This window comes from Propionispira raffinosivorans DSM 20765 (genome assembly GCF_000381065.1).
In the GTDB taxonomy this organism is placed as follows: Bacteria; Bacillota; Negativicutes; order Selenomonadales; family Selenomonadaceae; genus Propionispira; species Propionispira raffinosivorans.
The window spans coordinates 1-57,671 of record NZ_KB905861.1 but is presented as its reverse complement, the minus strand read 5'-3'; the positions used below and the strand labels follow the sequence as shown (position 1 = coordinate 57,671).

The 57,671-nt window shown below is 37.7% G+C and carries 49 protein-coding genes and 1 pseudogene (1 of these 50 running past the window's edge); 37 read left to right on the top strand and 13 right to left on the bottom strand.

The window, feature by feature from the left end; all coding sequences use genetic code 11:
* The 3 genes in view from F606_RS0115840 to F606_RS0115830 are tightly spaced (at most 22 nt apart) and all read right to left on the bottom strand, a layout consistent with a single transcriptional unit that may run on beyond the window.
* On the bottom strand, window positions 1-677 hold the 5' portion of the coding sequence (locus F606_RS0115840; protein WP_019554871.1) for a glycine betaine ABC transporter substrate-binding protein. The gene continues 223 nt to the left of window position 1, outside the view; the window shows 677 of its 900 coding nt (coding positions 1-677); the start codon lies at window positions 675-677; the stop codon falls past the left edge of the window.
* A gap of 22 nt (window positions 678-699) precedes the next feature.
* A complete protein-coding gene (locus F606_RS0115835; protein WP_019554870.1) occupies window positions 700-1,335 on the bottom strand; it encodes an ABC transporter permease in 636 nt (211 codons plus the stop codon).
* 1 nt (window position 1,336) lies between these two features.
* On the bottom strand, window positions 1,337-2,485 hold the full coding sequence (locus F606_RS0115830) for an ABC transporter ATP-binding protein (RefSeq protein WP_019554869.1): 1,149 nt from the start codon (window positions 2,483-2,485) through the stop codon (window positions 1,337-1,339).
* 588 nt (window positions 2,486-3,073) lie between these two features.
* On the opposite strand from F606_RS0115830, the gene F606_RS0115825 reads away from it, so the two are divergent.
* From F606_RS0115825 to F606_RS0115815, 3 genes are all read left to right on the top strand, one after another.
* Window positions 3,074-5,116 (top strand): OPT family oligopeptide transporter, encoded by a 2,043-nt coding sequence (locus F606_RS0115825; protein ID WP_019554868.1) that lies wholly within the window; start codon window positions 3,074-3,076, stop codon window positions 5,114-5,116.
* A 195-nt stretch (window positions 5,117-5,311) separates the two neighbouring features.
* On the top strand, window positions 5,312-5,866 hold the full coding sequence (locus tag F606_RS0115820; protein WP_019554867.1) for a hypothetical protein: 555 nt from the start codon (window positions 5,312-5,314) through the stop codon (window positions 5,864-5,866).
* A gap of 186 nt (window positions 5,867-6,052) precedes the next feature.
* Window positions 6,053-6,769, top strand: a complete 717-nt coding sequence (locus F606_RS0115815; RefSeq protein ID WP_019554866.1) for a FadR/GntR family transcriptional regulator — start codon at window positions 6,053-6,055, stop codon at window positions 6,767-6,769.
* Between the two features lie 2 nt (window positions 6,770-6,771).
* Here the strand turns inward: F606_RS0115815 and corA are convergent, their stop codons facing one another.
* Window positions 6,772-7,830, bottom strand: coding sequence for a magnesium/cobalt transporter CorA (corA, locus tag F606_RS0115810; RefSeq protein WP_019554865.1), 1,059 nt, complete (start codon window positions 7,828-7,830; stop codon window positions 6,772-6,774).
* Window positions 7,831-8,649: 819 nt separating this feature from the next.
* Between corA and F606_RS0115800 the strand changes: the two genes are divergently transcribed.
* Genes F606_RS0115800 through araD form a run of 4 tightly spaced genes read left to right on the top strand, consistent with a single transcriptional unit; the run spans window position 8,650 to window position 14,013 of the window.
* Complete coding sequence (locus tag F606_RS0115800) at window positions 8,650-10,077, top strand: sugar porter family MFS transporter (protein WP_019554863.1); 1,428 nt, start codon at window positions 8,650-8,652, stop codon at window positions 10,075-10,077.
* A 38-nt stretch (window positions 10,078-10,115) separates the two neighbouring features.
* Entirely contained in the window at window positions 10,116-11,789 is a 1,674-nt protein-coding gene (araB, locus tag F606_RS0115795) for a ribulokinase (protein ID WP_019554862.1), read from the top strand.
* Between the two features lie 35 nt (window positions 11,790-11,824).
* A complete protein-coding gene (gene araA, locus F606_RS0115790) occupies window positions 11,825-13,306 on the top strand; it encodes an L-arabinose isomerase (protein WP_019554861.1) in 1,482 nt (493 codons plus the stop codon).
* A 14-nt stretch (window positions 13,307-13,320) separates the two neighbouring features.
* Window positions 13,321-14,013: an L-ribulose-5-phosphate 4-epimerase gene (gene araD / locus F606_RS0115785; protein ID WP_019554860.1), complete on the top strand. Its 693-nt coding sequence runs from the start codon at window positions 13,321-13,323 to the stop codon at window positions 14,011-14,013.
* 169 nt (window positions 14,014-14,182) lie between these two features.
* Here the strand turns inward: araD and F606_RS21360 are convergent, their stop codons facing one another.
* Together F606_RS21360 and F606_RS0115775 are read right to left on the bottom strand one after the other, a co-directional pair.
* Window positions 14,183-15,454: a sensor histidine kinase gene (locus tag F606_RS21360; protein ID WP_019554859.1), complete on the bottom strand. Its 1,272-nt coding sequence runs from the start codon at window positions 15,452-15,454 to the stop codon at window positions 14,183-14,185.
* A complete protein-coding gene (locus F606_RS0115775; RefSeq protein WP_019554858.1) occupies window positions 15,455-16,123 on the bottom strand; it encodes a response regulator transcription factor in 669 nt (222 codons plus the stop codon). It abuts the gene before it with no gap.
* 166 nt (window positions 16,124-16,289) lie between these two features.
* Between F606_RS0115775 and F606_RS0115770 the strand changes: the two genes are divergently transcribed.
* The 4 genes from F606_RS0115770 (at window position 16,290) to F606_RS0115755 (ending at window position 21,357) form a co-directional block, all read left to right on the top strand.
* Window positions 16,290-17,633 (top strand): DEAD/DEAH box helicase, encoded by a 1,344-nt coding sequence (locus F606_RS0115770; RefSeq protein WP_019554857.1) that lies wholly within the window; start codon window positions 16,290-16,292, stop codon window positions 17,631-17,633.
* 162 nt (window positions 17,634-17,795) lie between these two features.
* Entirely contained in the window at window positions 17,796-19,040 is a 1,245-nt protein-coding gene (fabF, locus tag F606_RS0115765; protein WP_019554856.1) for a beta-ketoacyl-ACP synthase II, read from the top strand.
* A 25-nt stretch (window positions 19,041-19,065) separates the two neighbouring features.
* Window positions 19,066-19,944, top strand: a complete 879-nt coding sequence (locus F606_RS0115760) for an AraC family transcriptional regulator (RefSeq protein ID WP_019554855.1) — start codon at window positions 19,066-19,068, stop codon at window positions 19,942-19,944.
* A gap of 243 nt (window positions 19,945-20,187) precedes the next feature.
* Entirely contained in the window at window positions 20,188-21,357 is a 1,170-nt protein-coding gene (locus tag F606_RS0115755) for an aminotransferase class I/II-fold pyridoxal phosphate-dependent enzyme (protein WP_019554854.1), read from the top strand.
* A gap of 213 nt (window positions 21,358-21,570) precedes the next feature.
* Here F606_RS0115755 and F606_RS0115750 read toward each other — a convergent pair whose 3' ends face one another.
* Window positions 21,571-22,326, bottom strand: a complete 756-nt coding sequence (locus tag F606_RS0115750; RefSeq protein WP_019554853.1) for a DeoR/GlpR family DNA-binding transcription regulator — start codon at window positions 22,324-22,326, stop codon at window positions 21,571-21,573.
* Window positions 22,327-22,643: 317 nt separating this feature from the next.
* Between F606_RS0115750 and rhaB the strand changes: the two genes are divergently transcribed.
* From rhaB to rarD, 12 genes are all read left to right on the top strand, one after another.
* On the top strand, window positions 22,644-24,047 hold the full coding sequence (gene rhaB, locus F606_RS0115745; protein WP_019554852.1) for a rhamnulokinase: 1,404 nt from the start codon (window positions 22,644-22,646) through the stop codon (window positions 24,045-24,047).
* A 6-nt stretch (window positions 24,048-24,053) separates the two neighbouring features.
* The gene (locus F606_RS0115740; RefSeq protein WP_019554851.1) at window positions 24,054-25,295 is read left to right on the top strand and encodes an L-rhamnose isomerase; all 1,242 of its coding nucleotides are present in this window, start codon (window positions 24,054-24,056) and stop codon (window positions 25,293-25,295) included.
* A 43-nt stretch (window positions 25,296-25,338) separates the two neighbouring features.
* Entirely contained in the window at window positions 25,339-26,157 is an 819-nt protein-coding gene (rhaD, locus tag F606_RS0115735; RefSeq protein ID WP_019554850.1) for a rhamnulose-1-phosphate aldolase, read from the top strand.
* A gap of 69 nt (window positions 26,158-26,226) precedes the next feature.
* A complete protein-coding gene (locus F606_RS0115730; RefSeq protein ID WP_019554849.1) occupies window positions 26,227-26,865 on the top strand; it encodes a lactate utilization protein in 639 nt (212 codons plus the stop codon).
* Between the two features lie 101 nt (window positions 26,866-26,966).
* Entirely contained in the window at window positions 26,967-28,079 is a 1,113-nt protein-coding gene (gene bglB, locus F606_RS0115725; RefSeq protein WP_019554848.1) for a beta-galactosidase BglB, read from the top strand.
* A gap of 158 nt (window positions 28,080-28,237) precedes the next feature.
* Window positions 28,238-29,809 carry an MFS transporter gene (locus tag F606_RS0115720; protein ID WP_019554847.1) on the top strand — a complete coding sequence of 524 codons (1,572 nt, stop codon included), beginning with the start codon at window positions 28,238-28,240 and terminating at the stop codon, window positions 29,807-29,809.
* A gap of 71 nt (window positions 29,810-29,880) precedes the next feature.
* Complete coding sequence (locus F606_RS0115715) at window positions 29,881-31,254, top strand: hypothetical protein (RefSeq protein WP_019554846.1); 1,374 nt, start codon at window positions 29,881-29,883, stop codon at window positions 31,252-31,254.
* Between the two features lie 12 nt (window positions 31,255-31,266).
* Window positions 31,267-32,580: a glycoside hydrolase family 28 protein gene (locus F606_RS0115710; protein WP_019554845.1), complete on the top strand. Its 1,314-nt coding sequence runs from the start codon at window positions 31,267-31,269 to the stop codon at window positions 32,578-32,580.
* Window positions 32,567-32,926, top strand: a complete 360-nt coding sequence (locus F606_RS0115705) for an L-rhamnose mutarotase (RefSeq protein WP_019554844.1) — start codon at window positions 32,567-32,569, stop codon at window positions 32,924-32,926. Before F606_RS0115710 ends, F606_RS0115705 begins: the two co-directional genes overlap by 14 nt.
* Before the next feature lie 105 nt (window positions 32,927-33,031).
* Entirely contained in the window at window positions 33,032-34,480 is a 1,449-nt protein-coding gene (gene aldA / locus F606_RS0115700) for an aldehyde dehydrogenase (RefSeq protein WP_019554843.1), read from the top strand.
* A 206-nt stretch (window positions 34,481-34,686) separates the two neighbouring features.
* Complete coding sequence (locus tag F606_RS0115695; RefSeq protein WP_019554842.1) at window positions 34,687-35,010, top strand: winged helix-turn-helix transcriptional regulator; 324 nt, start codon at window positions 34,687-34,689, stop codon at window positions 35,008-35,010.
* A gap of 38 nt (window positions 35,011-35,048) precedes the next feature.
* Complete coding sequence (gene rarD / locus F606_RS0115690) at window positions 35,049-35,966, top strand: EamA family transporter RarD (RefSeq protein ID WP_019554841.1); 918 nt, start codon at window positions 35,049-35,051, stop codon at window positions 35,964-35,966.
* A gap of 165 nt (window positions 35,967-36,131) precedes the next feature.
* Here the strand turns inward: rarD and F606_RS21355 are convergent, their stop codons facing one another.
* A complete protein-coding gene (locus F606_RS21355; protein WP_019554840.1) occupies window positions 36,132-36,848 on the bottom strand; it encodes a FadR/GntR family transcriptional regulator in 717 nt (238 codons plus the stop codon).
* Window positions 36,849-37,193: 345 nt separating this feature from the next.
* On the opposite strand from F606_RS21355, the gene F606_RS0115680 reads away from it, so the two are divergent.
* From F606_RS0115680 to ilvD, 5 genes are all read left to right on the top strand, one after another.
* Window positions 37,194-38,198, top strand: coding sequence for a zinc-dependent alcohol dehydrogenase (locus tag F606_RS0115680; RefSeq protein ID WP_019554839.1), 1,005 nt, complete (start codon window positions 37,194-37,196; stop codon window positions 38,196-38,198).
* Window positions 38,199-38,248: 50 nt separating this feature from the next.
* Window positions 38,249-39,016 carry an SDR family oxidoreductase gene (locus F606_RS0115675; protein WP_019554838.1) on the top strand — a complete coding sequence of 256 codons (768 nt, stop codon included), beginning with the start codon at window positions 38,249-38,251 and terminating at the stop codon, window positions 39,014-39,016.
* A gap of 140 nt (window positions 39,017-39,156) precedes the next feature.
* On the top strand, window positions 39,157-40,488 hold the full coding sequence (locus F606_RS0115670) for an MFS transporter (protein ID WP_019554837.1): 1,332 nt from the start codon (window positions 39,157-39,159) through the stop codon (window positions 40,486-40,488).
* Between the two features lie 69 nt (window positions 40,489-40,557).
* The gene (locus tag F606_RS0115665; RefSeq protein WP_019554836.1) at window positions 40,558-41,538 is read left to right on the top strand and encodes a C-terminal binding protein; all 981 of its coding nucleotides are present in this window, start codon (window positions 40,558-40,560) and stop codon (window positions 41,536-41,538) included.
* Window positions 41,539-41,605: 67 nt separating this feature from the next.
* Window positions 41,606-43,264, top strand: a complete 1,659-nt coding sequence (ilvD, locus tag F606_RS0115660) for a dihydroxy-acid dehydratase (protein WP_019554835.1) — start codon at window positions 41,606-41,608, stop codon at window positions 43,262-43,264.
* Between the two features lie 94 nt (window positions 43,265-43,358).
* Here ilvD and F606_RS0115655 read toward each other — a convergent pair whose 3' ends face one another.
* From F606_RS0115655 to F606_RS0115640, 4 genes are all read right to left on the bottom strand, one after another.
* Window positions 43,359-44,486, bottom strand: a complete 1,128-nt coding sequence (locus tag F606_RS0115655) for a 5-methyltetrahydropteroyltriglutamate--homocysteine S-methyltransferase (RefSeq protein WP_019554834.1) — start codon at window positions 44,484-44,486, stop codon at window positions 43,359-43,361.
* Between the two features lie 93 nt (window positions 44,487-44,579).
* Window positions 44,580-45,515 carry a LysR family transcriptional regulator gene (locus F606_RS0115650; RefSeq protein ID WP_019554833.1) on the bottom strand — a complete coding sequence of 312 codons (936 nt, stop codon included), beginning with the start codon at window positions 45,513-45,515 and terminating at the stop codon, window positions 44,580-44,582.
* Between the two features lie 144 nt (window positions 45,516-45,659).
* The gene (locus F606_RS0115645) at window positions 45,660-46,478 is read right to left on the bottom strand and encodes a DUF134 domain-containing protein (RefSeq protein WP_281166777.1); all 819 of its coding nucleotides are present in this window, start codon (window positions 46,476-46,478) and stop codon (window positions 45,660-45,662) included.
* 103 nt (window positions 46,479-46,581) lie between these two features.
* Window positions 46,582-47,925, bottom strand: a complete 1,344-nt coding sequence (locus F606_RS0115640) for an L-cystine transporter (protein ID WP_019554831.1) — start codon at window positions 47,923-47,925, stop codon at window positions 46,582-46,584.
* Between the two features lie 301 nt (window positions 47,926-48,226).
* Here F606_RS0115640 and F606_RS0115635 point away from each other — a divergent pair, with 301 nt between their 5' ends.
* A complete protein-coding gene (locus F606_RS0115635; protein WP_019554830.1) occupies window positions 48,227-48,886 on the top strand; it encodes an N-acetylmuramoyl-L-alanine amidase family protein in 660 nt (219 codons plus the stop codon).
* A gap of 21 nt (window positions 48,887-48,907) precedes the next feature.
* On the opposite strand, the gene F606_RS24010 is transcribed toward F606_RS0115635, so the two are convergent.
* Complete coding sequence (locus F606_RS24010) at window positions 48,908-49,306, bottom strand: GtrA family protein (RefSeq protein ID WP_019554829.1); 399 nt, start codon at window positions 49,304-49,306, stop codon at window positions 48,908-48,910.
* Between the two features lie 269 nt (window positions 49,307-49,575).
* Between F606_RS24010 and F606_RS0115625 the strand changes: the two genes are divergently transcribed.
* The 8 genes and pseudogenes from F606_RS0115625 to F606_RS23265 form a co-directional block, all read left to right on the top strand.
* Window positions 49,576-51,006 (top strand): ArnT family glycosyltransferase, encoded by a 1,431-nt coding sequence (locus tag F606_RS0115625; RefSeq protein ID WP_019554828.1) that lies wholly within the window; start codon window positions 49,576-49,578, stop codon window positions 51,004-51,006.
* Between the two features lie 112 nt (window positions 51,007-51,118).
* Window positions 51,119-52,057, top strand: a complete 939-nt coding sequence (locus F606_RS0115620) for a glycosyltransferase family 2 protein (RefSeq protein WP_019554827.1) — start codon at window positions 51,119-51,121, stop codon at window positions 52,055-52,057.
* An 82-nt stretch (window positions 52,058-52,139) separates the two neighbouring features.
* Window positions 52,140-52,811, top strand: coding sequence for a response regulator transcription factor (locus tag F606_RS0115615; protein WP_019554826.1), 672 nt, complete (start codon window positions 52,140-52,142; stop codon window positions 52,809-52,811).
* 4 nt (window positions 52,812-52,815) lie between these two features.
* Window positions 52,816-54,099, top strand: coding sequence for a sensor histidine kinase (locus F606_RS0115610; protein ID WP_019554825.1), 1,284 nt, complete (start codon window positions 52,816-52,818; stop codon window positions 54,097-54,099).
* Window positions 54,100-54,385: 286 nt separating this feature from the next.
* Window positions 54,386-56,014, top strand: a complete 1,629-nt coding sequence (locus F606_RS0115600) for an ABC1 kinase family protein (protein ID WP_211210086.1) — start codon at window positions 54,386-54,388, stop codon at window positions 56,012-56,014.
* Between the two features lie 271 nt (window positions 56,015-56,285).
* Window positions 56,286-56,657 carry a CidA/LrgA family protein gene (locus tag F606_RS0115595; protein WP_019554823.1) on the top strand — a complete coding sequence of 124 codons (372 nt, stop codon included), beginning with the start codon at window positions 56,286-56,288 and terminating at the stop codon, window positions 56,655-56,657.
* A complete protein-coding gene (locus F606_RS0115590; protein WP_019554822.1) occupies window positions 56,654-57,352 on the top strand; it encodes an LrgB family protein in 699 nt (232 codons plus the stop codon). The genes F606_RS0115595 and F606_RS0115590 overlap by 4 nt, the downstream gene beginning before the upstream one ends.
* Before the next feature lie 194 nt (window positions 57,353-57,546).
* A pseudogene (locus F606_RS23265) lies at window positions 57,547-57,671 on the top strand (IS200/IS605 family transposase); the annotation flags it as partial.

Sequence of the window (57,671 nt, the reverse complement as noted above, 5' to 3'; positions counted from 1 at the left end):
TTTAAATTAAAGGCAATGATTCGTCCATCGGTAGAGAACGCATCAATCACATCTACATTTCCGTCACGACAAGCGGCGTAGGTTAAACCTGGTTCCATGCCAGCGGGCGACTCGAATTTCATGTCATATATGGATTTAACATTTTCATAACCATCCACTCGTTCTAAAAATTCATGTGTTGCACCTAATTGTAGGGTGCCAGACTGTTTTGCTAGATCACTCATAGATTGGATAGAAAGTGCATTAGCCTGATCTGCCCGCATCGCTAATGTGTACGCATTGCTAAAACCTAATGGCTTCATCCAGATAATCTGTTTTTTTTCTGCGTAGAGTTTTTTTACTTTTTCATAGACAAATTCTGAGCTGCTGGGCGCAACATATTCTTCACCTAAGATATTGACAAGAGCTGTTCCGGTGTATTCAGCATAGATATCTAAATCACCTCGTTCAATTGCTTGAGCGACAACGCTTGTTCCGCCTAAATAGGCTTTCGTCTCTACTTTTAGATTGGTATTTTTTTCAATGACACCTTTCATTAGGTAAATCAAAATATCTTGTTCAGTAAAGTTTTTGCCACCAATAATGACGGTATTGGTATCTTTACCAAAAAGTGAAGAACATCCTAGAATACTCATGGTAGCCAAGATGGTAATCAGTAATAAAATAAGCTTCTTCATAAAATCTTCCTTTCATAGGGTCTTATTTACTTTTTGGCTGTACGGCAATTTCAATTTTCTTTAAGCCATAATCAAATATGACGGATAACAAGGCTGCTGGTATAGCACCAGCCAAAATAAGATCCTGTCTTGCCATAGCAATCCCACGGAAAATTAAATCACCTAAACCACCAGCACCAACTAATGCTGCTAAAGTAGCTACACCAATGACCATAACGGTTGCGGTGCGGATACCTGCCATGATAATAGGGAGTGCTAAAGGGAGTTCGATCATAAACAATACTTGCCTGGATGTCATTCCCATGCCAGTACCAGCATCAATAACTGATTGGTCAACACCTAAAATTCCTGTATAGGTGTTGCGTAAAATCGGCAAAAGACCATAGACGGTTAAAGCGATGATCGCTGGTCCAAAACCAATCCCAAACAATGGTACCATAAATCCCAATAAGGCTAAACTGGGGATGGTTTGAAATACGGAAGTGATGCCGATAATGGTTTCAGCAATTTTTCGTTTTCGTGTAAGTAAAATTCCTAGCGGAAGCGCAATCAGGTTTGCAATGAATAAAGCGACTATTGTAAGTTGAAGATGCTGCCATGTGCCGATTATTATTTCAGGCCAGCGATTTTGTAACATCATAAAAAAATTTTCTAACATATTATTCATTCCCCCCGACAACTGCGTCATTATTATTGGTTCGCATTTGATTGGCCATTACATCAACTAAAGAGGCACGCGTTATCAGACCTTTTAGTTGATTATTTTCATTTAGTACAGGTAGATATTCTACGTTATGCTCACTAATTAAATTGATGGCATCGCCTAATTCTTGTGATAGTTTAACAGTATGAACATCACGTTTCATGATATCAGACAATACAATTTTTTCATTGGAAAAATTCTTCTGGATTTCACGTGCGTTGGCGACTCCTAAAAATGTTTTGTCTTTATCAACAATAAGCAAAGAATCTACTTTATATTTCCGCATTTTGGTCAACCCTTCGGCTAGACCAAAGCTTGGGAATGTTGTAATAGCATGAACCATCACTTCTTCAATTGTTGGATATTTTTCGATTTGATTGATACGGTCAGCACCAATAAAGGTTCTCACAAAATCGTTGATTGGATGACGTAAAATTTGTTCAGGGGTATCAAATTGAATGAGCTTTCCAGCTTGCATAATACCAATCCGATCGGCAAGCTTAATTGCTTCATCAATATCATGGGTTACAAAAACAATCGTTTTATGGAATTTTGTCTGCAAATCCAAAAGATCATCTTGTAGTTGTTCACGGCTGATTGGATCAAGGGCACTGAAGGGTTCATCCATAAGAACAATCGGCGGATCCCCAGCTAAAGCACGAATTACTCCGATCCGCTGCTGCTGACCACCGCTTAGTTCAGCTGGATACCGATTTCGATATGTTTCCGCAGGTAAATTGACCATATCTAATAGTTCATCAACACGCTTGTCAGATTTTTCTTTATCCCATTTTTTTAAACGTGGAACAAGGGCGATATTTTCACCAATCGTCATATGCGGTAAAAGACCAATATGTTGGATTACATAGCCAATATTGCGGCGCAGTGCTACCGGATTTTCTTCTGCGATGTTTTTATTGTTGATTAGAACAGTACCAGAGGTTGGCTCGATTAAACGATTAATCATTTTCATCGTGGTGGACTTTCCCGAACCACTGGGACCAATTAGGGCAAATAATTCTCCTTCTTCAATATGAAGATTCATATTTTCGACGGCGTGAAAGTCCTTGCTATACACCTTGTTTACATTTTTAAATACGATCATAGGGATATCTCCTCCTTCTGGCAAAAATAGCCTGCGTTATTAAAACTTGCAGAGTAAATGCCTATCGAACGTTTTTTAAGAGAAAACCCCCAGCTATATGAGCGAACCTTTAACAGATTTACGCCCAATATAGTGGGGATTCAGTGAGATTTTCAATATTAATTTTCACTAATTTAAAACGATTCCATATACATATTATATTCTAAAAGAAAGTTATTGTCAATTAATAAGGAAATGTCAATAGGCTTTTGAAAAATATTTATAAAAAAATTGAGCAAAAAAATTTATGGCAAATAGTACTATCGTTAGGGTAGCTGTGATTTTTTTTGCTGCTTTCATTCGTTTTATATATAGTACTTTATAAAAATAAAGGTATACAAAAAAAGCTGAAATAACTATAATATGTATATGCGATATTGGCTTTGAGATAAGTGTTTCTCTCGTGAGGACATATGGCTATTAATTTAAGAAAATTAAGTCGGATTCGATAAAAAATGGGGTGGTTATAGTAAAAGTGTACTACACAAAAACAATGGATTTTTAACAGCAGATTGATTTGCAAACCAATTAAACAAAAGGAGAATACATATGAAACAAGTAGATTTTATGAGCAATGAAATACACTTGCCTGAACTTACGCTTCGGGGCATGCTGCTAGGAATGTTGATTACGGTTATTTTCACGGCATCTAATGTTTATTTAGGTTTAAAAGTAGGGCTTACTTTTTCGTCGTCGATTCCGGCGGCTGTAATTTCTATGGCAATTTTGAAGATGTTTAAAGAGTCGAATATATTAGAAAATAATATGGTACAAACACAAGCTTCGGCGGCAGGGACACTTTCTTCCGTCATTTTTGTTATTCCGGGATTGTTAATGATTGGCTATTGGCAGGGATTCCCTTTTTGGCAAACGCTGATGCTTTGCGCATGTGGGGGGAGCCTTGGTGTACTGTTTACGATTCCGCTTCGTCGGGCGATGATTGTTAACAGTGATTTACCATACCCGGAAGGTTTGGCGGCTGCGGAAATTTTGAAAGTGGGCAGTGACAGTTCAGACACGAAACAGGCAAGTGGTATGAAAGATATTTTATCGGGTGGACTACTGGCTGCTTTAATTAGTTTATGTACGAATGGGTTCCACATTATGTCATCGGAAGTAAGCTATTGGTTTAGCTTTGGTAAGATCACTTCCAAATTGCCACTTGGCTATTCAGCGGCTTTGATTGGTGCAGGTTATTTAATTGGTATTGCCAGTGGAATGGCAATGCTGGTTGGTACACTTTTGTCATGGGGCGTATTTGTACCTTATTTAACTTCTGTTTTTACACCAGCAGAAGGACAAAGTGTGCAGGCATTTGCCACTGGTATTTGGGCACAAAAAGTCCGCTTTATCGGGGCTGGGACGATTGGTGTTGCGGCTATTTGGACATTAGTGATGCTCGCAAAACCTATTATTGAAGGCATGTCACTTTCTATCAAAGCAATGAAAAGTACAGAAGCTGAAAAAAGCTTGCATCGAATGGATACGGATTTATCACCCAAAGCGGTTGGTATTATTTTTGGTGTTATTGTTTTAGGTTTAACAGGAACATTTTATTCTTTTATATCGGATGCAAATTTGGCTGTTGGAACTACTTGGGCTTTTGTGGCAGCTGGTGTTATAGTAGCTGTTTTAATGGGCTTTTTTGTTGCGGCAGCCTGCGGTTATATGGCTGGGTTAATAGGTACATCAGCGAGTCCTATTTCAGGGATTGCTATTTTGGGTATTATTATTTCTTCACTTGTAGTACTGGCAATCGGGACCTCAGCTGGTGTATTTGAATCGGAATCAGGCAGTAAATTTGCCACGGCGTTGGCGATTTTCATTACGAGTGTTATTATTAGTATCGCCGCTATATCAAATGATAATTTACAAGATTTGAAGACAGGCTATTTGGTTGGTGCTACGCCTTGGAAACAACAGGTGTCTTTGATACTGGGCAGTGTTATCGGTGCTTTTGCCATTGCTCCGGTACTTAATTTACTATATGAAGCATATGGCTTCACTGGTGCAATGCCTCGCATGGGAATGGACCCTGGACAGGCTTTGTCGGCACCACAGGCAACCTTGATGACGACAATTGCCAAAGGTATTTTCAGCCATAATTTGGATTGGAATTATATCCTTTTTGGTATTGGCATTGGTATTTTGATTATTATCCTTGATTTATTGTTGAAAAAAAATTCTGTCTCTTATTGCTTGCCGCCACTGGCTGTAGGTATGGGGATTTATTTACCGCCTACACTCGAAGTGCCTTTGATTATTGGGACCGTTATGAGCTATCTGGTTCATCGTCATTTGAAAAAACAGGCAATTGAACGCAATTCCCAAAATGTAGAAGCCGAAGTTGAAAAATCCAATCGTAAGGGTGTGCTTTTTGCATCGGGGTTGATTGTTGGTGAAAGCTTAATGGGCGTTATCATTGCCATCATTATTGTCTTTTCGGTAACGGCTGGTGGCAGCGATTCACCATTGGCTTTGGTTGGAAAAAATTTTGAACCCACAGCCGATTCACTGGGGCTTATTGTGTTTATCTTATTGATTGCAGTATTCATTTATCATGTGCTCAATTCTAAAGTTGAAGTAAAATAATAAAACGTTGTAATAACACGTCGTAGGGGCATTTATCGTAAAATAAACGATAAATGCCCCTGCTTTTTAAAAAAATAAAATGTATAAATCAAAGGAAATTCTAAGACTATAGGCGTACTATAGTATAGGATATCTATTGATAATGATGAAAGTAGAGTAAGCTCAATGTGTAAATTTCTAAATGGAGTGGTGTAAATGAGGACGGTCTTATTTTTATTGGTTTTCTTTTTATTATCGACGACACATGTATTTGCAGAAGCAAGCCAGGCAGTGGAATCAGAATTGTATACCATTGCCGTCATTCCATACATAGGTGCAACAGCGGAGCTGAAAACTTATGTGAAAGATATTGTGAAAGATCAGTATATGGAAGGCTTTTTAGTTTCTAAAATTAAAATAATTCCCGAAGAGGATGTTCAAAAGGCTTTGAACCATGCGGGATATGACCCTTCAATAATGGAACTTCCTGAAAAAGATGTATTTGAAGCTGTTGCGAAAGATACAAAAGCGGATTATGTTATCGGGATGAAAATAGCCAAGTTGAATTGTAATGGTTACATTCAATTTATTTCTACTGAGATCAAAACGAAAGCGCAATTGCAATATAAATTTTATAATCGCAGTACGAATCGGTTGATCGTTTTTCAAACCAACGGATCGGCAAAAGATGCTGCTGCCAAAACATCTATAACAAATGCAATTCATGATGCTATGGAAGATGGGTACCAGAAAATTATCGACTCACTATAAACTACTGAAGCATCTATACTGCAAAATGTAAAAAACAACAACTAGAGATATTTTCACAATATCTCTAGTTGTTGTTTTTTTAATCCTAATAGTCTTCGCTAAGAATGTATTTTTCATAAAATTGCGATTTCTATCTGTCTGTGGTAAAATATTGCTACTTTAAAAGACGTAATGGGGGATGTAGACATGGCAAGACAAGAAGCTGGACGAGCTTATCAAAAAGTCATAGATTCAATAAAAAGAAAAATCATCTGTAATGAGGTTAATCTGGGGGATACTTTGCCGCCTGAACGTGAATTAGCCGAGACGCTGGGGGTAAGTCGCACTTCTATAAGAGAAGCCTTGCGGACATTAGAAGTCATGGGTATCATAACCAGTACACAAGGGGCGGGAAATGTGATTTCTGGTAATTTTGAAAAAAGCCTTGGTGAATCATTGGCGATGATGTTTTTGGTGCAGAAAATTGATTATAAACAGATCAGTGAATTGCGCTGCGGTCTGGAAAAAACAATGATTGCTTTGGCGATTGATAAGATCAGTAAAGAACAAACGGATCTATTAGAATCCATTATTGAAGCTATGGAGAAAAATACAGATGATACAGCGAATGTAGCATTGGATGAAAAACTACATTATACAATTGCCACGGCGGCCAGTAATCCCTTAATTGTTACAATTTTACAAGCTCTGGCTGATGTGATGCACCTGTTTATTAAGGATTTACGCAAAAAAATTATCGCAGAAGATAAAGGTAAAAAGCGCTTGCAGCTGGCACACCAACATATGGTTATGTGTTTGAAAGCTGGTGATAAAATTGGTGCTCAGGCTGCGATTGAAGAACATTTTCAGCTGGTCGATGAAAATCTGCGGTTCGATTATATGATGAAAAACACAACTTTTTAATGTCACAGCCATTGTTTCTTGCGAAAAAAGCGGAGCATACCTAATACGATTAAAAGCATGAACAATAGAAGGAAAGGATAGCCATAATCTAAATCGAGTTCAGGCATAGTCTTGAAATTCATGCCTTCAAGGCCGGCTAAAAACGTTAATGGAATGAAAATGGTTGAGATGATGGTTAAAACTTTCATAACTTCGTTCATGCGATTGCTGATGCTTGACAAATAAATATCCATCAAACCATTAACCATTTCACGGTAGGTCTCTACGGTGTCAATAATTTGTACAACATGATCGTAGACGTCGCGAATGTAGATATGCATTTGTGGACTTAACAGCTCAGAGTCGCCTCTTTCCAGATTGCTAATAATCTCACGCAACGGCCAGATGGCTTTGCGGATAAATAAGAGATCAGTACGCAGACCTTGAATCTCCTTAACTTGCGTGGCATCGACTTCTTGGATAACGCGTTCTTCTAAAAGATCAATTTGTTCACCGACATGTTCCAAGGCAATAAAATAATTGTCAACGACGAGATCGAGTAAAGCATAGCCAAGATAATCCGCCCCAGTTTTTCGAATTTTACTTTTACTGGAGCGCAAGCGATTACGAACTGCCTCAAAAACATTAAAATCGTTTTCTAAAAAAGTGATTACATAGTTTTTACCAATAATTAGAGAAATTTGTTCAATTAACAAATCATTGTCTTGCAAACGGATATTTTTCATGATTAAAAAAAGATATTCTCCATAGTCTTCTGTTTTTGGTCGATGACTTGTATTGAGCATATCTTCAAGAACTAAATTATGAATGCCGAATAACTGACCAATTTTATCTAATACTTCTATTTGACTGGCACCGACAATATCAATCCAGGTTACGGTCTCCGTTTGTTTAAAACTGGATAAATCATCAATGGAGTTGATTTCGCTTTCATAGAATCGATCACTATTGAAATCGATTACGCGTACTTTTGTTTTTACGGCTGGATCAAATCCATAGCCAATCAATGTACCAGGAGGAAGTCCTGCCTTCTGGGTAGAGAAACGGCGGCGTTTTTTCATTTAGATACCTCTTCTTATATATTATACTCATGGCTGTTATTGAGATTCTATTACAAAACCGAACAAAAAACAATATCATTTTAGGGCAAAAAGCGACTTGTTCTCAGTTGTCCTTAGAAAAAGGACTAACTAAATTGAGCAAAAGGTGTTATAATAAACAATAGGTCATAACAAAAGGGAGATGTTCAATATGGGAGATAAGAGCCCAAAGAACAAGGAAAAGAAAAAGAAAAAGGCCGATAAGAAAAAACCTACAACTCAAGCTAATGCTACATTAGCATCTATACAAGCAAAGTGATTTTCGCTTAGGACGCAGCTATAATTTATAGTTGCGTCTTTTCTTATTTAAAAAGAATTTTTAATAGATTTTGTTTTCATACAAGCAATACTAAATGATAAGCAGGAAATTTATTGCCGAAATGTATGATGATTTATCGTGTTGTGCAATAAAATACAAAGGCAATACTACAAATCATCGGTTAAAAAAAGCCTAAATGAGTCATAGTATACAAAGGTTCTGACAGTTATAAATACAGACTATGATTAAAACAATATAAATAAATAAAAAATAATTGAAATATTAAGTAAAGAGTGTTATATTATAAAAGTTAGTTGTATGATAATTTTTACAAATATGTATGACAACGAAAATGCGAAAGAAAAGTTGAATAAGGTAGTTTTTCATACAGTATGAGTAGGTGTGAAGCAAGCCGGCAAATTCACCAAGCTGCCATGTTGTATTTATGATATATAGATAATTAGGTCATTTATTTAGAAGTTTCAGAAAACTGTTTTATTTGAATGGAGGAGATTTTTCATATGATGGAAGATACTGTACAAGAAAACTTTGGAAGAATTTCAAATACGAGGGATCGAAAGACGGCTAAAATGCGTACTTTTATTTCATTTGCGGCGGGGATGGCCGGTCTGTTATTTGGCTTGGATATTGGTGTTATCGCAGGAGCCTTGCCATTTATTGCAAAGCATTTTGCTTTAAGCAGTCAACAGCAAGAATGGGTTGTTAGTTCAATGATGTTAGGGGCAGCATTTGGTGCAATTGCCACAGGGTGGCTGTCTTCACGTCTTGGAAGAAAATACAGTTTGTTAATTGGGGCAGGATTTTTCATTTTAGGTTCCATCGGTTCTGCGTTTGCAACGAGTGTAACAATTTTACTTGTGGCACGTGTTGTTTTGGGTTTTGCGGTGGGGATTGCTTCCTACACAGCACCTTTATATTTATCGGAAATGGCTGATAAAGAGATTCGGGGAAAATTGATTGCGATGTATCAACTGATGGTTACCGTAGGTATTTTATTAGCCTTTTTATCGGATACCGCTCTTAGCTATAGTGGAGATTGGCGGATGATGGTTGGTATTATTTGTGTACCAGCAGTGATTCTTATGCTGGCTGTTTTGAAGCTGCCAGATAGCCCAAGATGGCTGGCTTCAAAAGGACGTTTCGATGAAGCGAAAAGTGTATTACATATGCTGCATAGTAATGAAAGAAAAGTAGCGAGTGAATTATTGGATATTCGTGAAAGTTTAAAAGTCAAACAAGAAGGCTGGGGGCTTTTCAAAGCCAATAAAAATGTCCGCCGCGTCGTTTTTCTTGGTATGCTTTTACAGGCCATGCAACAGTTTACAGGGATGAACATTATAATGTATTATGCACCGAAAATTTTTAGTCTGGCAGGTTTTACGACAACCGAAGAACAGATGATGGCAACAGTAATCGATGGTTTAACGTTTGTGTTAGCAACTTTTATTGCCATGAATATGGTAGATAAAGCCGGTCGTAAACCAGCTTTGAAAATAGGGTTTTCGGTCATGGCAGCCGGAACTTTGATTTTGGGTGTTTGCTTGAATCTGATTGATAATGGTAGTACATCCACTTGGATTTCTTATATAGCAGTTGCGATGACGGTGGTTTGTATTGGCGGTTATGCCATGAGTGCTGCTCCGGTTGTTTGGATTTTGTGTTCGGAAATCCAACCGCTTAAGAGTCGTGATTTCGGGATTGCTTGTTCGACTACAACAAATTGGATTTCAAATATGATCATTGGTGCTACATTCTTGACATTATTGAATTCAGTTGGTTCAGCCATGACATTTTGGATTTATACGGGAATGAATGTTTTGTTTATTTTCTTTACAATTTACCTGATTCCTGAAACCAAAAATGTGACATTGGAACAAATTGAACAGAATTTATTGAAAGGCAAGAAACTTAGAGATATTGGCTGCTGAAAAGTTTCACAGTCGTTTAGAATATAGGAGGTTTTTTTATGGCGAAATATACAATCGGTGTTGACTTTGGGTCGCTTTCAGGGCGGGCTGTTTTAGTAGAAGTGGAAAGTGGACGCGAGTTAATCAGTTCAATTTATAAATATCCTCATGCGGTAATGGATACGTGTTTACCCGATGGCACAAAGCTGGGGGTTGACTGGGCTTTGCAAGATCCACAAGATTATATCGATGTTTTATCGAATACAATACCAGAACTTATTCACCAAACGGGAATTTCACCGAATGATATTATCGGTATTGGTACGGACTTTACAGCTTGTACGGTTTTACCGGTAAAAGCAGACGGTACACCATTGTGTTTCTTGCCTGAGTTTAAAGCCAATCCGCATGCCTATGTAAAACTTTGGAAACATCATGCAGCGCAGGATAAAGCCAATCGTTTAAATGAAATTGCCGCAGCGCGTGGTGAAAAATGGCTGGCTCGTTATGGTGGGAAAATTTCTTCGGAGTGGGAAATACCAAAACTTTGGCAAATATTGGATGAATCCCCTGAGGTTTATGCAGCAATGGATTATTTTGTAGAAGCCGCTGACTGGATTATTTGGCAGCTCACCGGTGTGCAGACCCGCAATTCTTGTACAGCTGGTTATAAGGCGATGTGGAATAAAAAAGAAGGGTATCCACCAAAAGACTTTTTTAAAGCCTTAGATTCACGCTTAGAAAATGTGATTGCTGATAAAATGAGCTGCCCGGTTACACCGCTCGGGCAAAAAGCGGGGGTCATTAGTCCACTGGCGGCAAAACTTACCGGTCTGAATGAAGGGACCGCTGTGGCGATTGGCAATGTGGATGCTCATGTAACGGTTCCGGCTGTGAAAATCAATGGAGTTGGCAAAATTTTGGCAATTATGGGAACTTCGACTTGTCATGTGCTTTTGGGTGAAGAAGAAAAAATGGTTCCGGGTATGTGTGGTGTTGTGGAAGATGGTATATTACCAGGATTTTTTGGTTATGAAGCAGGTCAGTCTTGTGTAGGCGATCATTTTGAATGGTTTGTTAATAACTGTCTGCCGGCTGCTTATTTGGCAGAGGCAAGAGATAAAACGATTGATATTCATCAGCTTTTGACTGAAAAAGCTGAAAAACTGACAGCTGGTGAAAGTGGGCTTTTGGCACTTGATTGGTGGAATGGCAATCGTTCTGTATTAGTGGATGTTGATTTGACAGGTATGATGCTGGGGATGACTCTTCAGACAAAGCCGGAAGAGATGTACCGGGCTTTGATTGAGGCGACTGCTTTTGGCACGCGAAAGATTATTGAAACATTTCGTGCCAATGGTGTGCCGATTCACGAATTTTATGCATCGGGCGGTATTTCACAGAAAAATGCATTAGCAATGCATATTTATGCCGACGTTATTAATCTGCCGGTTAAAATTGCTGGATCAACTCAGGGACCGGCACTTGGTTCTGCCATTTTCGGCGCTGTTGCAGCAGGGGCAGCTGCGGGTGGTTATGATAGTGTATTTGATGCGACGAAACATATGGGGAAATTGCGGTCGGATGTATATCTGCCAAATCCAAAAAATGCAGCTATTTACGATCGTTTATATAAAGAATATGATATTTTGCATGAATATTTTGGCCGCGGTGAAAATGATGTCATGAAACGTCTTAAAACAATAAAAAAAGAAGTCCTTGCGGATCAATAAAATAGACAAATGTAATGTATATGGAGGAATTTTACATGAAACAGTTAAAAGAATATAAATTTTGGTTTATTACTGGCAGTCAGCATCTTTATGGTGAAGAAACTTTGAAAAAAGTGGCGGAACATTCGGCTGTCATGGTTAAAAAACTCAATGAAGCTGGAATTTTACCAGTGACAATTGAATTTAAACTAGTGGCGACGACTTCGGACGCAATTGAACAGGTTATGGAAGATGCCAATTATGATCAGAGCTGTGCGGGTATCATTACTTGGATGCATACGTTTTCTCCATCCAAAATGTGGATTCGCGGGCTAGGTAAATTGCAGAAACCTTATTTGCATTTACATACACAATTTAATAAAGAAATTCCTAATGAAGAAATTGATATGGATTTCATGAATTTGAATCAATCTGCACATGGTGACCGTGAACACGGCTTTATTGGTACAAGGATGCGTTTGGCTCGTCGCGTGATTGTTGGTTACTGGGGCGATAAAAATGTACAGGAAAAAATTGGACTGTGGATGCGTACCGCGATTGGTGTTGCGGCTAGTAAATCATTGAAAGTTGCTCGCTTTGGTGACAATATGCGCGATGTTGCAGTAACGGAAGGCGATAAAGTCGAAGCACAGATCAAACTTGGCTGGTCGGTCAATACATACCCAGTTGGTGATCTAGTACCTTATATTGATGGGGTAACTGAAAAAGAAATTGATGCCTTGATGAAAGTTTATGAAGAAGAATATATTTTAAATACAAAGAATATTGATTCCGTTCGCTATCAAGCAAAAATGGAAATAGGCATGAAGAAATTTTTGCAGGAAGGTAAATTTGATGCTTTCGTTAATACCTTCGAAGATTTGTATGGCATGAAACAGCTTCCGGGGCTGGCAACACAACATTTGACAGCACAAGGTTATGGATTTGGTCCGGAAGGTGACTGGAAAGTTGCTGCAATGACAAGCTTAATGAAAACGATGGCGCAGGGCGTTGATAAGGGCACAGCTTTAATGGAAGATTATACCTATCATTTTGGGGATAATGGTGGCAGTTTAATTCTCGGTGCCCATATGTTAGAAGTATGCCCAAGTGTTGCCGCTGAAAAACCTAAAATTGAAGTACATGATTTGGGGATTGGCGGTAAAGATGCACCAGCGCGCTTGGTTTTTGAAGGTAAAGCAGGGAAAGCCATAACGGCATCTTTAATTGATATGGGGGGCAGAATGCGTTTGATTGTCAATGATGTTTTGGCTGTAAAACCAATTTTGTCTATGCCAAATTTGCCAGTTGCCAGAGTGATGTGGAAACCAATGCCAAATCTAGAAACATCAGCAGAAGCTTGGATTTTAGCTGGGGGAGCCCATCATAGTATTATCAGTTTTTCTGTTACAGCACAGCAGCTTGAAGATTGGGCGGCTATGATGGATATCGAGTTTGTTCATATTAATGAAAAAACGGAAATATCACAGTTTAAACATGATTTATTGATGTCAGATCTGATCTGGAAATTAAAGTAGGAGGATCGATAACGATGCTGGAAAAATTAAAAGAAGAAGTATACCATGCTAATATGATGCTGCCTGCTTATAAAATGGTGACATTTACCTGGGGGAATGTTTCAGCAATTGATCGTGAAACAGGTTTTATTGTTATCAAACCATCAGGCGTGGATTATGATAAAATGAGACCAGAAGATATGGTGGTTGTAGATCTGAATGGTAAGCGGATTGAGGGAAAACTTAATCCGTCGTCTGATACGGCAACACATATTGAACTTTATAAAGCTTGTCCTCAAATCGGTGGAGTTGTGCATACACATTCACGGTATGCGACTTCTTGGGCACAAGCTTGCTTAGCTATACCAGCACTTGGGACAACGCATGCAGACTATTTTTATGGTGCGATTCCTTGTACCAGAGATATGCACGAGGAAGAAATTCAAGGTGCCTATGAAAAAGAAACGGGTACAGTTATTATTGAAACGTTTGCCGGGCGAAATATGATGGATGTACCGGGTGTATTGGTACATTCACATGGACCGTTTGCCTGGGGTACGAATGCAAAAGAAGCGGTACACAATGCTGTTGTTTTAGAAGAAGTGGCTTGTATGGCATATCAGTCGATTACTTTAAATGGTGGAGCATTCCGTGAAATGCAGCAGGCTCTGCTGGATAAGCATTATTTGCGGAAACATGGCAAAAATGCTTATTATGGACAAAAATAATTGAAATCTATACCCCATTCCTGACGATTGCCATATAGAATATTTAATGCAATTAATTATAGTAGGGATTAAACTATAAAAACATAGGTTTTCCTAAAATTTTGTACAAAAAAGACTGACAAAAATGTTTCGCCAGAATTCTGGTTCGATACATTTTTCGTCAGTCTTTTTAAATTGCATTACGGGGCAGTTTAATCGTAAACGTGGTACCTTCCCCGAGTTTGCTGAAGACTTTTAAGGTTCCTTTATGCCTCTTGATGATCCACTTTGCCATGGAAAGCCCAAGTCCGGCACCACCGCGCTGACGCGAAGAGTCGGCTTGGTAAAAACGATCAAAAATTTTGGCGATATCTTCTTCGGCAATACCTTCACCAGTATCAATTACATTTATAACCGAAGTATCAACCGTGTTATAACAATTTGTTGTAATTTTACCATTGGGTGGGGTATGCCGCAGGGCATTGTCAATGAGGATGGTTAACACTTGTTTAATACGAGCCGGATCGCCAAGCCCCGTTATAGCTTGACCGTGAACTTTGGTTTCAAGCGTTATTTCCTTTTCAGCGGCTAGCAGTTCAAAGGCTGTAACCGCACTTTCAACAACCGTATCAAGGGAAAAATATTCTTTTTCCAGTAGTTGCTGATTGGCATCGGCGCGAGCAAGAAACAAAAGCGAGTTGATGAGTTCTGTCATACGAGTTGTCTCACCTTGCAGATTGTTAAGCCATTTGCGATTGTTATCAAGTGTATCACCGGGCGGCGCTCCTTTCATAATATCAAGGTTAGTCTGCATGATTGTAATTGGAGTTCTGAGCTCATGGGACGCATTGGCAACAAATTTCTTTTGCTGGGTAGTCGCATATTGGATTGGTTTTATCACGTGTTTTGCCATGAAAAAACTGGCGAGAAAAGAAAGCAATGTACAAAATAAACCAGCTAAAATTAAATAGGATACAGTAGTATGAAAAATGGTTCGTTCTTCCGATTGGTCATCAAATACAATTAAAAATCCGCCATTTGATAATGGCGTTTTAAGATAGGAAAAGGGAATCGTGGCAAATTCAATATCATCTCGTAGTTTAGTCGATTTGACCGTAGCTTGTACGAGTTTCGATAGAGTATCATTGTCAACCGTGATATCAGAAGATTTATGCACAATAATTCCAATGGCATCTGTTTTGATAAAGAAAAAACTGGGGTGGGGCATGGGAAATATGCTAGGACGTTTTTCTTCAGAATCGTTATCTCGCATATTACGTGGTGGTAAATCGACCATATTATTTTGCGTGACATTTTTAGTGATCTTGGTTAAGGTATAATCGGTGGTGCTTTGCGAATTAAACTCTAGTAAAATACATACGCCAGAAATTAAAATAATAAATAAAAATACGGTTACAGCAGCATTAATAAGCGTCATTTTTATGTGAAGCTGGCGAAACATTTATTGTTCCTCTTCAAAGGAATAACCAATACCGCGGATTGTCCTGATATTGGTTAAATTCAATTTTTTTCGCAAGTAATAGATATATAAATCGACATTCGCTATGCCGGCATCACTGTTATAACCCCATATTTTTTCCATGATACGTTCTTTGGTGACGACTTGTCCTTGGTTTTGCATAAGCAGTGATAAAAGAGCAGTCTCTTTGACCGTGAGCTGAATTTTTGTCTTTCCTTTTAAAAGTGCTTCACCGTGTAATGGATATAGAGTGATGCCGCCGCTTTCAATGATATTTTCTGTTGATTTTTTTTCACTGCGGCGTGTGAGGACTTTTATGCGAGCGAGTAGTTCTTCGGTAAAAAATGGTTTGATAAGATAATCATCAGCACCAGCCTCAAGTCCGGCAACACGTTCACTTGGTTCATCTTTGGCGGTGAGCAAAAGCACAGGGGTGTCATTTTTTTCTTTGCGCATTTCTTTTAGAACAGACAGCCCATCTAAGCGTGGCAGCATACGATCGAGTACTATGACATCGTATTTGTTTTCTCGTGTCATCTGGAGTGCTGTGAGGCCGTCTAGAGCAGTTTCTACTGTATACCCAGCCCTGCCTATTAATACGGTGAGCGCCTCACTTAGTTTTACTTCATCTTCAACCAATAATAAATTCATTTGAATCAACCTTCTTTTCACAAAATATGAGATATTTTAAGTATGAAGAACAATCATTGGAACTTCATTTGTTTTTTTAGGGAAATTAGACTACAATATATATAATCTATCATAAAATCGGGAAAAAGTGAAAAAAATGAAAAATAAATATAAAGAGGTGCATTGAATGGGAATAAAATTTGCTGAACTTAAGGTCAGCGAGACTTTATGTGATATATTAAAGAAAAACGGCATTGTAGAAGCGACGCCAGTACAAGAAGAAGCGATTCCGGTTGTTCGAAGCGGTAAAGATGTCATTGTACAGGCACAGACCGGAACGGGGAAAACTTTGGCGTTTTTGCTGCCAATTATGGAAAAAATAAAAATAAATGCGCCAGCGGTGCAGGCACTTATTGTTACACCAACTAGGGAGTTGACGATTCAAATTGCAAAGGTTGCTGCAAAAATTGGTGATGAAGCCGGGATTAAATCTTTGGCAATCTATGGTGGACAAGACGTAGACCGCCAAATCCAAAAACTGGGTCGTAATCCTCATATCATTATTGGAACCCCTGGTCGCCTATTAGACCATTTGCGTCGTAAGACAATTGATCTTTCAACGGCCAATAAAGTAGTGCTCGATGAAGCGGATGAGATGCTGCATATGGGTTTTCTGGAAGAGGTAGAAGGATTGCTGCGAGCTACAGCTCGTGATCGTCAAACTATGTTTTTTTCCGCAACGATTCCTGATCGGATTAAAGGCTTATCCCATCACTACATGACGAATCCAGTTTCGATTGAAATCAAAGCAGAACATGTCACGCTCGATGAGATTAATCAGATTATCGTCAATACTGAGGAAGATACAAAAATAGATAAACTTTGTGGATTTATCAATGAATATCAGCCTTATTTGGCAATGGTTTTTTGCCATACGAAAAAAAGAGTTGCGGATGTTGCAATGGCTTTAGCGGGTCGGGGTTATCTTGCCGATGAACTGCATGGCGATTTGTCGCAGTCACAGCGAACGTTAGTTTTGAAGCGTTTCCGTGATGCGAAACTGCAAATTTTGGTTGCAACAGATATTGCAGCACGCGGGCTTGACATTGAAGGCGTTACGCATGTTTTTAATTATGATGTTCCACATGATGCAGAAGCTTATATCCATCGCATTGGCAGAACGGGACGGGCGGGGGAAAAAGGTACAGCAATTACTTTTGTTAATGCTCGCCAGCATGAGTATCTGCGCATGATCGAAAAAGGAATACAAAGTCGGCTGCAAAAACAGAAAATGGAGTGCCGGGAAAAACCAGGTAAAGAAATATCGCAGCGAAAACCAAGTGAAGCAGCGAAAAAACTAGGTAAACCGAGCAAGAAATATGCAGCAAATAAACCTAAGACGGCTGAACATGGCGGGGTAAATCATCGTAGTTCTCGTCCGAAGGCTGCTGCTGGAAAAGCCAATAATCCGACATCTTTTAAAGGAAAGTTAGGTGCGAAAAAGAAAATAGTAAAACGTCGCATTCGATAAATTCATTAAAAATAAATGGGAGACAAGTTGTTTGTAAAAAAGCAGCTTGTCTCCCATTTATTTTTAATATTAATGGATAGCAAGAGTTGTTCATTTTTTTTGTGATGCATGTGGTAATCTTAGGAAAGTTTCTTAAATTAAAATGTAGAGTGAGGTTATTTTATGCAACGACGTGTAGTTATTACAGGGATGGGGGCCGTTACTTCATTGGGACTGGATGTGCCATCTTTTTGGCAAGCAATAAAACAGGGGAAAAATGGTATTACTCATATTGAAAGAATTGATACGAGTGATTTGCCGACCAAGCTAGCTGCTGAGATAAAAAATTTTGATCCTTGTAATTTTATGGATAAAAAAGAAGCAAAACGAACAGACCGCTTTTCTCAATATGCTATGGCAGCAACAAAGGAGGCATTAGCTGATGCAAGACTGGATACGGAGTTGCTGCAACAAGAAACAGTTGGTATGATTATTGGTTCTGGGATCGGCGGGCTGGAAACCTTGGAAAAACAGCATGAAATACTTTTGACGAAGGGGGCAGACAGGGTCAGTCCTTTTTTGATTCCGATGATGCTGCCGAATATGGCAGCTGGAATGACGGCGATTGAGTTTGGTATTAAAGGATTTGTGGAGTGTACCGTGTCGGCATGTGCTTCTTCAACGAATGCGATTGGTGATGCTTTTAAGATAATCCAAAGAGCCAATTCTGATATTATGATTGCCGGCGGTACGGAAGCCCCTATTACCAGACTCGCTATGGCGGGTTTTTGTGCGAATAAAGCCATGACACGTAATGTTGATACGGAGACTGCCTGTCGTCCGTTTGACAGGGATCGAGATGGTTTTGTTATGGGCGAAGGTGCTGGTATTGTCGTTTTAGAAGAAATGGAACATGCAAAAAAACGCGGAGCGCATATTATAGCTGAACTCGTTGGTTATGGGTGTACCAATGATGCTTATCATATTACTGCTGGTGCACCTGGTGGAGAAGGTGCAGCCAGATGTATGCAAATGGCTTTAAAAGATGCTAAAATAGACTCAACAGCTATTCAATATATTAATGCTCATGGCACTTCAACCGGAGTTGGTGATAAAGGGGAAACACAGGCAATCAAAGAAGTTTTTCAGGATTATGCCTATAAAGTGGCAATCAGCTCGACGAAATCAATGACCGGGCATTTGCTCGGGGCAGCAGGTGGGATAGAAGCTATTATTACGGCATTGGCACTTCAAGATGGTTTTGTACCGCCAACGATTCATTATCATACGGCCGATGATGATTGTAACTTAAATTATACGGCGAATACAGGCCATAGTACTGATTTGGAATATGGTTTATCCAATTCTTTTGGCTTTGGCGGACATAATGCCACTTTGATTTTCCGCAAGTACCAGCCGGAGCTATGAACTTTCAGTATGGGGGTATATTAGAATGGACCTAAGGGCAACTATGGCAGAGTGTTTTCAATATATAGAAATCAATTTATATCAGAAGCTGAATCTCGATGCGATAGCAGCACATTGTGGTATATCAAAATACTATTTAGATCGGATTTTTAAATCATTAACGGGAGAATCGGTGATGGAATATGTACAGTTTCGTAAGTTATCTGCCAGTATTTCGGATTTAAAAGATAAAAATCGGCGGGTGATTGACATTGCGATGGAATATGGATTTGATTATGAACAATCTTATATTCGAGCTTTTCGCAAAAAATTTGGCATTACACCACTCAAATTGAGATCCGAAGCACAATCGCTGCATATTCAAGAAAAACTTACGATTGATGATATTATGTCAGTCAATAATTCGGTCGTTTATAAGCCTTCGTTTATGTTTAAACAGCAATTTTATCTGATTGGTCAAAAACATAAAATACTGAGCAAATCGGGTGATAAGATCGCGAATTTATATGGGCGGGAGTTCTTTTATAAGCAGCGCCAAAATATTTTAAACCCAGTAGATCCAGAAATTTATTTTGGCTATACCGATTGGAGTGATCGTATTAATGGGGCAATTTATTATATGCCGGGTTTGCAGGTCCAAAATTTGAATCATATTCCGGCTGGGATGGTAGGAATTTCAATTCCGGCACATAAATATGTAGTTTTTCGCTTTGTGGGATTTTTTCATCCAGATGAATTAAATGGTCGTAAAGTGGGGCGGCTGCTCGTTCATCTCTATTCAAAATGGATTTTCAAATCTGGTTATAAATTTGCCGATCAATTTCGTTTTGAATATATAAATAATGTTTTATGCAAAGACAATTATTGTGAACTCGATATTTATCAACCTATTTTAGAAGCTTAAAACAAGTTTTGACGAGGCATGTAGTTTTTCTACATGTCTCGAATTTTTTTGCAGGCATCTGTAGAGGATGTTATAATATTCTTTATGTATACAAATGTACTTATTTAAATGATTTTTATAACAAAATAAAGTATGCAGATGGAAATAAGTCTTAAAAGTGTAATTTGTAAAATTTCAGTCTTAGTGTGGTGAAGTTATGCCATATTAAAGAATTTAGCTGAGTAAAATAGGAGGTATTGGGTTATGCAATTTGCAAGAAGAATGGATCAATTTGGTGAAGGAATTTTTTCTCGATTATTGGAAATCAAACGAAAAAAAGTCGAAAATGGCGAAACAATTATTGACTTAAGTGTGGGAACCCCGAATATTCCACCGGCACAGCATATAATGGATGCCTTATGTACAGCGGCGGCGGATCCTAAAAATTATATCTACGCAGTCAATGATCAAATGGCTTTATTAGATGCGGTCAGCAGCTGGTACGACACGCGATATGGGGTTACACTGGATCCAAAAACAGAAATTTGTTCTCTATTGGGATCACAGGAAGGTTTGGCTCATATAGCACTTTCCATTGTTGATGAGGGCGATGTTGTACTGGTTCCTGATCCTTGTTATCCAGTATTTGCAGATGGCCCGCTGCTTGCCGGTGCAGAGCTTTATTATATGCCGCAGAAAAAAGAAAATGGCTATGTGATCCAATTGCAGGATATTTCAGTGGATATTGCTAAAAAAGCAAAATTTATGGTTGTATCGTACCCTAATAACCCAACTACAGTTATGGCGCCAAAAGAGTTTTACTTAGATTTGATTGCTTTCGCCAGAAAATATGATATTGTCGTTCTTCATGATAATGCTTATAGTGAATTGGTTTTTGATGGAAAAACTTGTGGCAGCTTTCTCACCTTTCCTGGAGCCAGAGAGATCGGGGTGGAATTTAACTCCTTATCGAAAACCTATGGTTTAGCTGGAGCAAGAATTGGCTTTTGTGTTGGCAATGCCGAGGTGGTATCGCGATTAAAGACATTGAAATCAAATATGGACTATGGTATGTTTTTGCCAATTCAAAAAGCAGCGATTGCTGCTATTACTGGCGATCAAGGCTGCGTAGCGGTTATGAAAGATGCGTATGAAAGACGTAGAGATGTTTTATGTGATGGGTTTAAATCCATTGGCTGGAACATGGAAAAACCGGAAGCTACGATGTTTGTTTGGGCTGTGATTCCGCCGCATTATAAAAAATCAACTGACTTTGCCATGGATTTAGTGGAAAAAGCCGGTGTTATGCTGACCCCTGGCAGTGCTTTTGGACCATCCGGCGAAGGCCATGTACGCATGGCTCTGGTGCAGGATGAAGTTGTGCTGCAGCAAGCGGTTGAGGCTGTGAAAAAGAGCGGAATTTTAAAAGTATAGTTTTCGTGCAAGCTGAAAAATAATTCATACATATATACTAAGTTGCATTAAATATTCTGTCTGGCAGACTGGTAGGCTAGATGCAATTTCTTTAATGCATTTATATAGCAAACTTGCATGTTGAGATTTGATTTGTCTTTGTTGTAAATGGGCGAACAAAAAGTGTGTATAGGCAGTGAAACTGACTTATACACACTTTTTGTATACGATTTTTTAATAGATTAGTTTGATTTCACGTTTGTCAAAAAAATCAATCCAAGTTTGTGATGGTATTTTGTTGGTAACGATATAGTCAATGCAAGTGAAATCGCTTGTCCTGGTAAAAGCCGTTTTATCAAACTTTGAATGATCAATGAGCAAAATGCATTTTTTTGCCTGCTTCATCATTTGCTGCTTAATAATACTTTCTTGTTCGTTTGACTCCATAATACCCTTGTCGCGGTCAATTCCTTTACAACTGATGATCGCCAAGTCCACATAGTAGTTTTGCAGAGAATTACAGGCAGATGGACCAACGAGGGCATAAGAATGGGCCCGTAAGGTACCACCGCTCGATATAATCGTAAAAGGAGAGTTCACAAAATCATTCACTAATTTGATAGAATTTGTAATAACAGTCAATTCTTTTTTGCTTTTTAACTGATGAAGCAAGGTTAGACACGTTGTGCTGGAATCAACCATCAAGGTATCGTTGTCGTTGACTAGAAATTCGGCTTTTTTGGCAATGGCTTGTTTATCCGTATTGTTGATGGAATTCCGTTTTAAAAAGGAAAGATCTTCACGAGTATGTTCATTGAGAACAGCACCACCGTAACTGCGCCTGAGTAAATCCTGGGTTTCGAGTTTTTCAAGATCACGGCGTACGGTTTCTTCGGTTACTTTTAATATTTTACTTAGATCAGCCACATAAACTTTTCGGTCACTGGTCAGATACTCCATGATTTTTTGGCGGCGTTCTATTCCTAACATCATATATCACTCCTATTGTGTATCGAAAATTTTAAAAAGTCAATCGCGTGTTTTTCTTTAGTATACCTATAGATATTCCTTTAAGTCAAACATAAATCAAAGCAAACAAAGAAATTCAGGATAAATTACACAGAAGATCCAATCATGAAAATAATTCAATAAAAAAGATAATACCAAATAAAAAAAGAAAAACACAGAAATAAATCTTGATTTATTTATTTTTGAGTGGTAATATAAATTAAAACAAAGATAAAACAAGATAAAAAAAGATAAATGACGTATTTATAGAGTTAAACATTTATTTGGAGGATGAGGTAATGGGGTCGTATTATTTGGCGATTGATATAGGCGCATCGAGTGGGCGCCATATCTTGGGCTGGCTGGAAAATGGTAAAGTACGCATTGAAGAAATTTATCGTTTTGAAAATCACTTGATTGAAAAAAATCAGCATCTTTGTTGGGATTTAGACCAGCTGTTTCAAGAGGTTTTAGCAGGACTTAAGATGTGCAAACAATATAATCGTATTCCACAAAGTGTTGGAATTGATACGTGGGGTGTAGATTTTGTTTTGCTTGATGATAAAGAAAATGTGCTGGGTGATACAATTGCTTACCGTGACAGCCGTACGCAAGGCATTGATGAAGAGGTATATAAGATTATCAGTGAAGCGGATTTATATCATCGCAATGGTATTCAAAAACAAATTTTTAATTCCATTTACCAACTGTATGCGATTAAACTTAAGCAGCCGGAACTACTACAAAAAGCACATTCATTCCTGATGATTCCAGAATATTTAAACTTTTTACTTACTGGAAGTATAAAGAATGAATACACCAATGCAACAACAACACAGTTGGTTCATTCGACTACACAAGATTGGGATTTTGATCTGATCGATAAATTAGGATTGCCAAAACAGATTTTTGGTACATTATATCAACCAAAATCCAGCGTTGGACAGTTTAGACAAAACATTCAGGACGAAGTTGGCTTTTCAGCTGAAGTGGTCTTACCAGCAACACATGATACCGGTTCGGCAGTACTCGCGGCACCTTTGGTGGATGGAGATTCTATTTATTTAAGTTCAGGAACATGGTCGTTGATGGGTGTTGAACGAATGATACCGGATTGTACCGAAAAAAGCCGCCAGCAAAATTTTACGAATGAGGGGGGATATCATTATCGCTATCGTTATTTAAAAAATATTATGGGATTATGGATGATGCAGTCATTGCGCACGGAATTTAAACACCAATATAAATTTTCCGAATTATATGAACTTGCTAAAATGGGCGATTATTTTCCTTCCTATGTTGATGTAAATGATGTTTCTTTTTTAGCCCCCAAAAGCATGAGACAAGCACTGCAAGCGTATTGTGAAAAAACAAAGCAGGAAAAACCGGAAACGGAATGTGAACTTTTGGCTTGTGTTTATAAGAGCCTGGCAAAATCTTATGCTGAAACAGTACATGAAATTGAAGCTGTAACCGGTAAAACCTATACTTGTATTCATATTGTCGGTGGTGGCTGTCAAGATGAGTACCTTAACAGCTTAACCGCAAAATATACCGGAAAAGATCTCTACGCTGGTCCGATTGAAGCCACTGCTTTAGGGAACATACTCGCGCAGATGTTAAAAACCAATGAACTTAAAGATTTAATTGAAGCGCGTGAATGCATAAAAAAATCATTTGATATTAAAAAAGTTGGAGCGTGATCGTTTATGACAAGATTTGAGTCCGCGAAAGAAATGTATCAAAATATTGGCGTGGATGTCGATGCAGCCTTAAAAAAACTGAACAATGTAAAAATTTCAATGCATTGCTGGCAAGGAGATGATGTAGCAGGATTTGAAAATGGGTCGAGCCTTGATGGTGGCATTGCAGCAACGGGGAATTATCCTGGAAAAGCAAGAAATTCAGCAGAATTAATGGCTGATTTAGATAAAGCATTTAGTCTGATACCGGGCAAGCATAAAGTCAATTTGCATGCTTCGTATGCAATTACAGATGAAAAAGTCGACCGAGATAAATTAGAGCCAAAACATTTTAAGGCTTGGGTGGATTATGCGAAAGATCGCGGTTTGGGACTCGATTTTAATCCAACGTTATTTTCCCATCCCAAAGCTGCCAATGGATTAACTTTATCGAGTCCCGATAAAAAAATTCGTCAGTTTTGGATTGACCACTGTAAAGCATCACGGAAAATTGCCGAATATTTTGGCAAAGCACTAAGAACAACGACTCTCAATAATATTTGGATCCCCGATGGTTATAAAAATGCGCCAGCGGATCGTCTGTCACCGAGAAAACGTTTAAAGGAGTCATTAGATGAAATTTTTACCCAAAAAGTAGATGCAAAATATATTGCGGATTGTGTTGAATCAAAAGTATTTGGTATCGGTTTTGAATCTTACACAGTAGGGTCATCTGAATTTTATATGAATTATGCAGCGAAAAACAATATTATGTGTCTTATGGACACCGGTCATTATCATCCAACCGAAGTGGTTTCTGATAAAATTTCAGCACTGTTATTATTTTCGGAAAAATTAGCCTTACATGTATCACATCCAGTTCGCTGGGACAGTGATCATGTTCTTGTTTTAAATGATGAATTAAAAGAAATTGGTAAAGAAATTGTTCGCAGTGATGCGCTTGACCGCGTATTTATCGGACTTGATTTTTTTGATGCAAGCATCAACCGTATTGCAGCTTGGGTGGTAGGTATGCGCAATATGCAAAAATCATTACTGGAAGCACTTTTAATGCCAAATGATCACTTAGCAAAGCTTCAGGAAACGGAGAACTTCACAGAACTTATGGCATTGCAGGAAGAACTGAAAACGTATCCAATGGGAGATATTTGGGATTATTTCTGCAAAATGAACAATGTTCCTGAAAAGCAAAATTGGCTTATTGATGTAAAAAATTATGAGAAAGCTGTTTTAGCAAAACGAAGTTGAAAAACGGCATAAAAGATATCTTAAATAAAGGGGATCGAATGATATGAAAGTTACGGAAACAAATTTTGTGAAAGGTTTCATCCGTGTTACGAATGATGCTTTTCAAAAAGGCTGGCATGAAAGAAATGGCGGAAATTTGAGCTATAGAGTGAAGGATAGTGAAATTGCAGAAATTAAAGCTGCTTTAAAAACTCCAACGCAATATATTCCAATTGGTGTGAGTGTGCCAAATTTAGCCGGTGAATATTTTCTTGTAACGGGCAGTGGAAAATATATGCGTAATATCATTTTGTGTCCAGAAGACAATATTGCGATTGCCCATATTGATGAAAAAGGCGAAAACTATGCCATTGTGTGGGGTTTGGAACATGGCGGCACTCCAACCAGCGAATTTCCAACACATTTAATGAATCATAGTATAAAAAAGGAAATAACAAAAGGAAAATATCGGGTTATTTATCATGCCCATCCAGCAAACATTATTGCTTTAACCTTTGTTTTGCCGTTAAATGCCAAAGCTTTTACACGTGAGATATGGGAAATGGCAACGGAATGCCCCGTTGTGTTTCCACAAGGGGTTGGTGTCGTTGACTGGATGGTCCCAGGGGGAAAAGATATTGCAGTGGCAACAAGTAAGCTGATGCGACAATATGATATTGTCATTTGGGCGCATCATGGGATTTTTTGTGCCGGTGAAGATTTTGATTTAACATTTGGACTAATGGACACGGTAGAAAAATCGGCGGAAATTTGTGTTAAAGTTCTTTCGATGGGAGGGAAAAAACAAACGATAAGCAGTCAGAATTTCAGGGATTTGGCAAAAGAATTTAAAGTGAACCTGCGAGAAGACTTTTTAGAGTGAAAAAATGTTAGATCAAAATAGTATACAAAATTTATGACCTTTGTAAAGAAAACTATTGAGGTGTCAAATGTGAAAGATATAGTAAAATGGAAATTTCAAAAAACGGCTCAAAATATGATTGAAAAACTGCAGGGAAATGGATTTGAAGCATTTTATGCGGAAGATTTGTCGGATGCCAAATCTCAGGTTTTAAAGCTGTTGCCAGAAGGTGTAACGATTGGACTGGGAGGATCAATAACCATTGAAGATATGGATATATTAAAAGATTTAAGGTCTGATAAATATAAATTGATTGATCGTTATCAGCCACAAGATAGTGCACAACATATTTCTCTTTTTAGAGAAGCATTGAGGGCAGATTATTTTTTTACGGGAGCAAATGCAATCACAAAAGATGGTGAAATTATTTGTACCGATTGCTCAGGTAATCGAGTGGCGGCTATGATGTTTGGACCTGAGAAGGTGATTATTGTGGTCGGTGTGAATAAGCTAGTCGATAGTATTGAACAGGCATTAAAGAGAATTAAGACCATTGCACCGATGAATGCACAAAGAAATCATCACCCAACACCGTGTGCGGTATCTGGTGTATGTGAAAACTGCCATGTACCAGAACGCATGTGCAACTATACAGGAATTATTCATACGGGGTTTAGATTTGAAGGGAGGATAACAGTAATTGTTATAGCTGATTCAGTAGGTTTGTAAAATGGTTCTAATATTAAGAAAAATCAAATTTTTTGAAAGGGGTTTTGAGTGTAGAAGGCAGTTTCAATGCAATAAATCTAGTTCGAAGGGATGTAAATGAAATGAAATCAAATATATCAAGTACAGTCACTAAAGCAAACATAATAGCTACAATCAATTTACTTATGGATAATTTGGTTAATATTAAAGATGAAACAGGTAAGTTTTTATTAACACTGGATGATGGTCGCATTATAGATACAAAAGGTTGGGGGGGATGGGAATGGACCCATGGTATTGGTTTATATGGAATGTATAAGTATTATGAGTTAACGGAAGACCAGAAGACGTTAGAGATCATAAATGGCTGGTTTGATACTCATTTTTTAGAGGAAAGCACAACCAAAAATGTCAATACAGTGGCACCTTTTTTGACATTGGCTTATTTATATGAAGATACAAAAAAGAAATCTTATCGTCCATATCTTGAACAATGGATGGATTGGGTAATGTATGACATGCCAAGAACCGAAGAAAATGGGTTGCAGCACATTGTGTATAATAGTGAAAATCCGCAACAGATTTGGGATGACACACTTATGATGTCAGTATTGCCATTAGCGAAAATTGGTAAGACCTTCAATAATACAGCTTATATTGAAGAAGCAAAAAAACAATTTTTACTACATATTAAATATTTGGCTGATAAGAAAACAGGCTTGTGGTTTCATGGCTGGACTTTTGAGGGTCGTCACAATTTTGCGAATGCTTTGTGGGCTCGTGGAAATTGCTGGATTACAATAGCAATTCCAGAGTTCATTGAACTTTTAGATTTAGCAGAGGGTGAAGCCGTCCGTGAGTCTTTACTTGATGCCTTGAAAAATCAGGTAGAAGCCCTGAGCAAATGTCAGGATAAGACAAGTGGTTTGTGGCATACCGTGCTGGATGATAAAAGCTCTTATTTGGAAGCATCAGCAACCGCTGGTTTTGCTTATGGAATATTGAAAGCAGTTCGTAAACGCTACATTGATAAAAAGTATGAAAAAGTAGCAATTAAAGCAATATATGGGATTTTAAGTAACATTGATGATACCGGTGAATTGAAAAATGTTTCTTTTGGTACACCTGTGTTTAATTCGATTCAAGAATATAAGGATATTCCACTTACGTCAATGCCTTACGGGCAGTCGATGGCGATATTATGCCTGTCTGAATATTTACATAAATATATATAAAACAAATTTATCTGTTTTTGAAGACTCTATTTTCTCAATATTAATTATTTTTCAATGAATTTGAATTTTTTTATTTTTAATTAAATTCTGGTATGTTTTGTTTGTTAAAAATCATAAATATAAGAATGTATCATATTTTGAAAAGGATCGTGAAAATTATGGTTAAAACAGAAAGAAAATTGAAATTTCTTAATTATTTTTCCTATGGTATAACAGACTTTATTGGAGCTGGAGCTTTTGCACTTACTAGTGCTTGGCTGCTTTACTTTTATACGACATTTTGTGGTCTTACGCTCATTGAGGCAAGTTCAATATTTGCATTGGCGCGTATTGTCGATGCTGTGGCTAGCCCTACCATGGGATTTATAACAGATAATTTCCATAAAACTCGTTTAGGAAGAAGATTTGGCAGACGTAAATTTTTCTTACTAATCAGTATACCTTTAGTTATTTGTTACTCTTTTATATGGTTGAGTGGTTTTTCTTATCTATATTATCTTACAACTTATATTATGTTTGAAGTCGTTTATACGATGATTTTGATCCCTTATGATACGTTAGCTGCAGAAATGACGTCAAATTTTAAAATTCGGGCCAAACTTACGAGTGCCAGAATGTACTGCGCACAGTTTTCTGCTTTTTTAGCAGCATTTTTACCTGGACGGTTAATTAATGCTTTGGGAAAAGAATCGGCAAATTCTTTTCTCTATGCGGGTATTATTTTTACTTGTATTTTTGTTGTTGTGTTGTTTATGGTTTATAATTTCACCTGGGAAAGGTCATTGAAGGAAATCGAGATGCTTGAAGCAGAATCCGATACAGACAAAACAAAACTTAATTTTTGGCAGAATGTAGAAAAAATTTACATTGATTTAATTACAACTCTCAGAATACAGACCTTTCGTGCTCACTTAGGTGTATATATTGGCGGATATCTAGCACAGGATACTTTTAATGCAGTCTTTACATATTTCATTGTATTTGCTTTATTTAAAGATGCTGTTTTGGCATCTAACTTATTGGCACTTATGTATATATTCCAACTTGCTGGTGTAGCGATAGCAACTTATGTAACGGTGAGGGTCAACCCTGGGTTAGCGTTTCGTATTGTGTCCTTTTTATTTATGATTAGTATTTTTGGTTATCTTGCAGTTTATGGTTTTGGTGGCAGTGAAATTTCTTTATATGTTGTATCAGCGATTGCAGGGCTTGGACGTGGCGGCATAAATTTTATTCCTTGGAATAATTATACATTTGTTCCAGATGTTGATGAAATTGTGTCTGGTGACAGAAGAGAAGGGGTTTTTGCGGGATTTATGTCATTTTTAAGAAAAGCATCTCAGGCTTTGGCAATATTCGTCGTTGGTGTTATTTTGCAGGAAAATCACTTTGTTTCAGGTGTAAAAGTGCAATCTCCAGAATCTTTAACGGCTATAGTTATTGTATTAGTAACAGTACCGCTTGTATTTTTAATGATTGGGATTTTTAGTTCCTACAAGTTTAAAATAACGAATGCAACACATGCCATTCTTAAAAATGAAATTGCTAGAGTTAAAAATGGAGGTCTTAAGAGTGATGTGGATACTGAAACTCGTCAGGTTATTGAAGCTATGACTGGCTGGAAATATGAAAATCTTTGGGGTAATAACCCAGTTGGTTATCGAAACTGGGTGAGATACAATGCAAAAAAGAAACAGGATAAGAATGAGATAATTACCAAAATCATATAAGTGGTTTTAGCGTAAAAAATAGCGAAAGTTTTATAGATTACTAATATATGTTTGACGAGGAGTTGTATTTGATGAAAATGAAACGAAATTTAGTGTTGGCAATAGTGGTAGGTGTACTGAATTATAATACCGCCTTTGCATCAGTTGAAAATCCTTTTGGAGATGTAGATACAAGTAGTTGGACCTATGGATCTATGGAGGTTTTGGCTCAAAATGGTATCATTGATGGAGCTTCGTTTGCCAATGGTAAAACATTAACTCGTTATGAGATGTCTGCTTTAGTAGCAAAGGCTATGTGGAAATTTGATAAATCAAATGCTACAGTAAAGGCCGCGACACAATCTAATCTGGAGAAACTTGAAAAAGAATTTTCTCCAGAATTACAAAATATGGGAGTACCAATTTCATCGAACATACAGGCACAACTTCAAGCCCCCATTAAGACGGAAGCGGCTGGAATTAGTTTTAGCGGTGGGTCACGCATGCGTTATCAAATTAATCCAAATTTAGCAGGAACAAATAAGACTAGTTCTGATCCTTCGCGGTTTCAAGAACGTTTTTCATTAAATATTTCGGCTCCCGTAGCAAATAAACTTACTTTTAATGCACAATTATGGACAGAAAATAGTATTGCTAAACGTAATGTAAATACAAATGTCAAGACATCTACAAATGTGGCGCCAATTTTTGATAAAGGTGAATTTGTATGGAAAAATGCCAGTACTATACTGACGATTGGACGTTTTCAGCCAATACTTGGACAGGGTATTATTTATGCTGGTGGTGAAGGAAACGCAATGGATGGTATCTATGGAACATATAAAATTGGTTCTAAATTTGCAATGTCCGTAGGATATGCTGATTTGAATGCAGGTTTTAACACAGGTGTTACAGTTAATGCTGCTATGCAGAATGTGGAATATAAAATTACAGATAAGGCAACTTTGACAGTTGCTCATATGAAAATTTTAAATAATCCTAATCTAGTAGGTTATCTGCAAAAAAATGGTTCATCCTATAAATTTGATCAGTATTCTTTTGGTGGAAAAGTGAAAACTGGAGTGACTACCATTATTCTTGAAGGCGTGAAAAACAATGCAAGTGGTCTTCCAGCAGGCGCACAACGGAATGGGGTTTGGGGAAGAGTACAGTGGAAGACATCGGATTATCAAAATCCAGGAACATGGCAGACATCTATTGATTATTTAAAGATGGGGAATTGGTCTATTGATTCTGATTTTTGGAAAATTGTTTTACCTGTTCCAGGGGGCAATGGTATTAATGGAGATGGTGCTCAGGGTTTTGGTTTTGACTTTGACTATGTTGTTGCTAAAAATCTTGATGTTGATTTTAAATACTATGCATTGAAACCATATGATAGCAATAAAAGCAGTTTCTCGTCATATAGTCCATATTTAGGGTTTATAACGAATTGGAGATTTTAAGGTGGTATCTGAATGCAAGAGACGATAAGTGTTCAAGATCATGGTGCAGTCGGAGATGGCAGAGTATTAGATACAAAAGCATTTCAGGCAGCTATTAATGCGGTGGGAGAAAATGGGAAGGTTATTGTGGAACCCGGTCAATATTTAGTAGGTGCTATATTTCTTAAGAGTGATATGGAATTTCACTTGCAAGAAGGAGCGGTTCTATTGGGTTCAAAAGATATTAGAGATTATCCGCTCATATTTTCTCGTGTTGCAGGAATTGAAATGGATTGGCCAGCAGCAATTGTCAATGTGTTTGATAAAGAAAATGTTCGAATTACCGGTAAGGGGATAATCGATGGACAGGGTGAGTATTGGTGGGATAAATATTGGGGTACTGATGGGCATGGTGGGCTGCGGAAAATTTATGACAGTAAAAACTTGCGTTGGGTTGCTGATTATGAAATACAGCGACCACGGATGATTTTGGTTTTTAATAGTGAGAATGTTGAAATACAAGATTTTACGGCTAAAAGGTCAGGTTTTTGGACAGTTCAAATTACATATTCTAATAGAATTCATATACATGACATGGTTATTAAAGATAATTTGGGACCGAGTACGGATGGGATTGATATTGACTCTTCTAGGCAGGTGTTGATTGAAAACTGTGTGGTTTCTTGCAATGATGATGATATAGTAATAAAATCTGGAAGGGATGCAGATGGATTGAGAGTCAATCGAATCTGCGAAGATATTGAAATTCGTGACTGCACAATCCTCTCTGGAGCCGGAATTACTCTGGGGAGCGAAGTTGCTGGTGGAATTCGTAATATACGGATTCATAATATTTCATTCCAAAATACGGACTGTGGGTTTCGAATAAAATCATCTCGCTTTCGGGGGGGATTTATCGAAAACATTTTTGTAGAAAATTTAAAAATGTTAAATGTCCAGTTTCCCTTTTCGTGGTTAATGGACTGGTTCCCAGAATACAATAAAATGGCTATTTTGCCAGAAAAATTAGTCCAGCAAGATATTCCAGAATATTGGAAAAAAATTATTAAACCAGTTCCGATAGAAAAACAGGGAACACACGTGAAAGATATTTGTATTTGTAATGTGGTTTCAGCCTTTGAATTCAATTACGATAAATCATCGCGCGCTTTTGATATCCAAGGTTTTGCTGATAAGCCAATGCAGGATATTTTATTTGAAAATGTTAAGATTCAGGCAGGTGAATTTGGTAATATTATTGCCGTGGAAAATTTTCAGTTGAAAAATGTTGTAGTTTCTGCAAAACATTGCAATCAGCCGGAAAATGATATATATGATCATAGGTAAATATTTTGTAGAAGGTGATGCTATTTTTATGGAGAAATTTGCTTGGAAAGCGATTATACATGAAGGAAAATTAGAAGAATATAAAAAACGTCATGATATGATTTGGCCAGAATTAAAACAGGTATTGAAAGATGCGGGTATTTGTAACTATTCAATATGGTATTTCAATAACGAAGTGTTTGGTTATTTTGAATGTGAAAAAGGAGTTGATTATGCAGAAAAAGTACAAGCGGCAAGCCCTATTGTTGACAAATGGAATGAATATATGGAAGACGTCATGACAATGGTTATGGATAGAAAAACAGGAGCACAGCCTAAACTGGAGCAGGTTTTTTATTTGGAATAAAGGAATTGTATGAAAAAAATTTGCAATAACAAGACTCAATGTCTTGATTTATATAGTATCGTGGGCTTTAAAAACAATATCAAAAGAAAATAGGGAGGCTTTTTTATGAAACGTTATCAAATGTTTATGAATGGGGAATTTATTTCCAATGATGAAAGAAAAATGATCTCCGTTATCAATCCATCGACCGAAGCAATCATTTCTGAGATTCCTGAAGGAACTCGCGCTGATGTGGATGCTGCTGTAGTGGCTGCTGAACAGGCACAAAAATCGTGGGCGAAGCTTCCGGCTAGTCAGCGAGGAGCTTATCTACATGAAATTGCGCAAGGCATTCGAGACAAGGCCGAAGATTTAGCGCGGGTTATTGCCGACGAACAGGGGAAGATTTTATCGCTTGCACGTGTCGAAGCAAACTTTACGGCAGATTATATGGATTACATGGCCGAATTTGCGCGGCGTTATGAAGGCGAAATTATTCAGAGCGATCGTCCTAATGAAAATATCTTTCTTTTTAAAGAACCAATTGGCGTTGTGGCTGGAATTTTGCCTTGGAATTTTCCGTTTTTCCTTATTGCTCGTAAATTAGCACCTGCGTTAGTAACAGGAAATACCATCGTAATGAAGCCGAGCAGAGAGACGCCTAATAATGCTTTTGAGTTTGCTGCAATTGTTGCTAAATCTTCTTTACCGAAAGGTGTTTTTAATCTGATATCGGGTACGGGTTCTGTCGTTGGAAATGCACTGGCTGGACATCCGAAAGTTGGTATGGTGAGTTTCACGGGGAGTGTTCCGGGTGGTGTTGCAGTTATGAAAGCAGCATCGGATAATATAACGAAAGTTTCTTTGGAATTGGGCGGGAAAGCTCCGGCGATTGTGATGGCCGATGCCAATCTCGATTTGGCAGTGAAGTCTATTCATGCTTCACGTATTATTAATTCGGGACAAGTCTGCAATTGTACAGAAAGAGTTTATGTACATGAATCTATTGCGGATAAATTCATTGAAAAAATGATTATTGCAATGAAAAATACAAAGTGTGGTAATCCTTTAACGGATATGGATATTGATATGGGACCTTTAGTCAGCAAAAATCAATTGGAACAAGTAGAAGCTGCTGTCCAAGGAGCCATCAAAGATGGAGCAACTTTGGCATTCGGCGGTAAACGGGCCAACACGAAAGTGGGATTTTTCTTTGAACCTACGGTGCTCACGAATTGTCAGCAACATATGGATATTATGCACAAAGAAATTTTTGGACCAGTATTGCCGATTGCAACTTTCAAAGATTTAGATGAAGCAATTGATTTGGCGAATGATTGTGAATTCGGACTTACTTCATCTATTTTCACACAAAATATTGATGTTGCGATGCGAGCTTGTCGAGAAATAAAATTTGGTGAAACTTATATTAATCGAGAAAGTTTTGAAGCAATGCAAGGCTTTCATGCTGGCTGGCGTAAATCTGGAATTGGTGGTGCCGATGGCAAGCACGGCTTAGAAGAATATCTACAGACTCATGTTGTATATACGCAATATGATCAAAATGTGAAATAAAATATTAATAAACAACATGTAAAAAATCGAAAAACACCCAATCTAAATGGTAGAATAAACCATTTTAGATTGGGTGTTTTAGATCTGTCGATCAGGTGAGTTGACTTTGTTGTTTGTTCCTATTATAATGATTTCATATTTAGTAATAGTGAACTTTAGGCTATAACAACCCAAAAGATACTATTGTGATTTTCAGGAGGTACAGAATGATAGATAAAAAATCATTGCCGCCATGTCCGGTTGAAACGATGCTGGTGCTGATGGGCGATAAATGGAAAGTTTTGATTGTTCGTGATTTGCTTGAGGGAACGAAACGGTTTGGAGAGCTGAAAAAATCAGTTGGTACAATTACTCAAAAGGTACTTACGCAAAATTTACGGGCTATGGAAGAAAATGGACTATTAACGCGTAAGATATATGCGGAAGTTCCGCCACGGGTGGAGTATACTTTGACCGAGGTTGGAAAAAGCTTAAAGCCGGTGCTAGATACCATGTATGCCTGGGGTGAGCGATATCAGGAATCGATATAAAAGATAACGAATTAGAATGACAGAATGAGGGATGCTTTATGAATACGATGCAAGATAAAAATATCCGTTCCGGCGCGGCAGCTGCGATTGGATCTTATGTTTTATGGGGAATATTGCCGCTTTATTGGAAGTTTTTACAGGAAGCATCCGCTTATGAGATTTTAGCCCATCGGATTTGCTGGTCGTTTGTCTTTATGCTGGGGTTATTGTTTTTTATGAAAAAAATAGCAAATTTTAAACAAACAACAAAAATACTTTGGCAAGATAAAAAAAGGACTTTTTTGCTGTTTTTGGCGGCTCTTTTAATCAGTGTAAATTGGTTTGTATATATTTGGGCAGTCAATCATGCTCGTATTCTTGAAACCAGTATTGGTTATTATATGAATCCATTGGTTAGTGTCTTCTTGGGAATGATCATTTTTAAAGAAAAATTAAATTTTTGGAAAAAAGTGAGTCTGTTTTTAGCTGGTATCGGGATTTTAAATATGACGATTCAGTTTGGTACAGTCCCTTGGATTTCTTTACTTTTGGCAAGCAGTTTTGCCTTTTATGGCGCTTTGAAAAAAATGATTCAGCTCGATCCAATTGTAAGTATTACGTTGGAAACATTTATGGTTTTGCCACTGGCAATGGTATATTTATTATATTTGGTCGGGATTGGTGAAAGTCATTTTGGTTTTGCTTATCCGCATGTGACTTTATTATTGCTTAGTACAGGTGTTGTTACAGCGATTCCATTACTTTTGTTTTCCAAGGGAGCCAATATTTTGCCACTCAATGTTATGGGGTTTTTTCAATATTTGTCACCCTCAATCAGTTTATGTATTGGTGTGACGGTATTTCATGAAGCATTTAGTTTCATACATTTATTTTCGTTTGGCTTCATTTGGCTCGGCTTACTGATCTTTTCATTTTCGGAACGAGCAACTTTTCGGCAGCCATCGTCGTGTAGTTAAACCTTAATGATTTATAAGAAAATGTACAAAGCAGGTTCTTTTGGACCTGTCTTTTTACGGTAAAAGTGGATTCTATTTGATAAAAACAAGGACTGGTATAAGTGAATTAGAAATTCACTTATACCAGTCCTTGTTTAATTTTTCACGTCTCTATATGTTGGAGATTTATTTGTTTGTGATTGTATTTGTTGTTTTTGTTTTGTCGGCAATATACTCACGCAATAAGTTTATATGGATCATCATAGAATTGCGGGCGCTTATAGGATCGCCGTTTATAATAGCATCAATCGTTTTACGATGATAGATGAGAGTGTTGTTGTCGCGAAGAGAATCGGATGTGGCGATGATGTTTCGTTTGATAGATGTATTTAAAATGTACGATAAATTATTAATTACCGCATTGCCACTGGCTTCCGCTATTAATTTATGTAATTCGATGTCTTCGTGTCCATATACGGCCTGTTCTTTAATGAGTTTCTCAACGATTAAACATTGCTTTTCTAATTGTCGACGCTGTCCGACTGTAGCATTTAATGCAGCCAACATAGCCGTTTGGGGTTCGATCATGGTTCTGACATCGAGCAGATCTAAGGCTAGACGATCATTATCATAAATAAATATAAGCCCAAGCGGGTCATCGGGTATGCCACACTTCGACGAAATGAAAGCACCGGATCCCTGTTTGACTTCTAATATATTTCGGGCACTCATTATTTTGAAAGCTTCACGCAAGGTGGATCGTCCCACGTCCATTTTTTTGAACATCTCATTTTCTGTAGGCATTTTATCACCAGGCATCATTTTATTTAAAATTATAAACTCTATTATTTTACTGGCGACTGTTTCCGCCATCGATGGTAAATTTTTTTTTACACTAGACATAGTATCACTCCTAACATATTTCTTGAAAAGTATTCTTATTATATTATAAATTCATTTTATTGTAAATTGGAAGGCAAGGCAAGATAGATTTGTGATATAAATATATTAAAGTTATCTGATGAATTATATGAACAAAATAATTCAATTATAAATATTTATTTAAATACATGCAATTTTATAGTATTTACAATAATAAATGATTCAAAATATTGAAAAAAATACTTGCAAAAAATATTTATGCGTGATATGTTAATACTATAAATTCATCAGGTAAGATAATGATATTGGTCTGATGAATTTATAGTTTATATTATTTACTAATAAAAGAAAGGTCGCGGTTTTTTTATGAAAGCAATTATTTATGAAGGTCCTCAAAAAATATCTGTTAAAAATGTAGCGGATCCGCAGGTTAAATCTGGAGAAGTATTAGTTAAGGTATCTTATGCAGGAATATGTGGAACTGATTTAAATATTTATGCAGGTACACATCCGCGTGCGAAAAGTCCGTTGATACCCGGGCATGAGTTTTCTGGTATAACGATGAGTGATAGCAAGCGATTCTCTAAAGGAACAAGAGTTGCGGCATATCCATTACTTTCATGTGGACATTGTGAACCTTGCATGACAGGTAATGAGCATGTATGTGATACGCTTGGCTTATTAGGTATAGATTGTAATGGAGCAATGGCAGAATATATTTCTGTTGCAGAAGAAAAACTTATAAAATTGCCCGATACAATGTCTGATAAATTAGGTGCATTTATAGAGCCTGTAGCGGTTACAGTGCATGCTTTACGTGAAACAGGTTTTGTACCTGGATCAAAAGTCATCGTTTTTGGATGTGGTACGATAGGGCTTTCAACAGCATTGACATTACGCATTTTTGGTGCACTCGAGGTAACTATGGTTGAAACAGATGAAAGTCGTGTAGCAATTGCCAAATCAATGGGATTTGATGTTTTTAATCCTATCGGGGTAAATATGGAGAAATTTGTTCGAGAACAAACAGATGGTATTGGTTTTGATTGGGTTTTTGATTGTGCAGGCGTGCAAGCGGTCGCAGATGTTTTACTTGATGTTGTAAAAGTGAAAGGACGTATTGTTATTGTAGCCGCTTATAAAAAAGCAGCAGTTTTGCCATTGATAAAAGGCATGTTCAAAGAAACATCTTTTTCATTTACACGTGTATACCGCTATAAGGATTTTGATATAGCTGCTAAGATTATGCAGCATGAAGAAAATTATGAAAAAATAATTACACATTTATTGCCACTGGACGAAGCGCAAAAAGGTTTTGACCTTCTTACGACGCCAGGAACAGGTGCGATAAAAGTAATGTATAAAATATAAGATTGGTAATGCTTTACACAGTTGATGCCAATAAATGGAGGTTGATTTTTATGTCTTTTATGGAAAAATTTTATTTGAAGGGAAAAAAAGCTATTATCACAGGTGGGGCGCATGGTCTTGGTGCTGGAATAGCCGAAGGGCTTTGTGAAGCGGGGGCTGAAGTGGTGATTATTTCATCAAGTAATCGATGCATAGAGGCAGCAGAACGTCTTACTAAAGCCGGATTTTTGGCACATGCAGTTCAGGCAAATCTTATGAAAAGAGAAGAAGTAGAAGAAGGGTTTAATAAAGCACTTGGATTGCTGAATGGAAAAATAGATATACTGGTAAATAATGCTGGTATCCAGAGACGTCATAAATGCGAAGAATTCCCTATGGAAGATTGGGATGATGTAATCAGCATTAATTTAAATGCAGTATTCCAAATGTGTCAGCTGGCTGGGCGGGTGATGCTGGTCAATGGCGGTGGTAAAATTATAAATTTGGCATCTATGCTGAGCTTTTTTGGTGGTTTTACTGTAGCAGCTTATGCGGCTAGTAAGGGTGGCGTGGCACAAATAACCAAAGCATTGTCGAATGAATGGTCAGGTCGCAATGTACATGTGAATGCTATTGCTCCAGGATATATGGATACGGAAATGAATGTAAATTTAGTCAATGATGAAAGTCGTAATACCGAAATTTTAGGACGTATTCCTATTGGTCGTTGGGGTACACCTGAAGATATGAAAGGGTTAGTTATTTTTCTTGCTTCAACAGCTTCGGACTATATTAATGGTGCGATTATTCCAGTTGATGGTGGATATTTAGCTAAATAAAAAACATATCCGTAGTATTTAATATAATTATCAGAATATATAGTTAAAAGAAAAAATTCTATAAACTAATTCGACGAATATAACACAAATAAAGTTCTTTTATAAAAATAAACATGTAATGAAAGGTAGCTGATGGTAATATGGTTGATCTGAAGTTGGCAAATCAAGCAATGAAAAAAGCCAGAAATAAAATTGTACCTTGTGCAGTACTCATGTATATAATGTGTTTTTTAGATAGATCTAATATAGGTTTTGCGAAACAAGCTTTTCAGCTTGATACAGGTATCAGTGATGCGGCTTTTGCACTTGGGGCAGGCATATTTTTTCTTGGTTATGCTGCATTTGAAGTACCTAGCAATATTATTATGCACCGTGTAGGGGCTAAGTTTTGGTTAACACGTATTATGATTACATGGGGCTTAATAGCTGCAGGTTTTGCATTTGTGACATCAGAAACAGAATTTTTAGCATTGCGTGTATTATTAGGTGTAGCGGAAGCAGGCTTATTACCTGGTATAGTATACTATTTTACATACTGGTTTACAGAAGAACATCGCAGTTCAATGATGGGCTTGTTTTGGCTGGGGGTGCCGTTAGCCTTTGTTTTTGGTTCGCCAATATCTGGGTTACTGCTGGATTTGCATGGTTTCTTAGGTTTTACAGGCTGGCAGTGGATGTTTGCTGTTGAGGGGCTATTAGCTGTACTTGTTGGTATTGTTATCTATGAGCGCCTTTATGATAAACCCGATGATGCTGCTTGGCTGACCGTTGAAGAAAAAGTAGCTTTAAAAAATGTGCTGGCAAAGGAAGCTTCACAAAAGACATTCGAAAAAGTGGGGGCTTTATCTGCATTAGCCAACCCTAAAGTTTGGTATATGTGTCTTATCAGTTTCGTAGTACAAATTGCTAATAACGGGTTTAATTTTTATTTTCCAACTCAAGTTGCTAATCTATTAGGCATGAAGGTCGGTACCTTGGTAGGGTTTGTAAGTGCAATTCCGTGGATTTGTTGTGCAATCGCCATGGTGTACTTGCCACGTTTATCAGACAAAACTGGTAGTCGTGGAATTATGGCTGGTTGGATCATTTTTGTGTCAGGTGTAGGGTATATTGTTTCATCAACGACGAATCCAGTTTTAGGGATTGTGGCAATGTGTTTTGTTGCTGCTTGTAATGTTGCTTGTCAGCCTATTTATTGGACGCTTCCAGGACGCTTTCTTACAGGAGCTGGTGCAGCGAGTGGTATAGCACTCATAAATTCAATCGGTAATTTAGGTGGATTTGTGGCACCGAATCTACGTGTGTGGGCAGAAACAACATTTTATTCGGCTAATGCTGGCCTATATATAATGGCAGGTACAGCATTTTTGTCTGCTATATTGCTATGGTTAACTGTACCGTTGGCTATTGGAAACAATTTGCTAAAAAAAGTGCATACAGAAAAAGAAGAAAAATTAATTAACAATGCTTAAATGGCGGCTCAAAAAAAGACAGTATTTTCTAAATATACTATTATTTTATAAGACATGAGGAGGTTTAAAATGCAAAAAGTATATGTGACAGATTATGAATATGCTTCGCTCAAAGAAGAAGAAGGTGAAATAAATAAAATTAATGCAAGATTAATACCGGTGCAAAGCCGTACTGAAGACGAGGTTATAGCTAATTGTAAAGATGCAGACGGATTGTTGAATCAATATGCACCGATAAGCCGCAAAGTAATAGAAAATCTACCGAATTTAAAAGCAGTAGGACGATATGGTGTGGGGGTCAACACTATCGATATGGAAGCGGCAACGGATCATGGTATCTGTGTGGTAAATGTACCGGATTATTGTATGGATGAAGTTTCTGATCAAGCATTCGCCTTAATTATTGCCTGTATGAGAAAAGTGGTTCTGCTCAATAATCAGGTGAAAAATCGTGGTTGGGATTATAAATTAGGCAAGCCTATACACCGTTTACGCGGTCAAAAATTAGGACTTTTAGGTTTTGGGCGCATACCTAGATCGTTAGCAGAAAAAGCTAAGCCGTTTGGTTTTGAACTTTTGGTATATGATCCATTTGTTAAAGAAGATATCGTTAAAGAATTTGGCGGCAAGCTGTTAACACTAGATGAACTTTTGCAATCAGCAGATGTTATATCGATACATGTGCCATTGATGAAAAACACGGAGCATATGATTAGTACTAAAGAATTTGGCATGATGAAAAAAACGGCAATTATAGTCAACACATCGCGAGGAGCAATCATAGATGAATCTGCAATGATAGAAGCGTTACAGCATAAACAGATTTGTGGAGCCGGGTTGGATGTATTAGAAACTGAACCAGTAGGTAAAGATAATCCATTACTAGATATGGATAACGTAATCATTACACCACATATATCTTGGTATTCAGAAGAATCCGAAGTCGAACTTAAGCAAAAAGCCGCAAGGGGCGTGGCTGAAGTATTACAGGGTAAAGTTCCGACTTATCTAGTTAATAAAGCAGTAGTAGGGACTTTATCATTAAAGTGAAATTTTGCAATGAAATATTGTAAAATATTTTTTAGCACATGTTTTTAATATAGAGGGAGGATGTTTTATGATTAGTGATCAATTGAAAAAAGGTATTTCTAGAGCGAACCATAGATCTCTACTTAAAGCCCTTGGATTAGCAAATGAAGACATAAAAAAACCATTAATCGGTGTGGTAAATTCATTTAATGAAATTGTTCCAGGACATATTCATTTGAATGAATTAGCTGCTTGTGTAAAACTCGGTGTCGCAGCAGCAGGTGGGGTTCCTTTAGAATTTCCTGCAATTGCTGTTTGTGATGGTATGGCAATGAATCATGAAGGTATGAGATATTCACTGTCTAGTCGAGAATTGATTGCTGATTCTATAGAAGCTATGGCTATTGGGCATCAGCTTGACGGTCTGGTATTGATTACTAATTGTGATAAAATCACGCCAGGAATGTTGATGGCAGTTGCCAGAATTAACATACCATCCATAATGATCGCTGGTGGTCCAATGCTGCCAGGAGAGTTTCAGGGGCATGTCACGGATGGTAGTGTGGGATGTGAAGCATCTAGTAAAGTGACAACTGGCGAAATGACAGAGACAGAAATGGATGAATGGGAAAATGAGGCATGCCCAGGTTTCGGTTGCTGTTCACATCTTGGTACGGCAAATTCCATGAACTGTATGGCAGAAATCTTGGGCATGACTTTGTCGTGGAATTCTACGATTCCGGCAGTATTTGCTAAGCGGAAGGTCTTGGCACGACGAACTGGTGAAACAATTATGCAGTTAGTAAGAACAAATATTAGACCGCGAGATATTTTAACGAAAGAAGCTTTCGAAAATGCTATAGCAATTGATATGGCAATAGGAGGTTCTAGCAATACGGTTTTGCATTTAATGGCAATTGCTTACGAAGCAGAAGTTGAGTTGGATATAAAGATTTTTGACGAAATAAGCAAAGCAGTCCCTAAACTTTGCAATTTCAGCCCTAGTGGACCGTATCATATTGTAGATTTGTATCGCGCCGGCGGTCTTCAGGCTGTTACTAAGGAATTAACCAAGTTAAATGTTATACACACTGATGTTTTGACTGTAACTGGAAAATCTATGGGCGCAAATGTTGCAGATAGTGTTGTAAAAGATAGAAACGTTATTCACACGGTGGAAAATCCATGTTACCTAGAAGGCGGTATTGCCATTATGTGGGGGAATTTAGCTCCAGATAGTGCTGTAGTAAAAGCTGGTGCAGTGGATAAATCAATGTTACAATACAGTGGTTTGGCTAAGGTATTTAATTGTGAAGAAGATGCGGTAGATGCCATACTCAGTGGTAAGATAAAAAAAGGTAATGTCATTGTAATACGGTATGAAGGTCCTAAAGGAGGACCAGGTATGAGAGAAATGCTGATGGCAACAGCGGCGGTTATTGGAGCTGGGCTCGATAAAGATGTGGCTCTTATTACAGATGGGCGTTTTTCTGGTGCTACACATGGAGCTTGTATAGGACATATTTCACCAGAAGCTGCAGCTGGTGGACCGATAGGTATCGTCCAAGATGGTGATATAATCGATATTGATATTCCAGCGCGTAAACTTAATATAAAAATAAGTGATAATGAATATAAAGAACGTATGATAAATTTAAAAGTTCAGCAAGGTGAAAAACGTCGTGGATATTTAGCACGTTATGCTAAGAGTGTGACATCAGCGAATCGTGGTGCTGTTGTTCAATAAATCGCGTCGGTACTGAAAATATTATGGGAAAATTTTTCCATTGAGAAAAATACTAATAGTAAAGGGATACCAAAAAAATGGTATCCCTTTACTATTAGTATTGCCAAACTTCTTCGGCGATTTCCTTAACGAGTTTCATTTTATTCCATTGCTGTTCTTCGGTTAAGAGATTACCTTCTTCGGTAGAGGCGAAACCGCATTGTGGACTTAGGCAAAGCTGATTCAGTGGAACATATTTTGTTGCTTCAAAAATTCGCTCTTTAAGGCTGTTTTTATTTTCAAGTTTACTGGTTTTACTGGTAATTAAACCTAAAACAACTTTTTGCGTGGTGATAAAACGAAGCGGTGCAAAGTCACCAGCACGATCACTGTCATATTCCAGATAAAAAGCATCGACATTTTCTTTGAATAAGATATTGGCGATAGGCTCATAGCCTCCTGATGCTGCCCATGAGGAATGGTAATTACCACGGCAGACGTGAGTCGTGATTATAAGATCGGCAGGTCGGTCTGATATTGCAAGATTGTTGACTTTTGCATAAAGTGCAGCAAGTTCGGTTAATGAAATTTGACTGTCTTGGCGGGCTTCCCAATATTTTTTATCGCAGAACATACCCCACGTGCAATCATCAAGTTGAATATTGCGGCAACCCGCATTATATAAATCCTTTATGACTGTTTTATAGGCAGCGGCAATATCTGTAATTAAATCTTCGGTGCTTGGATAAATTTCTTTTGTGACGGTGCGATTTTCCTTGCGCTGCAGTTCGGCTAAAAATTGAGCAGGTGCAGGGATCGTTTGACGGGCGAGAACAGTTTCGTCAGCATATTGATTGACAAATTTAAAATGTTCGACAAAAGGATGATTGGCGCCATTTAGATTGCCCGTAAGGCAAGCTGTTTCAGCGCGTGTTTCGATACCGTGGAACTGATACCCAGTGTCAAGATCAACTTTTTTGACACCGCCTAGTCCCCACATGAAATCAAGATGCCACCAGGAACGACGAAATTCACCGTCCGTAATCGATTTGAGACCGAGTTCTTTTTGTTTTTGAATAAGGTCGATAATGGCCTTATCTTCTATGCTTTTCAGTTCGGCTGCGGAAATTTCGGATTTACTGAATTTATGGCGGGCTATTTTTAAAGCAGCTGGCCTTAAAAAAGATCCTACAAAGTCGTAATGATTTGGCACATGAAGGTTTTTTGATTTCGTTGTAATCATATATGTATTCACTCCTATCTGTTTCGGTGAATTTAGTATACCATAGGAGTTTCTTTATAGGGTAAGTTGATATTTCTTTCAACAGATATAGTTTTAATCTATAAGTAAACGGATATTTTGTGAGGCATAGCAGGACACGATTTCTTTTAAAGCTTGGATGTAAATTTGACCAAGTTTACTAGGTAATCCTTTGGTATTTGTAATCCAGCCGACACAAATTGTTTCATCGACATCCAGGGGAATGGGAACAATATTATCCCCATTAAGATCCGCACTGACGATACCGGTCGAGATGGTGTACCCGTTCAATCCGATGAGTAGATTAAATAGTGTTGCCCGATCACTGACTTCAATGTTTTTTTTGTGCGAGAGGGTACTTAAGATTTCCTCAGAAAAATAGAAGGAATTGTAGTCACCCTGCTCAAAGGTCAGGCAGGGATACTCATCAAGATCATGGAGCGCAGCTTTTTTTTTCTTAGTCAGCGGATGTGTACTGCTGACAAAAATATGCGGAGATGCTTCAAATAAAGGGTGAAACGAAAGGTCATTTTCTTTTAAAAGTTTTTCAATGATTTTTTTGTTGAAGTCATTGAGATAGAGGATACCTAGTTCACTTTTTAGATTGTGAACGTCTTCAATAATTTCATAGGTTCTGGTTTCACGAAGCTTAAACCGATATTCATCATGACCATATTGACGAATTAGTTGAACAAACGCATTCACTGCAAAGGCATAATGCTGGGTTGAGACTGAAAAAATTTGCGGGGAGGGTTTTGCATTCAGGTAACGCTGCTCTAGAAGCTGGGTCTGTTCAATGATTTGTCTGGCATAGCTTAAAAATTCAGCGCCTTCGGAAGTGAGGTGTATTCCTCGGGTAGTACGTGTGAAAATCATAATATTGAGTTCGTTTTCAAGTTCTTTGATTGCCGAAGACAAACTGGGCTGCGTGATGAAAAGTTGTTTACTGGCTTCGTTTATAGAACCGCTGCTGACGACTTCGATGATGTATCGTAATTGTTGTAAAGTCATTATATCTCCTTTGGGTTCATGTTCTTGCTTTATTTTATTATACTGCAGAACAATTTATCTGCGAAGGGGTGGCAGACATTTTATAAAAGAGCATAATAAAAAAACGGGACCTTGCGGTTCCGCTTTTTTTATGAAAAAGATAAATTAATGGCAGTGATTTTCGCCAGCGCCGCATTGATGGTCTGCGCCTTCGTGATGATGGTTGCACATACCTTCTGGTTTATCTTTTAGTGTACCAGCAAGGTATGCTGTAACTGCTGCGTCGATATCGCCTTTGCTGCCGGAAATAAGTGCGATGTTAGCTTCCGCAAGAGCATTGCGAGCTCCGGCACCAATTCCTCCACAGATTAAAAGATCGATTTCATTGCTTTGTAAAAATCCAGCTAAAGCCGAATGACCACTGCCCGATGCATCAATGAGCTTGCGGTTTATTATTTTATTGTTTTCGATTTCAATGAGCGTAAAGAGGGGACAAGAGCCAAAATGTTGAAAAATTTGATTTCCTTCAGTTGTAATAGCAATTTTCATAATTGTATCCTCCAAGTTTGATTTTATTTTTGTAATAAGCTGTTTATTCTTTTTGTCATCGGCAAAATTGCAGCGATGACATTTTATATGTTTGCAGGCATATTGATTTACGCTGTAGTTGCCACCGGTGAGGTGAATACCTTTACCGGCAATCAATGCTTCAGCTGTTGCCTTGTGAGCCCGGTAAAGGATGCGCTGCAGCGTTCCTCGTGAAACCCCCATCATACCGGCGGCTTGTTCTTGATTCAACTCTTCCAAATCGCAAAGACGTAACGCTTCGACAGCATCAATGGTCAAGGTTACATAGCCATCGGCATTCTTATCTGGGGTGAATATTTTATTTTCTGGCAGCATACAAACGCGCCGACAGATACTGTTGCGGGCTATAATGAATCGCCTCCTGCTTATGTAATTTAAAAACTTTATAATGTGCATATGCTCTATTGTTAGTATAGTGAGCATATGCACATTTGTCAAATAAAACTTGTCTGAAAAAAACGCCCTGCCTGGGCAGAGCGTTTAACGTGTTAGTTTTGTTTTAATTTTCTGGTGCAGTGGATATTTTATCCGCTATAATCGCTGTAGTCATTGCATCACTGACATTGAGAGCCGTGCGTCCCATATCAATCAAAGGTTCAATGGCAATCAATAATCCGACAAGTCCGACAGGCAGACCCATTGTGGATAGAACAACGAGTGATGCAAAAGTTGCACCACCGCCAACTCCAGCAATCCCAAAGGAGGCGAAGGTAACGACAAGGATTAACTTGATTAAAAAGAGAGGTGCTAATGGGTCAATACCAACCGTTGGTGCGATCATAACGGCTAACATTGCCGGATAAATGCCGGCGCAGCCATTTTGGCCGATACTTACTCCGAAAGAGGCGGCTAGATTTGCAATACCCTTTGAAACGCCAAGTTTATTGGTCAAAGCCTCAACGGTGAGGGGGAGTGTACCAGCACTTGTCCGTGAAGTAAAAGCAAAGGCTAAAACCGGTGCTGCTTTTTGGATATAAATGAGTGGGTTAAAGCCACTTAGACTGAGCAGAATGAAATGTACGATGAACATGATAAAGATGGCTGTATAGGAGGCTATAACAAACTGGACAAGTTTTAAAATGTCTTCCAAGTTACTAGTGGATATGAATTTGGTTATTAAAACTAAAACACCGTACGGGGTGATTTTGAGGACAAATTCGACGACTTCCATTACGATATCTTGTAAAGATTCAATGGCATTGGTCAAAAATTCTGCAGATTGCGGTTTGTACTGTCGGATTTTTAAAATACTGATACCGAGCAGAATAGAAAGGAAGACGACCGATAAGGTAGCAGAACTACTTTGACCAGTTAACGCATAGAAGACGTTTGTGGGAATGATTTCGATCAATTGCTGCTGAATTGGTTTTGCTTGAAAATCAGTCAGCTTGGTTTCAATTTTTTGTGAGGCACCGATTTCAGCATTACCAGCTTCCATTCCATTTGCGGATAAATTAAAACCAATTGCCGATCCGGCTCCGACGGCAGCCGCAATGGCGGTCGTAAATAAAAGAATTCCGATAATCAATAGGCCGGTTTTGCGAAAGGTCTTTAAATCTTTGGTTTGAATAATCGACGATGTAATGGAAACTAAAACGAGTGGAGTAACAATTAAGGTAAGCAAACGGATATAACCAGAACCGACTATGTTGAGCCAGTTGTTTGTTTCCTTAATGATAGCAGAATTTGCACCGAAGATAAGATGAAATATGGTTCCAAGTATAATACCGGCGAATAAACCGCTTAAGACACGTTTTCCAAAACTGACTTCTTTTTTTTGCATCGTGTATAAACCAATAAAAACAAGCAATACGATAAAAATATTAACTAAAACACTCATCATGATATACCTCCAAGGGTCGATAAAGTACCCGTAAATTGATAGTTCATACTATAACATAATATCTTGGAAAAATCAACAAAACATATATGATAACAATACATTATAAATTTATAGTATTATTACATTTGATTTCGTAGTATGATAGTATAATTAATGAGTCTGTGTTTTAGTTTGTGAAATGTCTTCTATATCACCCCATGCCTGACGATTGCCATATAGAATATTTAATGCAACTTAATATAGCAATAGATAATAGTGTAGAGCTTTTAGTGATTCGATTTTAGCTTTAGGAGGTGTTCTTTTGAGTAAAAAAATTTTTTTGATTTTTTTAACATTGTGTTTACTATGTGTGCCAACTGCATTTGCTCAGTCGCAAAACTCATTGTCAGCACTTAATGGAAAAACGATTGTTATTGATCCGGGACATGGCGGCAGCGATTCTGGTGCCGTTGGCCCCTCAGGAATTTTAGAGAAAAACGTTACGCTGGCGGTGGCATTGAAAGTTAAAGCTATCTTAAATGATGCCGGTGCTGTTGTGATACTTACAAGAAGCAGCGACCGCGATGTAAGCAATATAAAAAATGCCGCGGATGCACAAGAACTGCAAGCCAGAGTAGATGTGGGCAATCAAAATCAAGCCGATGTATTTTTAAGCATTCATGCCAATTCGTTTTCAAGTCCAGCAGCTCATGGCACAGCAACTTATTATTATAGTGGTTCATCAATGGGGTCCGTTTTGGCAGCGGATTTGCAGGCTGAACTCGTACGTGCCGGGGGGCTGGCAGATCGTGGCAAAGCCACGGCAAATTTTTATGTATTAAAGCGTACCAATATGCCTGCTTCTTTAATAGAAATGGCATTTATTTCGAATCCGCAGGAAGAACAATTGTTAAATTCTGCTGAATTTCAGCAGAAGCTAGCTGAAGCTATTTGTCGAGCTCTCAATAGATTTTTTTCCTAAGCATGATAAATAGACTGTTCATTATCGCTTAAAGGCGAAAATCTTTACAATAAGAAAAGTCACGGGAACACCGATAATAGCTGCTAACAGATAAGAAAAAACAGGTAGAAAGTTCATATAATTATAAAAGAAAAGTACGACGACATTTTGAATTATGAAATTTGGAATATACGACAAGCAGAACCGTATGTACTTATCTTTTTTCCATGACTCTTTAAACACAAATTTGCAGTTTAAATAGTAAGCAATAGATAAGCTGGTAAGATAACCTAAGATAAATGATGTATTTGCATCAATTTTATATAAAGAAAAAAGGTAGGCAAAAAAAGTTCCATTGAATGTATTGATGCAGCCGACAATTAGAAATAGAAGAAATTGTCGTGACAGGAAGTGCTGTTTTAATTTTCGAATCGTAAGCATAATGAGTTCATCCTTATAAGTTTTATCTCTCTGCATTATCATAGTTTTGCATAGTTTTGTCAATTTTGTTTGAACAAACATGGTGATAGGTTGATGATATGAGTGGAGTGCGTTATAATTTAAAATAGATAAGATTTAGAATAATAAATAAACTGTCGATGATAGAATGTAGTTTCTCCAGTTCTTTTCAGAAATCTTTTTTATACTTTTAGCAAGGAAAGATTTAGAGTTTGAGATTAGACTCAGATCAAGCAGGAGGTACGGAGAATTTGTCTACAAAGAAACATCTTAGCATTATTCTAGTATTGGGAATTTATTTGTTTTTTCTTGGGAATCAGGGGATTTTTATTACAGATCCAGTGGAGTCCAATTATGCTTTAACTGCAAGTGAAATGGTACAGTCAGGAAATTATATTTCTCCACAGATTTATGGTACGTACTGGTATGATAAACCAATATTTTTTTATTGGCAGCTGGCTTCTGCTTTTCAAATATTTGGTACTAATGAATTTGCTGCCAGGTTTTGGCCAGCGGTAATGGGGATTTTGGGACTTTTAATGACCTATGTATTTACCAGAAAATTATATGATGCAAAAATTGGATTTTTTGCGGCTTTGATTTTAGGTACATCTTTTGAATATTGGTTGATCTCAAAAACAGTTATTACGGACATGTCATTATTCGTATTTTTTAATGCTGCATTGGTTTGCTTTTATTTGGGGTATGGTAGTGAAAAAAAACAATACTATTATGGAGCTTATTTGTTTGCAGGGTTAGCTACGCTGACGAAAGGACCCATTGGTTTTTTGCTGCCCGGGCTTATTATTGTATTCTTTATGCTGTGGCGCCGTAATTTTGCGGAATTGAAACACATGAAATTACTTAGCGGAAGTTTGATTTTGGTTTTGGTTGGTGGCAGCTGGTACTATATTATGTATACAATCCATGGTACGATATTTTTGGAAACTTTTTTGGGTATACATAATTTTCTTCGAGCTACTGTATCAGAACACCCCAAAGATAATGTTTGGTATTTTTATCTTGCCATGTTTTTTATTGGGTTTTTCCCATGGGTCTTTATAATACCTATGGCTTTAAAAAAAATCTGGACACAAAAAAAATGGCCGGAGATTGATGAAAAAACAGGCTTTTTGCTTATTTGGATTTTCGTTGTGTTTGCTTTTTATCAAATTGTGGCAACGAAATATACAACGTATACGTTTCCTTATCTTTTGCCAATTGCTATTTTGGCAGCACGCTTTTTAGCAGAGCGTTGTAAATTTATTATGAAGATAGTGGCCTTTAATGTTGTATTTTATACCGTTTTGACTTTTGGGGTAGCTATACCCTATTGTCAGCAATTTTCAGCGAAGACGGCAGCTGTAATCGTGGCTTCAGCGAAAGAGCCGAATATGATTGTCGGCAGTTATGGCGATTATCACACGTCAGCCGTCTTTTATGGACAGACACAGATTTATCGTATGGAAAAAGCGAAAAATATTGATACGATGCTTCCGAAGGCTATGAGCTGGAGCAGTAAAAACGTTATGCCGTTTTTGGCAGAAGAAAATCTTGCTGATAAAAAAAATGTTCTAATGCTGGTTGATGATGACAGTGTGGATCGTTTTAAAAAGGATATGGCAGGCAATTGGCTATTGATAGGACAAGCAAATCAGGAGTTTTTATTTCGGAAACAATAATAATTAAGAACTATATAAGTTGAATTAGATAATTTTAATACAGGTGCAGCACTCTGTAACAGGCAATTTTTAGTTTAACTTCTTTTATAGAAATAAAATGGTGGCGAGAGTAATGAAAATAATATCGATTGTTGTGCCTGTCTATAATGAACAGGAAAATATAATACATTTTTATCGTGAAATATGTAATGTCATGAAAACGACAAATTATGATTTTCAATTGTTTTTTGTAAATGATGGATCGAGTGATGCCAGTGCAGAGCTGATACGTGAATTGGAAGAAAAGGATACACATGTTAAAGGCTTGTTCCTGGCACGCAACTTTGGACATCAAGTTGCTTTGACGTGTGGTTTGGATCATGCAAATGGAGATGCAGTGATCACGATGGATGGTGATATGCAGCATCCACCTGAACTGATACCGCTTTTGCTGGAAAAATGGGAAGCTGGATTTGAGGTTGTTCAAACGATTCGTGAGACAACAGAAGGTGTTTCTTGGCTCAAAAAAATGACATCAAGTTGTTATTATAAAGTTTTGAATAATATGGCAAATATACATATTCAAGAAGGCGGCTCTGATTTTCGTTTAATGGATCAAGTTGTAGTACGTAGTTTTCGTCGGTATAAAGAACAGGCACGATTTATTCGTGGCATGATCGGTGCAATGGGCTATAAACAGACACAAATTGAATTTGTTGCACCAAAACGATTTGCTGGAACATCCAAATTTTCGCCACGCAAGATGCTGCATTTTGCCTTGGATGGAATTACAGCTTATTCAAATTTACCATTACGCTTATCACTTTATGGTGGACTTTTATCGGGATTGATTAGTTTTTTATTGGTGCTGCATGTGTTGTTTATCAAGATTTTCACCTATGATGCGGTGCCTGGCTGGGCCACGATTGCTGCAAGTATTTTATTTTTAGGTGGTATACAACTGACGGTATTAGGCATCATCGGGGAATATATTGGTCGAATTTTTGCGGAAGTCAAGCAAAGACCCCTTTATTTATTAGAACGTGAACCGGAAAATGAAATAGAAAAATAAAGTTTGTAGGTAATTCGTATAAAATGAAGATAGCAGATTCAAGCTGTCTTCATTTTATTTTTATAATTATGGAGGTGAAACTATGAGGGTTTTATTGGCTGAAGATGATCTGGTTTTAGGTAAGTTAATTCAATATATGCTCAGAAAACAAGGGATTTTAACGGATTGGGTGCAAAGTGGTGATGTAGCTTATAAGCAAGCGCTAGAAAATGAGTATGATATTGTTATTTTGGATTGGATGATGCCTGTTGAAACGGGTATAAGTGTCTGTCGCCGCTTGCGGATGGCCGGTTATCAACCTGCTATTTTACTCCTTACGGCACGTGATGCGGTCGAAGATAGAGTTACGGGCCTCGATGTTGGGGCGGATGACTATCTGGTTAAACCGTTTGAAAAAATGGAACTTTTAGCTCGCTTGCGGGCTTTGATGCGTCGTACACAAAACAAATTACAGCAAGATATTATACAGCTGGGACAATTTACCTTAAATCGGACATTAGAAATGTTATTAGAAGATGCTGTTGAGATTAATCTCTCACCGCGTGAGTTTCAACTTTTGGATTTATTGGTACAAAACAAGGGAAGTGTTGTACCGCGTGAAGTTATTTTTGACAGGGTCTGGGGCCGTGAAAGTGAAGTTGGGCTCAATTGTATTGATTTTTACATAAAATCATTACGAAAAAAAATGAATTTGAGCAAAGAAAAGCCATTGATTCATACTGTACGCGGGGTTGGGTATAAATTGGAGGAATGATTGTATGTTTAAAAAAATGCGCCGCAAGCTGACCGTTTTTTATGCGTTGATTATGGCAGTTTTTTTTATCGGTTTGGTTTTTGGTATGTACAAAACCATGCAATGGTCGATTACCTCTGAACAGGAACGAGAAGTCTTACTGTTTGCGGAAGAAGAGGCAAACGAACATGTTTTTTTATTTAACCATATGACTAGTTTTGAAGCTGAGCAACAAAACTATCAAGAAGGCAGCGGAAGAATGTATGTTTATGCCTTTGATATGGAGGGGAATTTAAGAAATGCTTCAAGACCTTCGCCACAATTAGAAGCAATTGTTCTCGATAAAATCGCTCAATGGGATACACCAGATGGCCAAGTTATCGGGATTTCGGAAGCAGCTCATTTTAAATGGATTTATAATGTAATGATGACAGCAAAACCAATTATGGAAAATGGTAAACAAATCGGGGTCGTTTATGTTGGCCGAGATGTTACAGCTGTGTATAATGGTTTGCATAAAGCTACGCTCGTTTTAGTTCTTATTGCAGTTTTTGCACTTTTGGCAGCGGTGTTTATTGGCTATTTGATGGCCGGTAAGGCGATTGTCCCGCTCAAAAATGCCTATGAACAGCAGCGTCAATTTGCTGCGGATGCATCGCATGAACTACGCACACCACTTAGTATTGTCTTATCCGCTATTGAGATTTTAGAAGAGGAACCTGAAATTAAAACGCCATTTATTTTTGAGATTTTAAATGATATGAAAGATGAAGTCTTGAAAATGACAAATTTAGTTGGTGGTTTGCTAGTATTGGTTCGTAGCGAACAGCCTGGACAGAAAATCATCAAGGAAACCTTTAATTTGACTTTGGCTGTGGAACAAATCCTTCGAAAAATACAGCCGCTGGCTAAGAAAAAAGAAATTCATATTGATTTTATCAATAAACCAATTGTTGAATTACATGCTGAATCAGAGAAAATCAAGCAGCTTCTTTTGATCTTACTTGATAATGCAATAAAATATACACCCGATCAAGGGCGGGTTGAGGTTAAACTGCAAAAAAACTTGGAGACGAATGCAGTTAAGATATTTGTTGCGGATACAGGTGTTGGGATTGATGCAGCTAACTTGCAACAGATTTTTGAACGTTTTTATCGTGTCGATAAAGTAAGATCAAGAGTTTGTGGTGGTAGTGGTCTGGGGTTGTCGATTGCCAGAGAAATTGTCAACATACATAATGGTACGATTCATGTCGATAGTATTATTGGCAAAGGGTCAACTTTTATTGTCGAACTACCCGGATTTTAAAATCTATAAATAAAAAATTTACACAACAAAAAACTGCTCGCCTGAGCATCGCGAGCAGTTTTTTGCTGTGTATTTTATATTTGGAGAGCTTAATGAAAAGCTATGAATATAATATAACACAAATGAAAATGATTTTCAATATCAAAACCGAAAATATTTTATATTTTTTTTGATTCTATATATAATGCACATAATATATAGAAAAGTAAAGGGAGAAACCGTTTTTTGGCGAATTTTACTTTAAATTAGAAATATTTCATTCTGTATATATAGAAACGGGGCTAATGTGTTGAAATTATTACAAAATTTTTATTTGTTTAAACGCTTTTTTACGGGAGCTCTTTTAGTTTGGCAAATTATTTTAGGTCGCGCCTGGATTTATTTACAGGGGTTTGGTCACGATAAAACATGGATGAATCAAAAATTATTGCAATTTTATGGTGAGATGGCTCATAAATTTCGGCTGACAGCTGTTTCACTTGGTGGACTCTTGATTAAAGTTGGACAGTTGCTGAGTACAAGGGTGGATATATTCCCGCAAAATGTCTTAGATGAATTATCTTTACTGCAAGATGAAGTACAGCCCGTTCCCTTTGATAATTTGCGAATGGTGCTTGAAGACGATTTAAAGGTCAGTGTCAATGATATCTTTGCATCGCTGGAACAAATTCCTTTGGCATCGGCTTCTTTGGGGCAAGTCCATGTCGGAAAACTCCATACGGGGGAAAAGGTGGCAGTCAAGATTATGCGGCCGGGGATTGAAGCGATTATTCATGTTGATTTTCGTTTAGTTTATCTTATGATGCAGCTTTGTCGGGTTTTGACAAATTGGTATGATTTGATGGATGTGAATAAGGTATATAGAGAGATCCATGACACAATAGAACGAGAACTGGATTATGTGCAAGAGGGTGAAAGTGCCGAGCAGATGGCCGCTAGTTTTTCAAAAATACGGCAGATTCGGTTTCCAAAAATTTATTGGCAATATACGGCTAAACATGTACTGATTATGGAATTTATGGATGGTATCAAAATTAATGATTATTCGCAAATTGAAGCAGCTGGTTTGGTGCGCACGAAAGTGGCGCAAAAAGTATGGGACGCTTATGCGAAACAGGTTATTGAAGATGGATTTTTTCATGCAGACCCTCACCCTGGTAATTTAATGGTTGATATAAAAGGAAATATTATCTTTTTGGATTTTGGTATGATGGGACGCGTGAGTGCTAAAAATCGCCGTTTGTTTATTGAGTTTGCTAGTGCCGTAATGCAGGCGGATTATTCTCAGATTGTTCATTGTTTAAAAAAAATTGGCTTTTTACTAGCTTGGGCTGATACGGAAATAGTAGCACAAGCGCTTGAGAATTTTTGGGAGGCAATGCTGGCAGATCGTAAACAAGCATCAGATCGTGAAATGCGGGCTGCTGCCGAACAGCTTCGAAAACTCTTATATGAACAGCCTTTTCAAATTCCTTCGGAGTATACTTTTTTAGGGCGTGCGTTTGGCATTTTATATGGTATTTGCCGTGGGTTAGATTCTGATTGGAATCTTTTGGAACAGTTCAAAAAATCTATGCTGAATTTGTCGGAACATGAAGATACAAAGGCTGAAATTAAAGAACAGGCAATTCGTATCGTTACATCAACAGCCGAAATTCCTACATTGGCAGCGCGGTCGCTGCGGCGATGGGAAGAAGATGGGATGCTGGTTCGTTTTCCCGCACAGCAGATTCGAGAAAACAGTAAAACGGTTGCAAAAGCATTACACATCTTGAGCTGGAGTATTGTTTCAGCAGCATTGTTTGTTGCTGGTTCATACTTATATGTCCAAGGTTTCTTAGGACCACTGGAAGGTGCACTGGGACTTAGTGTCCTGGCTTTCGGCTATGCTGTGATTTTATTAAAAAAAGGATAGGGATAGTTCGCTAGGGGGAGGGTCATCATAGTTTTTTATGCTGATTCGGTTTTATTGTAAAATTTATGCATACATTGAATTTTCATAAAATACCATCAATAACGATATCTTTTTTTTATCGAAGTATAGATAACAAGTATTTTCATCTTTATTTTATATGTGTTATCATTTAGAAATAAATTTTATACATGAAAATATGATTTGAAAATTGAACAATTTATTGTTCTCGTTCGATTCGAATTATATGGGTTTGTATTGGGGTGTTGAGTTCATGAAGTTGTTTAAGATTGTTTGGCAAGTGGTGATTTTATGCGCAATTAGTTTCGGAAGTAATTTTTTTGTAGCATATACTGGCATAGATTTTCCCGGGAGTATTTTAGGAATTTTATTATTATTCATTTTATTGTATTTTAAATGGCTGCCATTGGCTTGGATTGAAAGTGGTGCAAATTTTTTGATTGCAGAATTATTACTGTTTTTTATTCCGGCAGCTGTAGGAATTATCCAATTTCAAGATATTTTAGAATCGGGATGGTCAGAGCTATTGACTTCAATTGAAGGCAGTATTGTTTTTGTCCTTATTTTTGTGGGTGTGGCGACAGAGTGGATTGTACGTCGCAAAGAACGGAGTAGTGAAATATGAGTTTAATGGTTCTTTATTTATCTTTAACATTAGTTGTTTATATTCTTTCGAAAAAACTTTATCATCGGACACAGCATATGCTTTGTTCGCCGCTGATTATTTGTCCGATTATTCTTTTAGGAATTTTAGTTGTGTTTCAGATTCCTTATGACAATTACGCAAAGGGCGGCAAATGGTTATCCTTGATGCTTCAGCCGGCAACAGTTGCTTTGGCTGTACCGCTCTATAAATACAGAGCGACCGTCAAAAAGCATTTGACTGAAATTTTAGTTGGTGTAACGGGAGGTGCGGCTGTAGCGATTGTGACATCTCTTCTGATTGGTCGTTATATGGGGGCAGATTTACAACTTATGGCTAGTATGGCACCACGCTCCGTTACTGTTCCGATGGCGATGAGTATTTCGGAGATTCTCGGAGGCAATCCTTCGCTTACAGCAGTTTTTGTTATTTTGACAGGTATAACCGGTACGCTTTTTGTAACTTTTATGCTGAAATATGGTACGGTTTTTAAAAGTCCAATTACAAAAGGTATGCTTTATGGTATTACGGCACATGGTACGGGTACGGCTAAGGCTTTTGAAGCCGGTGAAATGGAAGGCGCGATTTCCAGTTTGGCGATGATTTTTATGGGGATTATTACCACGTTAATTGCTCCAGAAATTGTTAATATTTGTTTTTCACTATTAGATGTTTAAATAAAAAAATATGGCTGCATTGATTTATGTATTAAAGAAACATAAATCAATGCAGCTTTTTATTTAACTGTTCGAAATAAACCACCGGCTTAGCCGGCGGAATCGACGGTTTTGACTTTAGTCGAAAAAAAATCCCTGTTACAATAAATGCAGGTCTAGCCAACCGCATAAAAAATAACAGGGAGGTCTTTATCATGCAAGATAAAGATATACAAAGTTTAGAACATACTAAGTGGAGATGTCAATATCATATTGTTTTTGCGCCTAAATATCGTCGGATGGAAATTTATGGAGAACTGAAAAAAGATATTGGTTGGAT

Coding starts and splice junctions, on each gene's coding strand:
- F606_RS0115835 (WP_019554870.1), bottom strand. CDS start 1,335: ATGTTAGAAAATTTTTTTATGATGTTACAAAATCGCTGGCCTGAAATA.
- F606_RS0115830 (WP_019554869.1), bottom strand. CDS start 2,485: ATGATCGTATTTAAAAATGTAAACAAGGTGTATAGCAAGGACTTTCAC.
- F606_RS0115825 (WP_019554868.1), top strand. CDS start 3,074: ATGAAACAAGTAGATTTTATGAGCAATGAAATACACTTGCCTGAACTT.
- F606_RS0115820 (WP_019554867.1), top strand. CDS start 5,312: ATGAGGACGGTCTTATTTTTATTGGTTTTCTTTTTATTATCGACGACA.
- F606_RS0115815 (WP_019554866.1), top strand. CDS start 6,053: ATGGCAAGACAAGAAGCTGGACGAGCTTATCAAAAAGTCATAGATTCA.
- corA (WP_019554865.1), bottom strand. CDS start 7,830: ATGAAAAAACGCCGCCGTTTCTCTACCCAGAAGGCAGGACTTCCTCCT.
- F606_RS0115800 (WP_019554863.1), top strand. CDS start 8,650: ATGATGGAAGATACTGTACAAGAAAACTTTGGAAGAATTTCAAATACG.
- araB (WP_019554862.1), top strand. CDS start 10,116: ATGGCGAAATATACAATCGGTGTTGACTTTGGGTCGCTTTCAGGGCGG.
- araA (WP_019554861.1), top strand. CDS start 11,825: ATGAAACAGTTAAAAGAATATAAATTTTGGTTTATTACTGGCAGTCAG.
- araD (WP_019554860.1), top strand. CDS start 13,321: ATGCTGGAAAAATTAAAAGAAGAAGTATACCATGCTAATATGATGCTG.
- F606_RS21360 (WP_019554859.1), bottom strand. CDS start 15,454: ATGTTTCGCCAGCTTCACATAAAAATGACGCTTATTAATGCTGCTGTA.
- F606_RS0115775 (WP_019554858.1), bottom strand. CDS start 16,123: ATGAATTTATTATTGGTTGAAGATGAAGTAAAACTAAGTGAGGCGCTC.
- F606_RS0115770 (WP_019554857.1), top strand. CDS start 16,290: ATGGGAATAAAATTTGCTGAACTTAAGGTCAGCGAGACTTTATGTGAT.
- fabF (WP_019554856.1), top strand. CDS start 17,796: ATGCAACGACGTGTAGTTATTACAGGGATGGGGGCCGTTACTTCATTG.
- F606_RS0115760 (WP_019554855.1), top strand. CDS start 19,066: ATGGACCTAAGGGCAACTATGGCAGAGTGTTTTCAATATATAGAAATC.
- F606_RS0115755 (WP_019554854.1), top strand. CDS start 20,188: ATGCAATTTGCAAGAAGAATGGATCAATTTGGTGAAGGAATTTTTTCT.
- F606_RS0115750 (WP_019554853.1), bottom strand. CDS start 22,326: ATGTTAGGAATAGAACGCCGCCAAAAAATCATGGAGTATCTGACCAGT.
- rhaB (WP_019554852.1), top strand. CDS start 22,644: ATGGGGTCGTATTATTTGGCGATTGATATAGGCGCATCGAGTGGGCGC.
- F606_RS0115740 (WP_019554851.1), top strand. CDS start 24,054: ATGACAAGATTTGAGTCCGCGAAAGAAATGTATCAAAATATTGGCGTG.
- rhaD (WP_019554850.1), top strand. CDS start 25,339: ATGAAAGTTACGGAAACAAATTTTGTGAAAGGTTTCATCCGTGTTACG.
- bglB (WP_019554848.1), top strand. CDS start 26,967: ATGAAATCAAATATATCAAGTACAGTCACTAAAGCAAACATAATAGCT.
- F606_RS0115720 (WP_019554847.1), top strand. CDS start 28,238: ATGGTTAAAACAGAAAGAAAATTGAAATTTCTTAATTATTTTTCCTAT.
- F606_RS0115715 (WP_019554846.1), top strand. CDS start 29,881: ATGAAAATGAAACGAAATTTAGTGTTGGCAATAGTGGTAGGTGTACTG.
- F606_RS0115710 (WP_019554845.1), top strand. CDS start 31,267: ATGCAAGAGACGATAAGTGTTCAAGATCATGGTGCAGTCGGAGATGGC.
- F606_RS0115705 (WP_019554844.1), top strand. CDS start 32,567: ATGATCATAGGTAAATATTTTGTAGAAGGTGATGCTATTTTTATGGAG.
- aldA (WP_019554843.1), top strand. CDS start 33,032: ATGAAACGTTATCAAATGTTTATGAATGGGGAATTTATTTCCAATGAT.
- F606_RS0115695 (WP_019554842.1), top strand. CDS start 34,687: ATGATAGATAAAAAATCATTGCCGCCATGTCCGGTTGAAACGATGCTG.
- rarD (WP_019554841.1), top strand. CDS start 35,049: ATGAATACGATGCAAGATAAAAATATCCGTTCCGGCGCGGCAGCTGCG.
- F606_RS21355 (WP_019554840.1), bottom strand. CDS start 36,848: ATGTCTAGTGTAAAAAAAAATTTACCATCGATGGCGGAAACAGTCGCC.
- F606_RS0115680 (WP_019554839.1), top strand. CDS start 37,194: ATGAAAGCAATTATTTATGAAGGTCCTCAAAAAATATCTGTTAAAAAT.
- F606_RS0115675 (WP_019554838.1), top strand. CDS start 38,249: ATGTCTTTTATGGAAAAATTTTATTTGAAGGGAAAAAAAGCTATTATC.
- F606_RS0115670 (WP_019554837.1), top strand. CDS start 39,157: ATGGTTGATCTGAAGTTGGCAAATCAAGCAATGAAAAAAGCCAGAAAT.
- F606_RS0115665 (WP_019554836.1), top strand. CDS start 40,558: ATGCAAAAAGTATATGTGACAGATTATGAATATGCTTCGCTCAAAGAA.
- ilvD (WP_019554835.1), top strand. CDS start 41,606: ATGATTAGTGATCAATTGAAAAAAGGTATTTCTAGAGCGAACCATAGA.
- F606_RS0115655 (WP_019554834.1), bottom strand. CDS start 44,486: ATGATTACAACGAAATCAAAAAACCTTCATGTGCCAAATCATTACGAC.
- F606_RS0115650 (WP_019554833.1), bottom strand. CDS start 45,515: ATGACTTTACAACAATTACGATACATCATCGAAGTCGTCAGCAGCGGT.
- F606_RS0115645 (WP_281166777.1), bottom strand. CDS start 46,478: ATGCACATTATAAAGTTTTTAAATTACATAAGCAGGAGGCGATTCATT.
- F606_RS0115640 (WP_019554831.1), bottom strand. CDS start 47,925: ATGATGAGTGTTTTAGTTAATATTTTTATCGTATTGCTTGTTTTTATT.
- F606_RS24010 (WP_019554829.1), bottom strand. CDS start 49,306: ATGCTTACGATTCGAAAATTAAAACAGCACTTCCTGTCACGACAATTT.
- F606_RS0115620 (WP_019554827.1), top strand. CDS start 51,119: ATGAAAATAATATCGATTGTTGTGCCTGTCTATAATGAACAGGAAAAT.
- F606_RS0115615 (WP_019554826.1), top strand. CDS start 52,140: ATGAGGGTTTTATTGGCTGAAGATGATCTGGTTTTAGGTAAGTTAATT.
- F606_RS0115610 (WP_019554825.1), top strand. CDS start 52,816: ATGTTTAAAAAAATGCGCCGCAAGCTGACCGTTTTTTATGCGTTGATT.
- F606_RS0115595 (WP_019554823.1), top strand. CDS start 56,286: ATGAAGTTGTTTAAGATTGTTTGGCAAGTGGTGATTTTATGCGCAATT.
- F606_RS0115590 (WP_019554822.1), top strand. CDS start 56,654: ATGAGTTTAATGGTTCTTTATTTATCTTTAACATTAGTTGTTTATATT.